Origin of the sequence: Streptosporangium sp. OZ121, from assembly GCF_051918885.1 — a bacterium.
Classification (GTDB): domain Bacteria; phylum Actinomycetota; class Actinomycetes; order Streptosporangiales; family Streptosporangiaceae; genus Streptosporangium.
In genome coordinates this window covers 1-57,671 of sequence record NZ_JBPXMC010000034.1, presented here as the reverse complement: position 1 = coordinate 57,671, position 57,671 = coordinate 1, and the positions used below count along the sequence as shown (strand labels likewise).

Below are 57,671 nucleotides of genomic sequence, written 5' to 3'. Positions count from 1 at the left end.
TCCCGGTGACCGACGAGGTGCGCGCGTACATGGTCGATCTTCAGATGGCCGCCCTTCAGGTTGCTCATCCTCACGAGTATCGAGTCCGGAAGGTCAACGACGAGCTGAAGATCGCGGTCACGAGATGGAAGGAGGCGGAACGCTACGCCCAAGCCCTGGAGCATCAGCTCACAGAACGCACCCAGACTCTCCAAGACTTGCGCACTGAGACCGAAGGGCTGCGTGCCGCGTGGAATCACGACCGCACTCGTTACCACGAGGAGATCGCCTCCCTGGCCCAGGAATTAGAACTGGGGCGTGACCGAGTTCGCCAAGCAGAACACCGCGTCCAGGTCCTCTCGGACCTTCTCGACCGGTTGGAGGCTCAGCAGGTGGCCCGAGGTGAGTCTCCCGCCGACACCGATGTCATCTCGCAGCGGGAGGCCGAGGAGATGCGCGGCCGCCTGACTAATCAGCTCGGTGCCGCCACATTGCGGACCGCGCACCTGCAGGGCGTCACGGCGATACTCACCGAGGTATTCGACGTCGAGCAGGTGGTCCAAGTCATCATCGACGTGGGCCGCACAGCCCTGGCTGCGGACCGCTCGGCCGTGGCGCTGCTCCACGTCGACCGAGCCATGCTGAAACTGATCAATAACAGCGGCATCCCAGAGGTACCGGGAGTGGGAGCGCCAGGTGACGAGATCTCGCTGTCGCACTCCAGCGTGATGACCATGGCAATCAACAGCCGGCGCCCGGTCTTCGCCGAATCACCGGAGAGCTTAAAGGCTCAACTCCTGGACGCCGGAGGCGATGAGGCGGCGATCGATGGGTTCGTCGCCCACAGCGACGAGCGGGCCTGGATAGGCCTGCCGCTGCTGGCCGCAGGGCGTGTGCTCGGCGCGCTGAGGTTCTCCTTCACCCGCCTGCAGAAGATCTCCCAGGAGGACGGGGTGTTCCTGGAAGCCCTGGCGGGGCAGTGCGCCCTCGCCCTGGAGCGAGCTACGCTGTTCGAGCACGAGCATCGCACGGCCGAGACGCTCCAGCGCAGCCTGCTGCCTGACCGCCTGCCGGTGATGCGTGGCCTGATCCTCGCCCAGCGCTTCCGTTCCGGCAACCGCTATGTGAAGGTCGGCGGCGACTGGTACGACGCGTTCGTCCTCCAGGACGGCCGGATCGCGACGGTGGTAGGCGACGTCATGGGCAAGGGCGTCAAGGCCGCAGCCGGGATGGGCCGCATCCGCAACGCCATGCGGGCCCTGGCGCTGACTAATCCGCCGCCCGCAGCTGTTCTCACCGGCCTCGATCGCGTGTTCGAAAACACTGAGGACCTGGAGCAGATCACTACGCTCGCCTACCTGGTGGTTGAGCCGGGTACGGGAGAGGGCGCGCTGGCGCTCGCCGGGCACCCACCGCCCCTACTGATCTCCCCGCAGGGCGTGCCGCTGCTGTACGACGGCGAGCCAGGCACCCCACTGGGCTGGCCCACGAACCGCAGACAATTTAGATTCTGCGTCCCGCCCGGCCACACCGCCGTTCTGTACTCAGACGGCCTCGTCGAAAACCGTAAACGTGGATTAGATGCCGGTCTTACGGAGCTCTGCTCTGTTGTGACCGAGGCTCCATTAGAAGCTATCAGAAGCCCCCATATGCTTCTTGATTTCTTGACAGAGCGGATGCTGGAAGAGCATGAGCAGGATGACGACGTTATGTTGCTCGCAGTTCATGTTCCTTCTTAAAAGCTACACCTAGCCAAGGCGCGCCGTGTTCGGCTCCCTGGTCAGCATCGTCTCTAATGCTCCAAAGACAGGTGTGCCCTCAGGCGTTCTCAGGCCAAGCCCGACACCTTCCCCGCGCGTTGATGAACCGTTGAAATGCACCTTCGCCCCGCCGTTCCGCAACTCCCTGAATAACCCTGATTATCCGGGGAGTGTTCGCCCTTTGGGCAGTCTTTTCCCTCCAAAGCGGTTTCCACCCGCTCGCTCGGGTGCGGGGCGCCTAGTGTGCCGCGTCTAAAATTCGTCGGCTAAGTCTAGAATGGGTTACATGGCGCGGACGGGAAGGCCCAAGACTCCGGTGACGCTTTCCGCTGATGAGCGTGCCACGTTGGAACGCTGGGCCCGGCGTGCGAAGTCCTCGCAAGTCCTGGCGATGCGGTCGAAGACCGTGCTGGCGTGCGCGGACGGTCTGGACAACATCGAGATCGCTGCCGCCCTGCGGATCCACCGCGACACGGTCTCCAAATGGCGGCGGCGGTTCGTCCGGCTCCGGCTGGAGGGGCTGATGGACGAGCAGCGCCCCGGCCGCCCGCCCTCGGTCACCTTGGATCAGGTCGAGCAGGTGGTGGTGACGACCTTGGAGCAGGTGCCGAAGAACGCCACCCACTGGTCGAGGACCTCGATGGCCGCCCGAAGCGGACTGTCGAAGTCCACGATCGGGCGGATCTGGCGCGACTTCGGCCTCAAGCCCCACCAGGCCGGCACCTTCAAGCTGTCGAGTGATCCACTGTTCGTGGAGAAGGTCGTCGACGCCGCAGGGCTGTATCACAACCCGCCCGAGCGGGCCGTGGTCTTGTGCGTGGACGAAAAATCCCAGATCCAGGCCTTGGACCGCTCACAGCCGGTGTTGCCGATGATGCCGGACATGCCCGAGCGGCGCACCCATGACTACGCCCGCAACGGGATCACCAGCCTGTTCGCCGCCTTCAACGTCGCAGACGGCACCGTCATCGGTGAACTGCACCGCCAGCACCGCGCCGCCGAGTTCAAAAAGTTCCTGATCACGATCGACAGGGCCGTCCCGGCCGAGCTGGACGTCCACCTGATCTGCGACAACTACGGCACGCACAAAACCCCGGCGATCAAAGCGTGGCTGGCCCGTCATCCCCGTTTCCACATGCATTTCACCCCGACCGGCTCCTCCTGGATCAACCAGGTCGAGCGCTGGTTCGGCTTCCTGACCGATCAGATGATCCGGCGCGGAGTACACAAAAGCGTGCAACTGAGCTTGAAAGGCGGGTGTTACCAGGGGGTGGCCGATGATGGCTTGCGGCGATCGGTTATCCCGGAGGTATGAGGTATGCCGAGGGCGGCGGGCTGACCGCCGCGGAACGTGCCCGGCGGGAGCGGTTACGCTTCGAGGCCGCGGAGTTGTTTGCGCAAGGGGTCCCCGCGCCGCAGGTGGCGCGGCGGTTTCGAGTGAGCCGGATGTCGGCCAACCGCTGGTATCGCGCCTGGCAGTGCGGTGGCATGGAGGCGCTGGCCTCCAAGGGGCCGGGCGGGGAGAGATGCCGGCTGGATGCGCGGCGGCTGGAGCGGCTGCGGGCTGAGTTGGAGCGTGGTCCGGCCGCGCACGGATATCTGGAGGACCAGCGCTGGACGCTGGCCCGAATCGCCGACCTGATCGCGGTGTTGTTTCACGTCCGCTACACCTTGCGTGGGGTGTCGTATCTGCTGCACCGCCTGGGCTGGAGTCCGCAGATCCCCGTGCAGCGGGCCGTTGAGCGCGGCGAGGGGGTGATCACCTCGTGGGTCGCCGAGGAGTGGCCGGCGATAAAAGGGCGGTGCTCGACCTGGGCGCCTGGCTGTGCTGGGAAGACGAGTGCGGGCAGAACCTGAGACCGCCCCGGGCGCGGACCTGGGCGTCGCGCGGCCGCACTCCGGTGGTCACGGTGACCGGCAAAGGGTACGCACGAGTGGCGGTGGTCGGGCTGGTGTGCGCCAAGCCGGGGCAGCGTACCCGGCTGATGTACCGCCTCCTGGCCCGGCGCGGACAGCCCGGTGAGGCCAAGGGCTTCGGCCCCGCGCAGTTCGCGGCACTGCTCGATGCCGCGCACGCTCAGCTCGGCGGGCCGCTGGTGCTGGTGTGGGACAACGACCGCCGTCACCTGTCACGGGCGATGCGCATCGCGATCGAGGCGAGGCCTTGGCTCACGGTCTTCCAGCTGCCCGCTTACGCGCCGGAGCTGAACCCGGCCGAAGGGGTGTGGTCCGGTCCTCAAGCGTGGCCTGGCCAATCTCGCTCCCCATGACGTCGATCAACTCACCGTGCTGGTCAAGACCAAGCTCAAACGGATGCAGTACCGTCCTGCGCTGCTCGACGGTTTCATCGCCCAGACCGGCCTAATCCTCGAACAGTCGTAACTTCAACCATTCAAGTTCAGAAGCCCTGGAGGCCGACATCCGCGCCTGGATCGATGACTGGAATGACAACCCGCGCCCGTTTGTCTGGAAGAAGACCGCCGAGGAGATCCTCGAATCCTTAGCCCGATATTGCCGACGAATTTCTGACGCAGGACACTAGCGCGTGAGCTGCGGCGGGCAACTGCTCGACGTCAGCCGCCTTGATGAGGGCCAGACACAGCGGCATGTGCTCGTAGTGACCGCCGGGACCGGCAGCGCTCAGGTGGCGAACATGCGCCGGAAGATATGCACCGAGGCGTCGATCAACGGCTCGATAGAGGGCGCAGGGCTGACCATCACCCACTCGAGGAGCAACTCGGTGATGGCGCCGATGAGGCCGAGTGCCAGCAGGTGGGGGTCGAAAGGGAGCGGCGGTGATACGTCTCGCACCTCGACCTCGATGATCTTGACGAACGCTGCGATCGCCTGCTGTCTGGCCCCGCTGAAGACGTCCCCGGCCCGGCGGACTTCCAGATGCATGATCCGGGCCCGCCGTATGTCCTTGGTGACGAAGCGGATGTACTCCTTAATACCAGCCACGATCCGGTCGTCGAGCGTCGGCGGGACCTTCTCCATGGCCTCGGTCATCGACAAAAGCGTCTCCTCGACGCATCTCTCGTAGACGACCTGCGCAAGGTCATCTCGGCCAGCGAAGCACTCGTAGAAGGCCCGGTTAGAGATGCGCGCGCTCGCGCACAGCCGCTCGATCGTGGTGACCTGGAATCCCGGATGGGCAAACAGCGTGTAAGCGGCGGTAATAAGGCGCTCGCGTCGCTCCGCAATCCTCTCCTCCGCGCTCATGCCCCTGTAGCCGCGTTGGATCCGGTGGACTTCATCAACCCGCAACTGCAGAGTCCGCTGCCTCAGTTGGCGTGCCCCGTCCGTGCCGAGTGATGAGCGTTCAATCATCCCGTTGAACTGCTCATCAGCGGTGTTGCTCACGATCGGTCACCCCCTTGCAGCTCTTGCTTCTTGCTTGTTCTCCACCGATGCAAGGCTCCTTCTACCGCCCGAACAGAGCTCTCCCCGAGGAGCTCGACAATTTCTTTCTGGCTATAGCCGTCGATCGTCAACGCGACGATCGCACGGGTCCGCGCGTTGAGGCGTCCTAGATCGTCACGAACGCGCATAGTGCCCAGTGCTTGTGCCTCCATACTGGCGATGAGACCGGCATCCGGTTCCAAGGTGACAGCCTCTTCTATGTGCGCCCAGTTCCATCTCCTCTGCTGGGCCCGGCGCTTGCGGAACTCATTGGGGAAGATGTACAGGCAAGCGCCCATGAAGTAGGTCGGCAAGCTGGCACCACCTTCGTAACGCCAGCCGCCCTCGATGAGCGCATGTTGGCGAAACCGTGGAAGAGCAAGAGCGACGGTCATCGTGGCAAGTTCCTCACGAGCGTCGGAGTCACGGTGCAGCTCCTCAAGTTCGGCGTCGCTGGGGGACAAAACGAACGTGCGGCTTGCGGTCAGCTTGAAGATGTAGCCGGTGTACATCCAGCCGCGAAGGACCGACATGCCGTACCGAGCCAGCTCGTTTTCGAACCTCTGGTACCTGTCGCCGGTGAAGTCGTACCGGGCCATCTCATCACGTAGCCGCTGGTCAGCCGCCCGGCGCTCCAGGCCTTCCTGCAGTTGCTGAGCCTTTGCCGCTACCGTGGCCGGGATCCCCTTGAGCACATCTGACGGCAGAACGAGAGCGAGAGCGGAGGCGCTGTTTTCGGGAGGTTGTACTGGTCCGGTAAGCGCACTGACCGCGGGCGACCTGCCCGCTGCCTGTCCGCTGTCGCTCACCGGCCTACTGCCCTTCCGTCGGTCTCGTCTGTAGATGGCCCTTGTAGGTGCGCACCCGGCAGGCACCCCACGGAGATTTCCAAGTTTTTTTCGTACGGGTCTTCTGAGCGATTTTCGTGGGATGACGGCCCGCTTGCGACTTACGAGCGGAAGATTCGTCATCACCCCTGGGGAGAACTTCGTGGCACCGTCGCCTGACCCGCTGCTGTCTGTCCGTGCTGCCGTGATCCTGCTGCTGGCGGTTGTCGTGGGCTTGCTCGCGGGCTTGCTCGCTTATCTTGCTGGCCAGCCCCTGCCGGCGGCATGTCTGGTTGGTGGCGGAGCGATCGGCGGGAGCGCCCTTCTGTTCCACACGGTCGTCGGGCGTTAGCCGGTTCTTTTCGGGTGATCAGTAGGTACGCCGACGGGGTGCCCGGACCTCACGACCTTGGTGATGGCTTCGGCTTTCTCGCGAAGCGGTCAGCCAAGCCGCCGCATACCCCATGAACCCGCACCAATACTGGCCGCAGCCGATTATCTATGTCGGGCGATCCCAGAGAAATCCCGCAACGGTCCGTCAGTGGCATTGCTGACCTGGGCGAACCTAATCGCGTGTACCTGGCTGCACGACTCTTACCGACACCCCGATCTGTGGCACCTGCCTGGGCGCGGGCGGCAAATGGATCGACCGCAACGGCAGCAGCACCAAGCAGAGCGTCTGGGTGGCGTGCACCGCGTGCGCCGGGACGGGGCGGCGATGAGCGATGCGATCACCTGCCCCAAGTGCGAGGGAGAGAGCAGCCAGCGTCTGGGCCAGCTGCGCATTGCGTGCCGGTTCTGCCACGGCCGGGGCTGGGTCAGCGCCGAGCACGAGCCCGCCGAACCTCCACCACCGCCCACGAGCCGCCCCCGCCTGGGAGCACCGCATCTGGTCCGACTCCGCCGCGGCCTTTCTGAGATGCCGCTACTGCCTGGGATCGCAGACGGTGGCGCACCTGGATGCAAGCACCCGCACGCTGGTAATGACGCCCTGCCAATGCCGGATGTCCGGGGACCTGCCGGCGAGCGCGTAGAGAATCGTGGTGTTCATGGGTAGGACATGCGATGACGTTACTGTACCTCCGCCAACCTGATTCCCCGGAATTTTTAAACCATTTCGAGAATTCGTTCGTGAGTACGATAAACGCAATTGACGACATGAAGCCGTTAGCAGAATTCCCGCACTGTCTGAGCTCTGAAAGCCGCTTCTTTCATCTTCTTTCCCGTATCAGTCAAAACGGTGTCACTGCCGGCCAGGTCAGACGGGACGGCTTGGCGACTCGCTTGGACACCGGTCGCTTTTCTTTCACCGAAGGACAATTCTAGACTCAATGAATCGGGCAGCGGAGAGACAAGTGGAACCTTCACCTGCTCGAACTCCTCTGATGCGCCGACAGTGATCCGGCCACCTTCACGGATGCTTTTTATAGGACTGGAGGCTTCCCATAGCACTTGATGGGTCGCGTAGTTCATAACCTGAACTGAGGTGACCTGCTCTCCCGGACAGAGCGGCGCGAAGTACTGGAGCCTGCCGTCGCCGCTGAGACCCATTGCTACAGCGCGGGGTAATGGATCGCCGATGGGGAGATATGGCCCCTCCCCGCATCCCGTTAGCGCCAGCGCCAGCGCCAGTACACTTGCACATCCAATGATAGAGCCGCGTGGGAAGCGTCTAACGAGTAACGGCATTTTCATTCCCCTCAAGGGCGATAAGGTATTTTATGGACAATTATATCCGGTTTTCCCTTTTTTCTCTGCTTGCTGTTCGTACACATTTTGACACGCATTTCCCCACGACGCTGAAATCTGATCCCAATAGTAGACGTAGAAGGTGGGCCAGTAGCCGGTCTGGTTATAATAATGGTACCACTGTTTCCTGTGCTCTAACTCATGCTTGAGATACGTCGCCGTAGTCGTGGTCGCACTCTTTCCGGTCAGGTACACGTTTCCTATCGTGCTTCCCCCGCCAGCATAATATTTCTTGTCCAACCCCTTGCATACCATTAGAGCGGTCGCGAAGTCCTGGTTGCATTTAGCCCCCTTGGACTCTGCCCACAACTTGGTTTTCTCGTCCATCACCTTGAGGGGTGTCGATATGGACCAGCCTGATCCCAAGAACTGAAGAAGGGCCACCGGCATCCCTGCGAGCTTTAGAGCGCCTTCCATAACAGGCGGAATGTCGCAACGCGGCTGCTGTTTTGCACTGTTTCCACAGACGAAAACTCTGATGTCCTCCCATGCCTCTTCAATCACTTTCTTGCACCTCGACGACTTCAAGTCAGAATGACATCCTTCGAGGTTAGGGTCGCGATCCCAAAGTGGTATAAATCCGCCACCGTCATTCTTCTCTCCGGAGTTGCTGGAGAAAAACACACTACCCTTGTCGCAGCAAATCTCGGGATTGTAAAGTTGCAACACGTTATATAAAGCGTGAAATTCTACACGCTCCGCCGCAGACCATTTCCAATATTCTTTTGCGATGGCCTTCTCTAGCGGGCGACCATTTTCCATAAGGCCCCATTTCTTCGCTTCGGCCTTGTTTAAAAGTGGCATCCAAGAAGAGGGGCCAAAGGTCGCTTCCCACTCCTTTAGTTCTTTCAAGGTGCTTGCCTGGTACACCAGATTTGAGACGTAGCCGCCCCATGGGTTATATGGCTTGCCAGGGATGATCTCTGGCGGGGTCCAATCCCAGCTTGAGGAACGATTATTAATGTATTTATCCCAGTAGCTACTCGTATCGTAGGACTGCCAGCCGGAGCCACCGCTCGCGGTACTCGGGGAGCTCACGGTGTTGAGCTGGATGGAGTTGTGCCCGCTGGGGTCGGTGTGAGTGAGAGGGCCAGCGTTGGCATAGGTGTATCGGTTGGCTTGCACCGATGGGTCGGGGTTGAGGGTGGCGGTATCGCGGGAGGTGAAAGCACCCGTGCCGGGCTGGTACCAGCGGGCGTGCATGTTGACCTTGCCGGTGTCCGGGTCGGTGTATTCCCCCTGGTAGCCGAGAGCGCGTTGGGTGCCGGAGCGGTGGGTGACAGCGCCGAAGGGGTCGTAGGCGGTCGAGTCGACCAAGGCGGTGCCGGAGAAGGTGGCGATCATATCGCCGTGTAGATCGGTCATCGTGGCCAGGGCGGGGCTCGCGCCCTCCTGGAGACTGAGCAAGCCGCCGAACGGGTCGCGGCCGTACTTGGCCTGGACGGCGCCCACTCCGTCAGTGGTGGTGACCAGGTCGTTGCTGAGCCCGGAGTAGATGAAGCGCTGCTGGGTGGCGCCGGCGGTGCGGGAGGTCATCCGGTCCAGGGCGTCGTAGCCGTAGGTGGCCTCCCCATCGGAGACGAGCCGGTCGAAGGCGTCGAAGGCCAGATTGCGGGTGACGCCAGCCTTGGTCTCGGTGGCGGTGGTACCGCGCGGGGTGTAGGTGTAATCGGTTCCGGCTCCGCTGGTGAGCCGGTTGCGCTGGTCGTAGACGAACGTGTTGCTGCCAGCCTTGGTGCGGTTGCCGGAGGCGTCCCATTCGTAGGCGGTGACAGCACCGCCGGGGGCGGTCCAGGAGGTCAGCCGTCCGGAGCGGTCATGGGCGTAGGTGTTGGTGCCGACTCCGGCGGTGCCGGTGGTGGTCTTGGTGGTGAGGTTGTCGTCCTTGTCCCACAGGTAGGAGATCTTCGACAGTTCGGTGCCGGAGCTGTTCTTCACCGTCTGGGAGGTGAGCCGGTCCATGGTGTCGTAGTCATAGGTCTGGGTGCCGACCGGGTTGGCGGAGGTTTTGCTCTTGAGCCGGTTGGCGTGGTCGTAGCCGTAGGTCCAGGTGCGCCCGGTCACCGGGTCGCCGGCGGTGCTGAGCCGGTCGGCGGCGTCCCAGGTGTAGTTCGCCGTCCCCGCCGGGTCGACGCGCTGGGTGAGGTTGCCGGTGGCGTCGTAGGCGTAGGCGGCGATCTGGTTGGTGGCCTTGGAGACCTTGGTCAGCAGGCTGCGGTCGTTGTACTCGAGGGTGTAGTCGCCGATCGTGGTGAGGCGGCCCGCGCTGTCGTAGGTGGCCGCGTGGTTCACGGTGGCCATCGCGGTTCCGCTGCCGACCTCGGCGGTCATCCGGTTCAGCTGGTCGAAGGTGCGGTCGATGCGCACCCCGCCCGGCTGCAGGGTGGCGGTGGCGTTGCCGGAGGCGTCGTAGATGCTGGTCCAGGTTCGGTCAGCGGCGTTCGGGTGGGCGGTGGTGGATGGTTCGATGACCGATTCGACCAGGGCGAGGGTGTTGTAGGTGGTCCAGGTGGCGTTGCCGCGGCCGTCGGTGGTGCGGGTGCGTGCCCCGGTGGCGTCGTAGCCGAATGTCGAGGTGATCGACGAGGTCGCGGTGACCGGTTCGATGAGGGAGGTCAGCCGTCCTGCGGCGTCGAACGTGCGCTGGGTGATATACCCCTCGCCGGAGGTGGTGCTGGTCGGGTTGCCGGCCGGGTCGTAGCCGAACTCGACGGTGCGTGTCGTGCTGGTGCCGGTGAGGTCCTTGGCGGCGGTCTTGCGGCCGGCCAGGTCGTAGGTGGCTTCGGTGGCGTTGCCCAGGGCGTCGGTCACCTTGGTCTGCCGGCCCATCAGGTCATAGCTGAAGCTAGTGGTGCGGCTAGCCGGGGCGGAGGTGGTAGGGGTGGCCGGGGCGATGGTGGTCGTGACTTCCCCGGCGGCGTTGACCGTGTACGTGGTGATCTCGTTGTCTGGGGCTGGTGCGACGGTTTTGATGAGGTTGCTTGCAGCGTCGTAGGTCAGCCTGGTGGTGTGTGCCGCGGTGGTGGGATTGCGCTCGATCACGGTCTGGGTGATCTGCCGGCCCAGGCCGTCGTAGGTGGCCTCGATACGCGCTCCGGTGGGGTCGATCACCGCGAGCTGCTCGCCCAACCGGTTGTATTCGGTTATCCGGACGCCGCCTGGCCCGGATGGGCCGGGTTCGGTGACCTTGACCGGGCGTCCCAGCGCGTCGTAGACGGTGGAGGTGACGTGCTCGCGCGGGTCGGTGATCGTGGTCTGCCGCCCGGCCGCGTCGTAGCCGAAGCTCACCTTGGGAGTGATCGCGCTGCCGCCTGGCGGGGTGTAGGGCGCGCCGATGGTCGAGGTCAGGCGTCCGGCCTTGTCGAAGACGGAGGTGGTGGTGCGCCCTTCGGCATCGATGGTCTGGGTCTGCTGGCCCGCGCTGTTGTAGCCGTACCTGACGGTGGGCCGCCCGGTGGCGGCGGTAGTGCCGTTCTTCTCGATCGTCACCTGCGGTGATTTGGTCTCTACCAGCCGACCGGCAAGGTCATAGCGCATCGTGGCGGTGAAGTCCGTGGGCGTGGCGCCGGAGGCGTTGCCGCGCGGGTCAACGGTCGCGGTCAGCAGGCCGCGGTCGTCGTAGTCGCTGGTGGTGACCAGGTCCTCGGCGCCGTTCTCCACGGTTTGCCGGGTCACCTGGTTCAGCGCGTTGTAAAGGTAGGAGGTGGATTCGACGCGGGTGGTGCCGGCTGCGGTGAAGGTCTTTTTGGTGACGTTGTTGTTCTTGTCGTATTCGAAGGCGGTCTTACGTCCGAGGGCAGCGGGGTCGAACGTGGTGGAGGTCAGACGGCTGGCGGCGTCGTAGACGTAGTCGGTGGTGACCTTCTCGCCGCTGGTGTCCTGGCCGGCTGGATCGTCGGTGATCTTCTTGATGAGGTTGCCGGCCGGGTCGTACTCGTTTGATTCCAGCACCACGTCGGTCACTGTGTCCTCCTCCTCGTTGAGGAGGACATCGTCGCCAACCGTCTTCGCCGCGCGGTTGTCCATCCAATAGGTGAAGGCCTTCTTACGGCCTATCGCGTCGACCTGACCCGCTAACCGGCCGCCGGGATCGTAGGAGGAGGATCCCAGCACCATGTCCTGGGCAGCCTGCGGGCTGACTGGGCTGCCGGTCCAGTCCTTAAGCGTTGTGGAGGTTGGTTCCCCACGATCGGTGTAGGCAAAGGTAACGACCGTACCCATTGGGTTGGTCTGGGATGTCTGAGCGCCGGTGGCATCCCACGTGGAGGCGGTCACTCCGCCCTCAGGGTCAGTGACCGTCTTGACCCGACCATAAGAGTCGTAGGTGTTCGTGGTGAGGCGCGCGGGGTCGCCACCGGTTAGGTCGGTCACGGTAGTGGTGAGCACGTTGCCGTCGGCGTCATAGGTCAGCGTCGTCTTGGCGGTGTGGGTGACGTCGGTGACCTCGTTCTTCACCCCGGGATCGGTACGGGTGAGCACCTGCCCAAGACCGTTGTAGGTGAAGGTCGTGCTGACTCCACTGGGATGGGCCGCCGAGATCTCAGTGCGGGTGATCAAGCGGCCCACCGCGTCATAGACAAACGTCGTCTTCAGCCCTGATGGGCTGGTCTGCTCGGCCACCTGCCCAGAAGCGGTGTAGCGGTAGATCGTCTCGTTACCCTTAAGATCCTTAGCCGACTCCAGCAGCCCGGCGGGGGTGGTGCCGCCGCCGATCGCGGGCTCGGTACCGTCGGTATAGGTGGAGATCGCCCATCGGCCGGCCGGGAAGTCCGCAGTGGCCGGGCTGGTCACCTTTGTTACCTCGCCGTGACTGGTGTACTCGGTGGTAGTGGCATAGGTGGTGTCGATATCGGAGGCCGAGCGCCCATCGCGGTGCACGATCACCTGGTCGTTGCGCGGATCGAAGGCGTCGGCGGTGTTGAGGTAGTACTTCCAGCGTTCGATCGCGCATTCGCCGACGGCGCGACAGTACTTGCGGGCGATGAGGTTGTCACGCTCGTCGTAGTAGACATCGTTGACGATATTGTTGCGGTCGATCAGCTTGGCCAGCGACCCTGACTGGTTGTACTCATGCCAGGAGGTGTACCCCAGCTGATCGGTCTCCCCGATAATGCGATAACCGCGCCAGGCGTCATAGAGGTACTTCAACTCCTCGTTGCGCGGGTCGACCACGGTGACCCGGGCGGCGCCGGTCTGCGGGTCGTAGGTCTGCGCGCCGATCTGCCAGGTCCCGCCGTTGCGGTCGACGTGGGTTTTGAGCCGGTCGGTCGCGGCGTCGTAGGTGTTGGCCGCCCACACCCGACCCGAGGGCAGGGTGACGCCGGTGAGCTTGTGCGCCGCCTCGGCCCGGGCTGTGTGATGAGCGCTCACCTCGGCCGCAGTCAGCGGCTTGTCGTAGATCGCGACCTCGTCGATGAAGCCCTTGAACGGGAACGCCGCCCGCGGGGTGGGCACCGCCGGGGAAGTGGCCGGATCGGCCACACCGTTGCCCACCGTCGCGATGCTGCGCCAGGAGGTCACAGCCGCGCTCAGGGTGCCTACCGGCGCGCCGTCCAGGAACAACGTTTGGTTCTGGCCGGAGACGGTCAGCACCACGTGGTGCCAGGTGTTGTCGTTGACTACGCCGGTGGAGGTGATCGGCGCGGCGACCGCGGCCAGTGAGCCGCGCAGCTTGCCATCAGTGCCGACATACAGCATCGGCCCCCACGGGATGCCAGAGGTCTCCTGGGTGCCAGCGGCCATCAGCACCCCGGACTGGCTGGTCTTGAACCACGCCTCCACTGAGATCTGATCACCCAGGTGCGGCACCGTGTCGGCGGGCAGCTTCAGCGCCGAACCGGTGGTGAACTCCACCGAGGTGTCGGGGCTGCCAGCCAGCGCGCCGGGCTTCGCATACCCGACCCCCTGATAGGCCGCATTGGCCTGGCCCGCGCCCTGGTCGGCCGCCACCGTTCCCGATGCCTCGCCCAGCCGCCAGTAGGCGTAGGGGTCGTCGTCCAGGACACCGCTGCGGTATTGGGAGCCGGTGCCGTAGCTGTAGTGGGTGCAGTTGGGGGCGGCCACCGGTGCACACACCCCGGTCAGCCGATCCCCGTCGTAGTGGTAGGTCCACGTCAGCGGCGCACCGTTCACCGAGTCGCTGGAGACCGAGGTGACGTAGGCGCCGGTCCAGGTGAAGGTCAGCGACCGCCCGCCCGTGGCTGTCACCGTCGCCAGTTTCCCACCCGTGCCGTAGGTCAGCTCCTGGCCGCGGCCGCGCGAGTCGGCGACTTCGGTCAACCGGCCTTGGGCGTCGAAGGTGTAGGTGGTGGCTGACTTGTCCATCAGCCGCCAGGTGCCGCCGCTTTCTTCAGCCAAGGTGGCGTGCATGCCCGGCGGCGGCTGAAAGACCCCTGACCCGTTGCCCATGAACCGCACCTGGCGGCCATCGGGGTAGGTCACCAGCGCCGCGACGGCCACGCCTCGCACCTCTTTGACGAGCTTCATGTCCCAGCGGGTCGACCAGCCCGCGCCGAAGATCCCGTCGGTGCGCGGGTCCATGCTGTTATAGGAGCGCGTCACTGACAGCGGTGGCCCGGCGGTGGGAACCGACAGGTCGGTGGCGGTGGTGGTGTAGTTGCCGCTCTGCTGGTGAAACTCCTGGCCGTTGACGCCGGGGGTGGCCAACTGCGAGGTCACCACAGGCTGGCGCACCCCGGTGACGAAGGTGTGCACCGGTGAAAGGGTCGACGTTGAGTTAGAGGTGTCGGTGACGGTGACCGTCCACCAGTACTGCTTTCCCCACGCCAGCTTGGCCGCGGGCACCTTCCAGGTGTTGACCCCAGCAGCCAGGGTGCCAGAGGAGGTGCACCCCGTCCCGGTCATCGTGTCCTTGTCACAGATCTTGAACGCGTACCGCACCGATCCGCCCACCGTGCTGCGCCCTTGGGCCCGCAAGGTGGGAGTCAGCGAATCCATCAACATCCCGCTGCGCGGAAAGGTGTTCAACAACGTCGGCTCACCGGCCAGCAGTGAAGCCTGCGACTGTGCCGGGATGACCGAGGTCTTCGACGAAGACCCGGCCTGGGTGCCGGTCGTCTGCTGATCGACGAAGCGCTCCTCGATGGGGACCGCCCCTTCGGGCGGCTCGATATCCGAACGCCATTGGCCGTCAATCACCGCCGCTGACATCTCGGTGGTCGCCTTGCTGCTCACCAACGAGGGGAAACCCGCTGCTGATCCTGTCAGCTGCTTCGGCGTGTCCGGGACGCTGTGATAGAGCACGGCCGATCGCATTGCGGCAGACACTGGAACTGCTTGGAAAAGCAGCAAGCCAGGGGTCACAGTCGTAACGACGACTACCGCTGCCCACGTTTTCACGCGCACTGAAAACGACCACGGCACATTTCGGCGCATACGCCGTCATCCTCCGAACACGTCAGCGCGAGAGCCAATCGCTCCCGCGTTACCCCAGTCCGCCGCAGCGCTTTGGCCAGGCCAAAGGCGACAGTTCGGAGTGCAGAACAAGCAAACGATCAAAAATTACATATAAAACCTTTATGCCGCAATATGTGCAAGTGCGGGCAAAAAGGACACGCTTTCCAGGTTTAAAATGCCGTGCATTGGTTTCGTGGCTGCGTGATTACTTTGAGCCATCGGCGGAGGGACCGAAACGATCACGCAAAGGCAGTGGCCCCTTGATCGCCGACGCCTTCGCATGCACCCCTCCAAGCTGCCCTAATAGCACATTCCGCGCCTGCGAGGCTGTGGTGATGTCCATGGAAGTGTGGCGAAAAAGGTTACAAGGAGAGGCTCCGTTGATTTTAGGATGTCCGAAAATGAGCACAAGAAGCGACGGAACACAAGAGGTGGCCGCCATGGAAAGCGGGCGACGGCGACAAGCTAGTGGCTTGATGTGATGCAGAACACGCCACGCCGAGATGGCCTCGCTCTGCCTATAACTCTGGAACAGTCAGTTCCAAGATCACTTCTACGACTTAACACCCCGGATAAGTTACGTTATCCGGGGAGTCTCGCTAGGATCTCCCCGGATAACCACCGGGCACAGGTCAGGCTAACGCCGGAAAAACTCCCCGGATAATAAGAAGAAGGGTCCGGCGAGTGGCCGCGAGCGCTGACGGAAAGATCAACAACGATGGCGACGGCGAGGCTGGCAACCCGGTTGACGATCGCGATGGTCGGCGAGGCAACGGCCGAGTCGACAACCTCATTGCCGATCAGAGGGATTCCAAGGCGGGAAACGTGGTGGAGCTTCGGCCCGGTCGTGGGCCAGGGTCGGTGGCGGCCGCCGCGGAGGTGGCGTTGGCCGCGTTCGGTACGCATCTGGATCGGTGCGCGCTGGCGCAGAACACGGTGACCGCCTACCGGCGCCAGGCGCTGGCCTACCAGGAGTGGTTGCTCGGGAGGGCGGCCGAGCACGCGGACGCGTTCGTCGACCTGGTCGGCGCCGAAGCCGCCGTCACCGCCTGGCGCCGCAACCTGCTGGCCGCGGGCGCGTCGCCGGCGACGGTGAACCAGGCGCTCGCCGCGGTGACGCTGCTGTACGAGCACGGGCCCAGCCTGCGCTTGGCGGTCAAGCGCGCCCGGGTGCCCAAGCCCGGAGCTCCGGAGGCGTTGTCGCGGGCGCAAGAGAACGCGGTGCGCCGAGCCGCCGATCGCCGTAGCTCCCGCGACGCTGCCCTCATCGCCGTCTTGCTCAGCGCCGGCGCCCGCGCCGAGGAATGCCAACGCCTGCACGTCGGCGACGTGGCGATCACCACGCGCAGCGGCACCGCCCGCTTACACGGCAAGGGCGACGAGGTCCGCACCGTCCCACTGCCGGTCCCGGCCCGCGAACGTCTCATCGCCTGGCTGAAGGTGCGCGCCGAGCTGCTGACCTCACGGCCCGCCTTGGCCGACGCGGTCAGCGAAGGACTGTGGGCGGGCCAGCGCGGACGGCTGACGGTCGACGGCGTCACCGACGTGGTCCGCGCGGTCGGCAAGGACGCCGGTCTGCCGGGCCTGCGCCCGCACCGGTTGCGCCACACCTACGCCACCCGGCTGCGCGAAGCCGACGCCGACCACGCCCAGATCCAGGCCCTCCTGGGCCACACCTCCATCGAGACCACCGCACGCTACTTCCGCGCCTCGGCCACCGAGGTCGCCGACCTGGTCGACCGTGCCCTTGACTACTGACAACGAGACGGCGCGCGAGGTACCGGCCCTCTGGGGCTCTGATCGGCAAGCGCTTAAATCGGCTGAAAATTTTTTGTCGAAACGGGCGTCCCTCGTCGCTAGAGGGTGCAAGCACTCAATCGACTCAGGTGATGTATCCCGAGTTCGGTGGTGGAGCTGCTCTGGCAGGGTGGAGTGCTGTGAGTAGCGACGAGCAGCATCTGGTTCCGGCCTCGCGCCGCCGCAGCGGCCTGGGGGCCGACTGGGGGGACAGCCTGGCCGGGGGCGCACCCGGCGAGGGCGCCGGCCGCGGTGGCGGCGCCTCCCGCGAGCAGTCCCCTGCGGCTGAGTCGGGGGTCCGACATCAGAGTTCTCCTCCGTTTCCCGCTCAGCCGTCGCTCTCGCCCATGTCCATGCCCTCGCCGTCGTCGCTCCCGCCCATGCCGGGCTGGTAGTCCTCCTTGCCTCCGGCGAACTCCTTGCCGACCGCGGTGAACTCCACGGTCTTGCCGTCCTTGAGGGTGAGGGTGAAGGGGATCTGCGCGCCGGGCTTCACCGCCTCGGTGAGGCCGATCAGCATGATGTGGTCACCGCCCGGCTGGAGCTGGTGGGTGCCCCTGGTGGGGATCACGAACCCGCCCTCCTTGGGCCGCATGATCATCTTTCCCTTGGAGTCGATGACCTCGTGCAGCTCGATCACCGGCGAGATCGGCGAGACACCGGAGACGAGGTAAACAGTTCTCTGATCGGAATGTCGAGGGCGTCGGCGATCTGGAAGACGTTGTCCAAGCGGGGACTGTACATACCGTTCTCGATACGGTTGATGGTCTTGCGGTCGACGTCGGCGAGTTCTCCGAGTCGTTCCTGGCTGAGTCCTTGACCTTCCCGTATGTCGCGCAGCCGCAGGCCGAACTGTCTGCGCAGCTCAGCGAGGCGCGGATTGATCGGGGTGGACACTTACCCACGGTGGCGTGCATGATCCTCAAAGGTCTGTACCAAGTTTGGTACATATCACGGAGGGTGATCAATCTCCGTCCCGCGCAGCCGGGAAGCTGACGGCGACCCCTTTGCTCACCTCGGCAACCCTGAAGAGGCAATCATGATCACGACGGAGTCGCGTCGCCCCGCCCGCACAATCGCCGTACCACGCCGCAACCACCACGGCGGCTACTCCCCCGCCTGGCTGCTGGTCCAAGCCGCCCAGCTGTCGTGGGAGATCAACTCCATCCTGTCCCTCATTCACGGCGCACGCCTCAACCTCACCGAGGAGCTGTCCATCCAGCACGAGGCGACCCAAGCTTTGATCAACGCCGCGCACGCCGGCGTCATCGTCGAAGCGCGCCTGCCGCTGGCCCCCTCTTGGAGCAGTGGGGTGCCGCGCCCGCGCTCGGTGTTCGCCCAAGCTCGCGAGGCCGGCAGCGATCCGCAGGCGGTCATCCCGGAGATGTACGCCCCCGCCAAGCCCGACATCCCCGCCGAACACCTGCAGGCGCTGAGCGAGGCCTCTCGCCCCGATCTCTTCCCGCACGCCCAGTGCTCCGGCGTCAACCTCAAAGGGGCGCGCTGCGCCAAGCGCATCTTCACCGGTATCGGCGCCGAGCACTGCCACGTGCACTTGACCACCGCCGAACAGCAGCGGCGCGAGCAGTTGCGCGCCGCCCGCGACAAGGTCCGCCAGGCCGAAGAGGATGCCATCGAGTGCCAGCGGATGACCTTGGCTTATGACTGGATCGACCGCTACGGCCGACGCCCTCACCGGGTGGAACTGCCCACGCTGCCCTCGTGGCCGCACCAGATCACCCTCACCCACCCGGACGTCCCGCAGCCGGCGGACGCGCCTCATGCGGTCATCGCGGTGTATGAGACCGGCTGGCTGACGATCTGCCCCCGCGCCGGTGAGATCATCCGGGCCTTCCTCGACGCCCCGTGCGCCTCGGCGCAGGAGATTGCCGCACACGCCGCGGCTCAGACCCCTGGACGCTGGAACGATGGCAAGCAGTGGCTCACCTCCTGCGTCTGGGACGGCATCCAGCCGCCCCTGGACTGCCTACCGGCTGCCGGTGAGATGCCCGAGCTGGATGAATACCCCGGCGTCTACACGTTGCGACTGCAAATGATCGACGACGAGCACAGCTGGGCTCACTGGGATAACGGGTTCTCCGCACTGGTTCAGGCCTGCGGCCACCCGGAGGTGGAGACCATGGCGGATCTCTTGGCGTTCTGGCAGCACGTAGGCATCTTGACCCAAACACAAAGCACCGATACAGGCTCGTGCACCGAGCCCAAGCTGATGATCGGGACAACGGTGCGCTCACCCTGGCGGGTCCTGCACGCGGCGGGGCGCCCCGAGACTCCGCACGCGCTGATGACGGCGGTGCGCTTCCTGACCGAGGTGGCCACCCCGTGGGATCGCGAGATCTCTCCGGGTGAGGTTCTCGAATTGGCCCGCGTCGCCATATAGAGGCGCACCGACGCAGTCGCCAAAAACCCTTTGGAGACTCTCCGCCATAGTCTCTGGGAACCTCTACAACCCTGCGGATCAGTCAGCTTGCAGTCACCATCTATAACTCAGGGTCACGAGCGCTATTTCGACGCTTTCTGCATCGCATGGCTTCGGGCTCCCATGGCAGGAGGTCGGCGAGGTCGAAAGCGAGTTCAGCATCGAGGTCGCAGCGCGCGGCCAGCGCTTGCGCGTAGGTGTCGATTCGGGTGCGAATCAGCAGGTTGCCGTCTGTGCGGGTGGATGGCGTGCGGAACTGAGCGATCTTGTTATTGAGCATGCGGGCTGCGCCGTCTTCGTGATGACGGAGCCCAGATTGCCAGGCACTGAGGTCGGGGTCGTTCAGGGTGTAGCGCATCTCCAGGTGCCAGGAAGAGCGCTGATAGGCGGTCAGGAGTTGCTTAAGCGTTGCTGTTGCCACCACCGGCGACCTCCGGAAAGAACTGCATCGTCCGCTTGGGGAAGCGGATCAACGTTTCGTCCTCGGTCGTGTCACCCACACGCTGGAGAGTGGCAGTGTCGGTGATGGTGAAGCCCTGCAGGATGTAGTCGTCGCCGTCCTCCCAGACGGTTGGCGAGTCACCGTCGGGGCTGTCGGGATCCTTTCCGAGGAACCGGAGTGCCATGAGCCCGGCATGGCGAGGAGTGCGAACCGATCTCCAAAGCCCAGCAGGGCTAGGCACCAGATCGGGGATCGTCATCAAGAACTCGTCCGCGCAAAGCCTCCAGTTCCCGCCCCAGAGCGCCCGACCCGACGAGCATCAGGGCGTGTACCGCGCTCACCTCCCGGGCGGATGCCCATATGCCCGATCCGCGGGCCTGGAACGGGAGGACCTTGATCGAGTGGACCCGGAAAGCGGCCGGGTCCAGGTATCGCATGCCCCCGGTGCCGCACAGGTAGGTTGTGGCGCCTGTCAGCCAGGCCAGGTCGGCCAGGCGTTGCGAGCGTTCACCGGGTGCGAGCAGATCGCTGCTGTGCAGGATCTGCCCCCGCCACCCGACCTCCTCCAGCAGCAGGCGCGTGGACAGCTCCGTCACGTCCGCCAGTCGATCCGTGCTCTCGAACGCGGCGAGTACGGGGTCGAGCCCCCTCTTGAACGACGGCCAGTAGGCACTGTGCCGGTAGTGGTCAGCGAGGAGCTGAACGACACGGCGCCGGCAGCGAATGGGATCAGCCAGACGCGCTCCGCGGATGGAGGTGGAGCGGCCGTATGGCAGATGGGTGGAAATGGAGAGCCACTGCGGCTGCCACGAGCCGTCGAGCGAGGCGAGGCGCGCGCGGTGCTGATAGTCCCTGCGTGCGAACTGCACGTCGTCCAGGACGATCCAGTAGTCGGCGGCGAACAGCTTGGCCAGCGTCACCAGTCGGGGGAAGAGGTTGGGCTGGTGGATGGCGCACACCTCGCCGTACGGCAGGTCAGGGCGTAAGAAGCCTGCTGTCGAATCCGGCGCGGAGAAGAGCCTGGTAGGCGTCATGGACCTCTCCTAGGACGGGCTGCTCGATGGCGTAGCCGAGCTTGGGGTACTCGATCACGCGCTGGAGGTCGCCGACGAGCATGTCGATGACCAACTTCGGATCACCGATCGAGCTGACGTAGTCATCCAGCTCAAGCGGCTCGGAGGCGCACACCACCTCGACCTCGGGCCATACCTTTCGTGCCGTGGCGTAGGCCCGGCGCTCCATGTACGGCTTGGAGATCAGGAGCACCGAACCGGGCCGAATACCCGCATCGGCCAGCACCTGGCGGGACAGTGCGATGTTCTGGCCGGTGTTGGTGGCATTCGGCTCCAGCAGAATCGTCTCGGCGGACATGCCAAGTTCGAGCGCGTGCTCGCGGTAGTGGACGGCCTCGCCTCGGGGGAAGCGCGCCGCCGTAGTGGTGCTGGTGGCACCGGAGAAGACGAGCAGCGGGAACCAGCCGGCGCGGTGCAGGTCGACCGCCGCGCGTGCCACCCCCAGATCGTGGCTACCCAGGCCGATGGCCACGTCACACCGGCTCAGGTCGTGGTGCATCTGGTGGTAGTCCCAGATGGTGTAGGCGTGCTGCCACTGCTCGTCGGTGATGACCTGCTGCTTGACACTCACTCGGTTGCTCCCTGGTCGCCGCGGCAGAGGGAGGCGGATCTCCCCCTGGATGGTCCGCTGGATGCCCTCGATGCTGCGCAGTTGGTGCGCGAGCCCGTGCTGCGCAGCCTCGCATGCGGCACGGTCGAGGATCACCACCCCATCATCCACGGTGGCCCGATCCGAAAGCAGGACGTGCCCGTACGCCGTCTCCAGCCGGACCCGCTGCATGGGCGCATCGGTGACCGCGGTGGCGCGGGCGAGGTCGATCAGGCGTAGCGCCTCCGAGAGGTTCCCTGCGCCACGGTGGGCCAGAGCGAGTTTCTGGTGCGCGACGGACCAGTCCTCGGGTTCACCGAGGTTCTCGAACTCGCGGATGGCGGTCGTCATCAGGCGGGCGGCGTAGTCGTTCTTGTCGTTCTTGCTCAGGGCGGTCCCCACCCACAGCCGGGCTCGCGCCCTGTCGCGTGGTGAGAGCCGGTCGTCCACCGCCAGCGCCTCATATTCCTTGGCGGCCTCGTCCAACCGGCCCCCCATCTCGGCGACCACCGCCAACGAAAGGTCGAGCTGCGCGATACGACGGGGGATGTCGAGCTGTCCGTAGATCGATCGGGCGTTGAGGTAGGAGCGGCGAGCGGACAATGGGCCGGTGACTGCTCCTTGGTCGCGCTGGAGGTCGCCAAACAGCGTCGTCGATCGTGCGAACAGGTAAAGACCCTTGTCGTCCAACGCGTGCGGGTCGTAGCGGGTGAGCCATCGGTTCAGCAGGTCGGTGGCGTAGCTGAAGCTCTGGCGGCTGAGAGCGACCACAGCCCGGTCAAGGTCGTCCGTCCAGGTCTCGTAGTCCCAGGCCCGTGGTCCCATCCGGGTGACTCTCAGCCCTTGGTCCACGTCCTGGCCGAGTTCCAAGAGCAGCGTCTCGAACCGCAGGTGAGTGGCCGAATTCGCGCGGGCGAGCGCGGTGTCCAGGATGGCTTGGGTGTCCGGACGTGGCCGAGTGGCGGTACCGAGCTGGTCCCACTTCGCCACGGTGCGGGGAGCCACGCCGAGGTGCTGCGCGAACACCCGCACGCTCATCCGCAGGGCTCGGCGAAGTGCACGCGCTTCGAGACCGGTCCACTCATGCACGGTCGTCACGTCGCTGCTCCCTTCCACGGCCATGGAAGCACGCAGAGGTACCGAGGGCCTCCGGAAGTGCGACGCAAGTGCGACAGCGGGTCGTACCCAGCGGAGTCGGGGCTGGCCATGCTCAAAGAGCGGGCCGTAAGCCCCGGCCACGGTAAGGACGGCTACCTTGTGGACACTCACCGAACAACACGATGTGGACAGCCCGATCGTCTACGGGTACCTGCGGCTGCATCGTTCGACGCCCGAGCGGCACGCCGCCCTGACGGTAGCCCTCGCCCAATACTGCGAGCAGCACGAACTGCAGCTCTGCGGCGTCTTCACCGATCGAGGGGCCGCATCGTCGGACGACCCGGCCTTCGCCGGCCTGCTGGACGTCCTTCTCATGTCCGGCGCCTACGGGGTGGTGCTGCCCACTACGCACCACCTGGGCGAGAAGCCCGTCGCGACTCGGCGGCGGGAACAGCTGAACGCGATTGGGGCGCGGCTGCTGGTCGTGCGGGGAGCCCTCCGTGCCACTGGCTCTTCCGCCGGCCGACCGGTCGTGACTCTGGCCCGCGCCGTTCCCCATGACCAATTCGAACCAATTCGCCAAGGACCCCATGATGATTGACACCTTCGTCGCACCACTGCCCGGCAGCGAATTCAACCCGAACGTGCCAGCGGTAGAGCGCACGTACGCCGCGCTCGCAGGCTCCGACAAGGACGGCTTCGAGGCCGACCGTGCAGCCGCCGGCAAGCTGAAGGGGGCGCTTCCTGGGGTAACGGAGGTCGTCCAAGAGAACGCAGCGGCTGTCGCGCGGGCTGTCGCCTCCCCGCACACCTTCGTGAAGTGCTCGATGCAGCCCCGGTATGACCCCGGCGCCGTCGAGGTCGCCGAACTGATACAGGCGCGGGCGCCCCGCTGGGTTGTCCTGTGGCGCCCGTACTGGCGGGTCCTGCAGGCATGGGAGTGCTCCGACCCGCGACTATGTCGCACCGCCATGGGGCGCAGCGCCGCCGAGCTATGGCAGCGCATGCAGGAAGCTGAACTTGATCTCTGGCGAGCCTCCCCGCGCGCCATGGCCGCGGACCGGCCGCCCACCACACCCGTCCCGGGTGGCCGTGAGGATCTGCCAGAGGCGGCCCCGAGACGATCACCGGCCCCGGCGGCACCCCGTCGGTCCGGAAGACCTCGGGGCCCCAGACCACACCAGGCGGGAGCGCATCGTGTTCACGTACGGTGACGCGTTCCTGGCGGTCGCCGCCGGGTGGCCGTGTTGCTTCTCCTCGTCTTGGCGTGGACAGCCGAGCAGGTTCACAACGTGCGGCCGTCCACGTACTCCGGCGCGGGCACATGCCCCTACCTGGCACCCATGCTGCCCCGCGCCGCCTACGACCCGCCGCCCACGATGTGCCCCGGGAGGTCGTCGTGGGTGGCGGGCTCCAGCCCCTGGCCGGACCCTTCCCACGTGGCGAGCGCGCAGGCTCGCCAGCGGGCCAGCCAGGGGGGAAGGCGGGCACCCTGTCGAGGAGTGCAGGTTGTCCGCCTTCCTCCCCCAGCGGGCCGCACGCCTCGTGGAGAGAGCAGACGAGGATGACGAGAACCCGTCAGCCGCAGGCGGTCAAGCAGGAGGGCCCCACCCCCGAGTGGGAGCCGTACGCGTCACACGGCGCCATCCTCCGGGTCAGACACACCTCGTGCCGCGGCCGGTACGAACTGGCGTCGGAGGGCGGCGAGTTCTTCGTGCTCCGTCCCGCCGACAGGCGCGGGCACGAGCAAACCAGCCGAGGCCGGGCCTACCGCGACGTCATCCAGATGTACGCCGCCCCGGTGCGCAAGCACCACCTTGACCACACCAGCCGCGGTGAGTGGTACGAGGCCGACCCGTATGTGAACCAGGCGGAAGCGGGCTGACCATACCCCTGCCCGGCTGGCGTGGACACCCCACGTCAGGAACCCGAAACAGGACAAGGAGTAGAGACATGAGCACTCTGACCCCGGAGGAGACGGCCGCGGTCGACACGGGAGAGACGTTCGACCCGTTCGCCCTCAACATCGAGTTCATCGAGAACACCCCGGCGGCCGACACGGTGCTGATGTGCAGCACCGGCGACAACTGCGGAACCTCCTGCCCGAGCGCCTGCACGACCTCGTAGTCCGCGGGGCGCGGGTCCGTACGGGCCCGCGCCCCCCTTTTCCCCAGAACGGAGCGTGAGTGATGACGCGGTCGCGGCGGACCCTGTACCGGTGCACGGGCGCCGGGATGCTGCGCGCGGCGGTGAACCTTTCCGCCCCCGTCCTGCCGCAGTGGCCGGGGCCCGCCGCGTCCTCCGAGCAGTGGCGTTCCTGGCTCGGCCCGATCTGGGCCGATGACACGTTCCGGCGCGCGGTCTCCAGTGCCAGCCTGGACCTGGCCCGCCAGGTGGAGGCAGTCCTGGACGGGCGGTTGGTGAACGCTCGCCGGGCGCGTCGCGCCGCACTCGCGGTCGCCCGGTACACCATCAGGTATGAGCACAGGTCCACGCCGTTCGGCCTGTTCGCCGGCGTCTGCCTGGTCGATTTCGGCGAGACATCCGCCGTGCTTGTCGGGGATGAGCACGAGATCGTCACCCGAGCCGACCCCCGGGCGCTGGACAAGGTGATCAGCACCCGGGAGGCCGACGGCGCGTCGATGGCGGCCGTCGAGGTGTGCGTCAACAACCTGGCGTATGTGCGTGGCGGCCGCGTCTTCGTGCCGTCCGAGGGCGCGTCGGAGTTCTCCCTCGCGCTGACGCCTGCGCTGACGCTCGTTCTCCAGGCGGCCACGTCACCCATCCGGTATGCGGCGCTCGCGGGCAAACTCGCCGCAGAGTTCCCGCAGGTGGAGGAACACCGCCAGGCGGCGTTTCTCGCGGAGCTGCTGCGGCTTCGGCTGCTGCTGTCGGCGCTGCGTGCCCCCGCCACGGTCGTTGAGCCGGCAGCCGTCCTGCCTGCCGTCGCCTTGGACGCCCGCGATCGGGAGGCGTACGTGGATCTACGGCTGGACGCCACGGTTCGGCTGCCGGAGACCGTCGCGGTCGAGATGGAAACCGTAGCGACCGTGCTGGCCAGGCTCGCGGCCAACCCAACCGGCACCCGGGCGTGGCGGAGCTACACCGAGCAGTTCGCCGCCCGATGGGGCGAAGACGCCGAGGTCAGCCTGGAGCAGCTCGTTGACCCGGACAACGGGTTGGGCCTGCCTGACGGGTTCGGCTCGGTGTCCGAGCCGCCACGACCGATGTCGCGGCGCGACCGGCTGCTGTTGGATCTCGCAGGGACCGCCGCCGTCGAACGCCACCGGACGGTGATCCTGTCCGAGCCGCTCATCGAGGAGTTGGAGGCGGCCGCAGGCGAACCCACCGCCCTGGCCCCGCACTTCGAGGTGTGCGCACAGGTCCAAGCCCGTTCACTTCCGGCGCTCGACCGAGGCGACTTCCGCGTCCGCGTTCACACCGTCTCCAGGGCGGCAGGCACGATGACGGGACGATTCGGGCACCTGTTCCCGCAGGCCGTCGGGCAAGTGGCCCTTCCCACGGTTGACCCAGTGGCGAAACTGGCTCAGTTGTCGTTCCATCCCTCCCGCGTCGAGGCCGACCTACTCACACGCACCCCGCAAGTCCTGCCGAAGCTGGTCAGCGTCGGAGAGCACCGGGGCAGCGACGCCACGGTGTTCGTCCCTTCTGATCTGGTCGTAGGTCTGCGCGATAGCCACCTCTACCTCGCGGTGGCCGCCACCGGGGAGCGCCTGGAGCTGCTCGCGCTGACCGCGCTCAACTTCATGTGGAACAACTTCACCCCGCCGCTGGCCCGGTTCCTGGCCGAGATCAGCCGGGCCGCGACTCCGCAGGTGACCTGGTTCGACTGGGGTGCGGCGTGGACGCTGCCGTTCACGCCGGGGCTGCACTATCGGCGCAGCATCATCGTTGCCGCCCGCTGGCAGCTTCGGGCCCGCGCCCTGCCCGGCCGTGCGGCATCCCTAGAGGAGTGGGCCGCGCAGCTGCACGCTTGGCGCGGCCGGGCGGGTGTGCCTGACCGCGTGCTCCTGGCCATGGACGACCAGCGCCTGCTGCTGGACCTCACCGAGGAGATGGACCTGGACGTCCTCCGTACGCACCTGTGCGGCTCCCCCATCGCGGTGCTCTACGAGGCGCCGCCGCCGGACGTAGATGGATGGATCGGCGGGCGGGCCCACAGCATCGTCGTCGCGGTAAGGGCGGGCCGATGAGCCCGCCCACGACGCAGGCCCTGGCCGAGGGCGCGCTGGGGATGGCGTTGCTGCACATCGAGCGCGGCAACCTTGCCGCAGCCCGGCCTCTGCTGGCCGAGGCGGTCGTCGGCGGCGTCAGCACCGGCTCCAACGCTTCTCTGTTCCACGGCGCCCCGGCCCTGGAGTTCGTGCTTGGCCGTGCCGGGCGCGTCGACCAGACCGTTCGGGCGGCCGTCGACCGGGTCGTGGCCGCCCGGCTCGCCGCGGCCCACTGCCGACGAAAGGCGACCCGGCTCCCGGCACTGGCAGAGTTCGATCTCGTCCGAGGGCTCACCGGGCTGGGGGTGGTGCTGCTTGCCCGAGCAGGATCGCCCCAGCCGCTACTGCAGGAGGTGCTGGCCTACCTGGTGACGCTGGCAGTCCCGGTCGAAGCCAATGCCCAGGTCCTGCCCGGGTGGTGGTCGCCGGACAGCCCCACGCATAAGGAGATCACCGGTGGCCATGCGAACAACGGGGTAGCCCACGGCATCGCCGGCCCGTTGGCGCTGCTGTCTCTCGCCGCCCGCCGCGGCATCCTGGTGGAAGGCCAGACAGACGCCATCAAGACGTTCACGGCCTGGCTGGAGAAGTTCGGCTCCTTCTACTGGATCACCCTGGACCCGCTCGCCGCTGAGGCGTTGCAGGCGCCGCCCCTGCGCCCCTCCTGGTGCTACGGGGATCTTGGTATCGCCCGCACGCTGCAACTGGCAGCCTGCGCGCTCGGCGACGACGCCCGTAGGCAGAAGGGCGAGGAACTCGCCATCGCCGCCCTCACTGACCCGGCCCGCCTGAGCCGAGTCACCGATGCGTCCCTCTGCCACGGCTGGGCCGGGCTGCTGACCGTCACGACCGCCCTCGCCGCCGACAGCCGTACCCCCGACCGGTTCGCCGAGCCCATCCGGCAGACCCGCCAGAGGTTGGAAGCGGGGATCCCCGCACTGTCCAAGCCCGGGTTCATGGAAGGCCGAGCCGGGGCGGTCATGGCGCTGAAGGGCTCCAACGTGACCGGCTGGACCCGCGCCCTGTTGATCAACTGACCCGTCACCACAACCGAGCAGGAGCGAACCAAGGACATGGACTGGAACGACGAGAACCTACCGCTGCCCGACGAACCGAAGTGGTGGCACGCCACCATCCGCTTTCCCAGCGATGCCGGAGCGACCCCGAAGGCTGCGACCGCACTCGTGGCCGCGCTGTCCGGCCGGCGTTTCCACTTCCTGCGTAAGGAAGGCAATCTCCGGCTGCGCACCGAGAGGCCCGCTGCCGACCTGCTCGATCAGCTCGTCGCCGACGAGGTCGCGTCCGGTTGGGTTGGCGGCATCTACGAACCAGAGATCGAAACCTTCGGCGGCGAGCAGGGTATGGCCATCGCCCACGAGGTGTGGTGCGCCGACAGCCCCGCGGCCTTGGCCGAGACCGGCAGCCCGTACGCCCGCGAGCGGTGCATCCTGCTGCTCTCCACCATGAACCGCGCGGCGGGCCTCGACCCGTTCGAGATCAGCGACGTGTGGGCGACATTCGGCAACCTCCGCCCGGCGATCGACCCACCGCAGGCGGCCCACCAGGCGTCTGCGATCACTGCCATGCGGCGCCTCATGAACACCGACGCCGCCAAGCGGGACACCACCGAACCCGGCTGGCCTGACCGCGTCGCCGCGTTCGAGGACGCCGGCCGCCGCCTGGCCCGGCTCGCGACCAGTGGGCAACTCCGGCGGGGGCTGCGCGCGGTCCTCGCCCACCACGCGATCTTCGCTTTCAACCGCGCGGCCACACCCGTGGCCGAGCAGGCTGCCACGGCCTGGCTGGGCTGGAACGTCGCCTTCGGAGACGGCGACCCAGCCACCGTGTCCAGCAGTCAGTCCGCACCCGTAACCCTTATTTTCAAGAGGATGGAGAGCACCATCACCACGACCGACCCCGCCGAGCTGCGCAACACCATGGTGGACAAGCTCACCGGCTCCGGCCACCTGCGCACCCCTGAGATCATCGACGCCTTCCGGGAGGTCGAGCGCCACCGGTTCATCCCCGACGTCGAGGTCGTCGCCGCCTACGTCGATGACGCCGTGTCGGTGAAGAACGACCGAGACGGCGAGATGATCTCCTGCATCTCCGCGCCGTCGATCGTCGCCACCCAACTGGAGCAACTGGGCACAGAGCCCGGCCACAAGGTCCTGGAGGCCGGGGCGGCTACCGGCTACAACGCCGCTCTCCTCGGGCGGCTCGTCACCCCCGGCGGCCGCGTGTGGACGGTGGACGTCGACACTGACCTCGTCAACACCGCCGCGAAGCATCTGGCCGCTGCCAGCGCGTCGAACGTGACCGCGCTGCTGGCCGATGGCGCGGCCGGTCTGCCCGAGCATGCCCCGTTCGATCGGATCCAGTTCACCGTGGGCGCCGGTGACATCCCCCTCCCCGTCCTGAATCAACTGGCCCCGGACGGCCGTCTCGTCATCCCGATGCGGATCCGCGGCAGTATCTCCCGCTCCTTCGCCTTCGAGCGCGACGGCGAGACCTGGAAGACCGTCTCCTGCGAGATGGCCACATTCGTCCCGCTGCGCAAAGGCGTGTGTGATGACGTCCGTACGGTGGTCCCCATGGCCGGGGAGGGCAACGTCCGGCTGGAAACCTACGGTGAGCAGCTCGTGGACCGGGAGGCGATGCGGACCGTCCTGGACGAGCCCTCCCACCAGGTCTACACGGGCGTGAAGCTCCGGCAGGGTTCACCCTGGGAGTGGGTCTATCTGTGGTTGGCGTGCGTCCTGCCCAACGGCCTGTCCCGGGTGCCTGGCCGGCGGCCCGGGTTCACCCCGCATTTCGGGTGGGGTTCGATGGCGGCGCTCGACGGCGACAGCCTGGCCTATCTGACCGTCCGCGAGGGTGAAGACACCGTGGGCCGGTTCTGGGAGATCGGCGTCATCGGTCACGGCCCGCGCGCCGCCGACCTCGCCGAGCAGGTCGCCGCCGCGATCCAGGAATGGGACCGCGACTACGGCAACAACGCCCCGGCCCCCGGCTTCCGCATGGCCACAGCCGCCAACCGCGACCTGCTGAAGGCCGCTGACTCACGCTTCGTCATCGACAAGACCAACAGCCGACTCGTCATCGACTGGCCGTAGGAAGGGGAGCAGCGTGATGAACCCTGCGATCGCCGCCCGTATCCCGCTGGTCTGCCGACCCAAACCCCCCGGGCTTCCACTGGACAAGCGCATTGCAGAGCTCACCGCGCTGACCGCCGAAACACCCGGCGCGGACCACTCCAAGCGGGTGGCCCGCGCCTGCGGTGTCCTCAACTTCTCCGCGCTCATCGCCTCCGACAGCGGCATGCCCGACCTGGCAGCCGAATTGTGCTGGCGGCAGCACAAGGTCTTCGCCGAAGCCGAGAGCCTGGACCAGGACATCGCCGTGATGTCGCTGATGCCACTGGTGAACATCGCCCGGCTCCTGATCCGCGAAGGTGAAGGTAGCGCTGCCTTCGCGGTGCTGCAGCAGTTGTACCGGGCCGCCGAGCAGCGCGGCGCCACCGTCATCCGCGATCACGCCGTCGACCTGTCGCCGTTGATCCGGACCGTCGCGGACCACCGCACGATCTGTACGGAGCTGTGGGTCGCCCTGCTGATCGATGGCGCCAGAGCCCTCGCGAGCGTCGGCCGTTGGACCGAGGCGGCCGAATCCATGGCCGCGCACCGCGGCGTCGGTCAGCGGCTTCTCGACGGCCGCCAGCTCACGATCATGTCGCTGATGGAACAGGGCCTCCCGCAGCAGGCCGCCACCATGATCGACTCCAGCGTTCCCACAGAGCCCTGGGAGAACGCCGTCGCCGCCATCCTGCGCGTCTACTGCCGTCCTCCGACCACGCCAACACCACAGGACGAACTGGACCATGCGGGGCGGGAAACTCTCGCGCTGATCACCGACCCCGACCCGATGACCGCAGCGTTCCGGACTCGGCTCACCCTGACCATGCTCGACCTGACCGCCGACCGACCCACGGCATATGACTTCGACCTGCGGTCCACTGTCGTCGGCGTGGCCTGCACGGACGCCTACGCTGCCCGAGAGGTCATGGGGCACCACGGGATGCGCTCCCGCATGACCCCGCAGCAGGAACAGGAAGTCGCCGGCGTGCTCACCGCCTCGGGGTTCGGCGCCGGCTACCTCCCAGCAGCCCACCTGGATGCCCTCACTGCCGCAGTCCGTCACGGCGAGGACAGCCTGCGTGCCCTGCTTGCCGAGCTACATGGAGCGGCCTGAGTCGACCTATGATCGCTAGACGACCCCGGGCTACGCGTCAACGAGATGGCTCCAGGAGCCGCGTGGACTACCGTGCGTTATGAGTTCTTGTACGGCCCCGGTCCGGGGCCGTCGAACCGCCAGCGCAGCTGCGGCTTGCCCTGCGTGTAGTAGCTGACGCTCCGGGTACTCATCGCCCCGGCCTTACTATCCGCAGCCGGATTACATGTCACGGAGCAGTAGCGGGGGCGACGCGAGCAGTAGAGGCGGCTCCACTAGCGGCAGAACGCGGCCGCCTTGGTCACCGAGCACCTCCTCCATAACTTACACGCCTGCCGAGGTGCGGGCGCTGACTCCCATTCGCCGCACCGTCGAGTTGCGTGCGCGTCTAGAGCCAGACCTTCGCGATGTCTTCCTCTGCCACGCGTGGGATGACCGGCGCGGTGCTGCTAAGGAGTTGCACGACCTGCTGGATGCAGAGGGCGTGTCGGTCTGGTTCAGCGAGAAGGACATCGTGCTCGGCCAACCGTTCATGCGGGAGATCGACAGAGGCCTGGCGAGGTCGCGTACGGGTCTCGTCCTGGTCACCCCAGCGCTACTGAAACGCGTCGACCGCCGGGGCGTCTCTGACAAGGAGCTCTCGGAGCTCCTTGCACGTGACCTACTGCTCCCGGTCGTGCACGAGACGACTTACGACGAACTCCGGAAGGTTAGCCCCTTACTTGCCTCCCGAAATGTGTTGAACACGGCGGATGATTCGATAGCAGACATTGCCAACAAGATCGCCGAGCTGGTCTCCGTTGAGGACGATCTGACCGCGCCCCTCACATCGGCGAACTAGGCGTCCGACAGCGTGCCCGGGCGTCGCTCCGCGTTGCCGGTGCCAAGCCCAGAACACGGGAGTCGGTGGAGCCTGCATGCAGGACCTAGCCGACCAGCTTGCCTGGCCCCCTCACGGGTCCGTGAGCTTCTTGGGATGGCTGAACCAAGGCCCGGTACTTCGCATCGTTCCGTAGTCACGAAAGGCGAGGCAACCGACTGAGCCGTCATCCTGCCGAAGATCCAATCCGCATTCAAAGGGGGTTTGGGATCGATAGTCCGGAAATTGTCACACCCTCCGGGTAGAAATGAAGGGTGACTTCCAGTAGCGGCAACCCCACCGAGGACGAGACCTGCGAGCGGTTCGTCCTGCCCGCTCTCGTCCGGGCCGGTTGGAATGTAGAAGAGCAGATCAAGAGCCGGTACCGGATCAATCGCGGCCGGATCCAGCCGACCGCCCGCCGCCACCATCAGCAGCGCCCGCTGATCGCCGATTACGTGCTGGAGTACTCCGACGGCCTGCCGCTCGCCGTCGTCGAGGCCAAACGCTCCCGTATTGATCCCGCTGAGGGTTTCGAGCAGGCCAAGCGCTACGCCGAGCTGCTGGACGTCCCGTTCGCCTACTCGACGAACGGCACCCGCACCATCGAGGTCGACTACCGGACTGGCCTGATCTCGGAGATCTCAGAGTTCCCCACGCCGGAGCAGCTCTGGGCCCGGTACCGCGGCGACCGATCCCTCGACGACGACGCTCATGCCGACCTGGCGTCCGCGCCGTTCACACTGACACGCAACTGGGACGGCACTCCGAAGGACCCCCGCTACTACCAGCGCAACGCGATCAACCGAGCCGTCCAGGCCATCGCCAAGGGCCAACGACGGTTACTCCTAGTGCTGGCCACCGGCACGGGCAAGACCCTGGTCTCGGCGCAGATCGTTGCGAAGCTGTGGAACGCGAACTGGCCAGAAAAGGGGCGGCGGCCCCGTGTCCTGTATCTCGCCGACCGGAACATCCTCATCGACCAGCCCAAGGACGACTACTTCACCGAGATGTTCGGCGAGGCCGTCCACCGGCTCGGCCAGGGCCGAGTGCAGAAGAGCCGCAACATCTACTTCGCGCTGTACCAGTCGCTGTCGCAGCCCGGCGGGGCGCAGGACTTCTACACGAGGTTCGACCGGGACTTCTTCGACCTCATCATCGTCGACGAGTGCCATCGGGGCAGCGCCTCGGAGGGCTCGCAGTGGCGCGAGATCCTGGAGTACTTCGAGCCCGCCGTCCAGCTGGGTCTGACGGCCACGCCGATCAGCCGTAAGGACGTCGACACTTACCACTACTTTGGCGACGCGATCTACGAGTACTCCCTCGCCCAGGGCATTCGCGACGGTTTCCTCGCCCCTTACCGGGTCCGCAACGTCCGGCTCGATATCGACCTGTACGGCTGGCGGCCAGACGCAGGTCAGCTCGACATGTACGGCAGAGAAATCCCCGACGAGCTCTACGGGCCGAAGGACTTCGAGCGCATCGTGGCGATCCTCGATCGCACCGACGAGGTAGCCCGCTACCTGACGGAGTATCTGCATAAGACCGGCCGAATGCACAAGACCATCGTGTTCTGCCAGACCAACGACCACGCGATGCGCATGGTCGAGGCGCTGACCCGCGCCAACGCCGACCTGTCGCAGCGGCACGGCCACAAGTGGGTCTGCCGGATCACCGGAGACGACCACGAGGCCGGCCGGGAGCGTCTGGACGAATTCCGCGACGCCAGCTCCGAAGTCCCGGTCATCGCGGTGACGTCGCGGATGCTGTCGACGGGCGTCGACATCCCGACCGTCCGCAACATCGTGTTGTTCCGAGTGATCCGCTCGATGCCGGAGTTCAAGCAGACGATCGGCCGCGGCACCCGCCTGTCGCCCGAGACCGGAAAGTTCGCGTTCGACATCATCGACTTCGTGGACGCGACCCGCTTGTTCTACGACCCCAAGTTCGATGGCCCGCCGCTCCGGCGGCTCCGCGACGAGGCAGACCCTGACGGCAGCTTCATCACCTTCCCCGAGGACCTCGACGACACCGAACCTGAACCGGACCCGGACGAGATTGCCGAACCCGAGGCCGAGTACCTCGGTGCGGAAGGCGGCGAGCTGCCTCGGATGATCACCGACCCCGACGAGATCGATGACATCCGCGCCGAGGGCCGCACCTACTACATCGACGACGTCGAGGTCAGCATCGTCGGCACGGCCGTCTTCGTCACCGAGACCGATGGCACCGGCCTGCGACTACGGCTGGTTCGGCTGGAGCAGTTCATCAAGGACAGACTCCACGAGCTCGACCTGTCCCCGAACCAACTGCTCGCCCAGTGGGCACACAGCCGGAGCCGCGCGGAGCTGCGCAAGCGGCTGGAGTCCTCAGGAATCAGCTCCGCCGACCTCGGCGAGCTGACGGGTCGCCCCGACGCCGACGCCATCGACCTCCTGATCTATCTCGGCTGGGGCCTCCCCGTGCTCTCGCGCTCGGAACGAGCACTCCGCTTCAAACTCCAGCACCGCGAGTTCCTGGAGTCGTTCGCCCCCGAGGCCCGCGCGATCCTCGAACGCCTGCTGGAGCAGTACTCCTCCCACAACGAGAAGGAACTCGAGCTGGACTCCGACTCTATGAAGACACCTCCCTATCGTGGCTTCGGCACCGTCGTCGAGATCGCCGAGCGTTTCGGAGACCGCGCCGGGGCCGGGCTCCGTGTCGCCGTCGACCAGCTAAGAACCCGTTTGTACGAGGCCTCCTGATTTCTTTCGGAACGGAAGAAGCAATCCCCTATCGTGCACAAAACTAAAAACGACTATAAGTTTCACCTGCGCTAACCTTCCATGTATGAGGCAGCGGGAGAAGGAACCCCGGACCCGGCTCTGGCGCCGGGCCGCCCGTCAGCGCGGCTTCTTCACGGCGGCCCAGGCGCTGCTTGACGGCTACTCCTACCAGTCGCAGTACTTCCACGTCCGCCGGGGCAACTGGACGCGCATCGACCGGGGCCTGTACCGCTTCCGCGAGTACGCCGACCTCCCGTCGAGCGACCTGGACCATCTGGTCCGATGGTCCCTGTGGAGCCTGGACCGCGCGGTCTTCTCCCACGAGACAGCCCTGAGCGTCCACGGCCTCGCGCCGGTCGACCCAGCCGTCGTGCACATGACGGTTCCGCCCGGATTCCGCCAGCGGGACCCCGCCGTGCTCACCCACCGCGCTGACCTGTCCCCCGCCAACGTCGAGCACCGCGACGGCTTCCGCGTGACGACTCTCGCCCGCACCCTCATCGATCTGAACATCCAGCCAACGAACAAGGATCTCTGACGACCATGGCCCCACCCGCGAAGAAGCAGGACACGACCTCCCGCGCCCGTCTGTCGGCCGTCATCAAGTCGGCCCGCGACATCATGCGCAAGGATGCGGGCCTCAACGGCGACCTGGACCGCCTGCCCCTACTGTCCTGGCTGCTGTTCCTGCGTTCCTTCGACGCGCTAGAGGCCGAACGCGAGGTGTTCGGCGAAGACCCGATCATCAAACCGGAGTACCAGTGGCGGGCCTGGGCCGACGACGAGACGTTCACCGGCGCGGACCTGCTGGCGTTCGTCAACGTCAAGCTTCTGCCGGAACTCGCGAGCATGCGCAGCGACGTGCCTGGCGACCCGCGCAACGTCCTCGGCCAGGTGTTCGCTGGCGTCCAGAACCGGATGCTGTCGGGCTACCTGTTCCGCGACCTGGTCAACCAGATCCGCGGCATCGACTTCAACAGCAGCGACGACATCCACACGATGGCGTTCCTGTACGAGGACCTGCTGAAGCAGATGCGCGACGCCGCGGGCGACTCTGGCGAGTTCTACACCCCGCGCCCCGTTATCCGCTTCATGGTCGAGCAGACCTTCCTCAATCTCGGCGAATCGATCATGGACCCGGCGTGCGGCACCGGCGGCTTCCTCGTCGAGGCCTACACCGAACTGTTCCCGCAGGCCACCAACAAGGTCCTCCAGCAGCAACTGTTCAACAACATCCGCGGCATCGAGAAGAAGCCCCTGCCGTTCCTGCTCTGTATGATGAACCTGACCCTGCACGGCATCCCCTCGCCGAAGGTTCTCCACGCCAACTCCCTCCGCGTGATGATCGACGAGAAGGGCCCCAGCTCTCAGGTCGACGTCATCCTCACCAACCCGCCCTTCGGCGGCGAAGAGGAGGACTCGATCGCCAAGAGCTTCCCGTCCGGCTACCAGACCCGCGAAACGGCCTGGCTCTTCCTCCACGCCGTCATCAAGAAACTGAAGCCCAACGGCCGCTGTGCCATCGTCCTTCCCAACGGCGCCCTCTTCGGCGAGGGCATCGGCGCCAAGATCCGCAAACAGCTCCTCGAGGAGTGCGACCTCCACACCGTCGTCCGCCTCCCTCAAGGCGTCTTCGCCCCCTACACCCAGATCCCCGCCAACCTCCTCTTCTTCGACAAGACCGGCCCCACCAAGGAAACCTGGTTCTACGAGATCACTCCCCCCGAAGGCCGCAAGGGCTACGCCAAAACCAAGCCCATGCGCTACGAGGAGTTCGAAGCCTGCATCGAGTGGTGGGGCGGCTTGGATCGCTCTGGCCGGGAGTCAACGGATCGCGCGTGGCTCGTTCCCGCCTCCGACGTCATCAGCCAGGGTTACAACCTCGACCTCGCTAACCCGACCGAGGAAGACGATCTGTCCCATCGCCCGCCCGCCGAGCTCATTGGCGATCTGATCTTCATCGAGAACGAGATCCTCACACTCCTCTCCTCGCTCGCGAAGGACCTGGAGGGATGAGCGTGACCACCTACCCGGAAGTCGCTCTCGGCACGTTCCTGCGGCAAGAGGCAGACACCGTAGCCATCGACCCGGACGCGACTTACACGACGGCGGGCATCTACAGCTACGGGCGCGGGCTCTTCAAGCGCCCGCCCATCACCGGCTCCGAGACCAATTACCCCAAATACAACAGAATCCGGAAGGGGCAGTTCATCTACAGCAAGCTCTTCGGCTGGGAAGGCGCGCTCGCCACCGTGCCGGAAGAGTTCGACGGCCTGTACGTCTCCCATGAATTCCCGACCTTCCACATCGACAACACCATCGCCGACCCTGGTTACGTCGCCCACCTGGCCACTTGGCCTGGCCTCCATGACAAACTCCGCGACCAGGGCACCGGCATGGGCTCCCGACGTCAACGAGTCAATGTCGACCGCCTCATCAGCGCCACCGTCCCTCTGCCGAACCTGGACGAGCAGCGCCGCATCGCCGACCGCCTCGACGCCGCCACGGCGAAGCTTGGTGAGCTTGCCAAGCTTCGCTCTCGCGCGGAAGCTCTCCGCGTCGCAATTCGCGAGTCCGTGTTCCACGAAGAGCAAGGCAATGCGCCGACTCGGCTGGGGAACGTGCTAAGCCTCGAGCGGATCCTTGTGACACTTGAACCAGACACGCAGTACTCGCAGATTGGAATCCGTTCATTCGGCAAGGGCATATTTCATCGCCCGCCAGTTCCCGGCAGCGAGCTCAGCAAGCTCAAGTACTTCGAGATCCATCCGGACCGTCTGGTAGTAAGCAACATCATGGCTTGGGAGGGCGCAATTGCTATCTCCGGCATCAACGAGTCAGGCTTCATCGGGTCGCACCGCTTTCTGACCTACCGCCCGTCGGATGCAGTTGATATTCGATACCTCAACTACTTCTTTCAGACTCGCGCGGGCCGCGACCTGATCCGGAGCACATCCACGGGAACGGTACTTCGGAACCAGACCCTATCGATGAAGGACTTCGAGTCTCTCTCGGTTGCTCTTCCCAGCAAGAGGCGGCAGGAGGAAATCGCCCGGATGCTGGACCGGCTTGAGGACACGCAGAACCGTTCGGACCAGCAGGCGGACCTAGGCGTTACTCTAACCAAATCGCTGCTGAATGCGGCATTCAGCGGGCGGTTGTGAGCGGGGGCGGGGCTTGCCCGGCCTCGCCCGGATCGTTCGTCAGGGCCGGTGGACGCGGATTGCGGCAGAGCGTAGGGAGTCGGTGTCCGTGACATTCAGGGGTTCCTCGCCAGGTTTCCTGGAATCACGGATCAGGATGTGGTGCCGGAGGGAGGAGAGCTCGACGCATTCGGCGCCGGAACCGCTGTAGCTACTCTTTCGCCACTCCAGGTCTGCGACCTCGCGAGTCACTCGTATTCCGTCCGTTTAAGCTTTTCCAAGTGACGGACTTGAGTTGCGGGAGGAACTCGCTGAACGGGAGTGCGCGTGAGTCCGTCGGCGGAGCTTCGCCGATGGGCTCCCGCCGTGTGGGCTTGGTACGGGCGCGCGACGGGCACCTGGTGGGTCTATCTGTCGGGGCCGCCCGACGGGCTTGTCGAGGCTGGCGACCGGATGGGCTCGTGCGAGCCGTCCCCGCCGGTTGGAGCGGCACGGGTGCGATGGTCACGGGATCCTGGCCCACGAAGTCTCGGTGACGATGACGTGGTCGAGCAGGCGGAGCCCGACCGTGGTAGCGGCGTCGCGGAGGCGGGCGGTCACCCGGACGTCTGCCTCGCTCGGTTCCGTCCGGCCGCTCGGATGGTTGTGCGCCACCGCAAAACGGGTGCCGCCCAGCGCGAGGACCAGGCTTAGGACGTCACGGACCGGGATCGGGGTGCGATCCGCCGTACCGTCGGTGAGCGTGGCCGTCTTCAGGATCCGGCCGCTGGCGTCGCAGACGACCACGACCGCCCTCTCGTGCCGGAGACCCCGCAGCAGCGGTGCGGCGGCGACCGCTATGTCCTCGGTGGCCGTGATCCGGCAGAGTCGCGGCGGCCGAGCCGCGCGCCGCGCCAGCTCGAACACCGCTGTCAGCCGAGCCGCCCTGGCTGGACCGATCCCCGCCGACCGCTGGAGCGCGCCCGGATCGGCCGCCGCCACCGCGGCAAGCCCGCCATGGTCGGCGAGCAGCCGGGACGCCAGCTCGATGACGTCCACGCCAGGACGGCCCTCACCCAGCACCAACGCCAGCAGCTCCCGGTCGGCGAGCGCACGCGGGCCGTGCTCGAGCAGCCGTTCCCTGGGCCGGTCGGCCTGAGGTAGATCAGTGACGCGCATCGGACGAACCTCCCGCCACCAGAAGACCATCCGGCACCGACAGAACGCGGCCGTCCCGAACACCGCCGCCCGGACCTCAGTCGTCGGTGTCCTCGTCCACGACCTCGACCTCGTTCGCGAGCCGCAGGCTCTCCTCGTCGAGCTCCGCTGGCGCGGCCTCCGTCGCCAGGCCGCGCTGGATGAGGTCCCTCGCCCACTCCAGCAGGGTCTCCGACCGGGCGGCGATGAACGCCTTGTAGTCGCCGCGCATGGCCGCGTCGAAAGCGGGTGCGGAGACAAGGCACGTGTCGAGCCGCTCGCGGATCGTCCGTTCGTCACTGAAGTCGATTTCGGCCTTCAGATAGGCGGACGGCGGCAGGTCGGAGAACTTCTGGTTGCTGATCGCGGTCAGCATGACGATGTTCGCGAGGACGTTGGCTTGCTCGAAGCTGAGGGCGCTGCGCAGGAGGGCCGCTTTGGGAAAGAAGTGGTGGAACTGCAGGTAGTTGTCCCCGGCCAAGGTCTTCCCCACGTCGATGGCCGCCCCGGTGATCAGGTCGACGGGGCCCCGTGCCGCGAGCATGAGCGCGAACGTCTTCTGCGGCGCGGTGCCCCGATCGTACTTGCCCGCCCACAGCCGCGTGCTGGGTGGCGGGACGTCCACCTCGATGCCCTTGGTCTCGCCCTTCGCGAACGCCGTCACCGCTGCGAGGTCCGCCGCCATCTTCCGGGGATTCCAGCCGTCGTAGTAGCCGCCGAGGATCGTCCGCCAGAACCAACTGCGGAGCTGGGCGAACTGCTTGCCGTTCGGCCTCGGGATCTGCCGGAAGATCTCGATGACGACGGCGAGCTGGTTGGCGTGGGGAAGCGCGGCGGCCGTCGGAGTGCCGATCTCGGTGGTGAGGAAGTCCACGGCCTTCTTCGCGGCCTCCTCGGTCTCCTCGATGGCGGCCAGGAGACGCTCATGGCCCACGGACGGCAGCTGCTCCATGTCGGACTTGGCGAACCCGAGCCCGGCCGCCGCCGAGATCGCGCGGAGTAGCAGCATCTGGTCGATCAAGCCGTAGTTCTTGGCCGCGAGCACGTCGCGGACGCCGTCGATGGCGTCGAGGAGATCGAAGTCGCTGCGCCAGGTCACCGCGCGGATGACCTGGACCGCCGTCAGTGGTGTGCCGCGCGTGTTGACCCGTTCGAAAATCCGGCCGACCTCAGTTATCGAGGCCGTCTTCAGCGTCACGACCGAGGTCTCGTAGTTCGCGAAGTTGTCGAACAACTGCCCCGCCGCCTCCTCGAACTCCTCAGGAAGCCGTTTCGAAGCCCACTTGGCGTACTGGTAGGGCTGGGCGAGCAGCCTCAGCGGAATCTGGTGCGCGGGCGGCTCGTCGAAGTCCTTCCGGTGTGCGAAACACTCTTCCTCGAAGTCGTAGACCAGGTTCCAGAGGCTCTTCGGATCGCCCTTTGGCTCCCAGTACAGCGCCCCACAGATGGTCGACAGACGCTGGCAGCCGTCGAGCAGGTAGGCAGGGCGTTCACGGTTCGGCGCCTGGTCGATCTCGATGCCCGCGATGTCGTGGTCGCTCGCCAGCCGCAACTCGCTGTCCCACAGCAACAGGCTCCCGATCGGATAGTTCCGTGAGATCGAGTCGAGGAGATCGAGGACCTGGAGGCCCTTCCACACGAACTGCCGCTGGAACTTCGGAAGCCTGATCTCCCCCGCTCTGACCCGCGACGCGAGCTCGGTGATCTTCTCTAACTGGGGGCGATGAGCGCGCTCATGGGGGATCGGCGACATACCCCAAGATTTTCACGAACGCCCCGCCGCTGTCACCCGAAGCACCGGCGGGGTGACCTGTCCGGCTTGTCGGGACCGTCGGGTGAAGCGCACCGGATCTGATGGAGGCTCTGGTCTGCCCCGGGTTCCGCTGATCGTGAGGTGCGACTACTCGAATCCGCTCAAGACGAGCAAAGGCCCAAGGACCCCACGGTGGCCGAAGCCGTCTGCCTGATCACGCTCATCTGACGTGAGGACACTGGAGCGACAGCAGCCTGCCGACCGCTCTCGACAGTTTGCAGCGCTAACACCAACGGCCATAGCCCGTCGCGACGTCTCCATCCGAAGGGCACAACCTATTCCAGGCTGTATCTGCTCGGCTCCGTGCGGGGCGGCAGTAGGTCATAGGCGCGTGAGTTCAGGGGATTGAGCCTGCCCGTCGCAGGGTTGAGGCTGTAGACGAATGCTTTGGCCTTGTCCGCAAACTCCGCTGCCGGTCGGCTGAGCCCGCCGTTGATGATCACAATCAGCCTCTTTGGCAGGTCTTCGCCGGCCGCTGCGGCCAGGCCGTTCAGCCGCTGGATCTCGGACGTCGACAGGTCCTTGGTCCGGCCGCTCCAATCGACGTGATAGGTGTCGGAGTGAATCGGGCTGTCCGGGCCGCCTTCGCGGATGTCTCCGAAGCCGAAGGTCGTGAGCTGTTCCAGAACGGCGTCCATGTGTTCCCTTGCGCCTGCCGACCGTAGGGCCGGCAGGGTGAGGAACAGAGATTCCTCTACGTCGGACCACGTCTCGGCCGATGCTCGCGGGGGCCTGGACGTCTCCCAGGGAGCGCCGCTCTCGACCCACGCCTTCGGCCCGTCGCAGATCAGGTCGGCGATCCGGCTTACGGGGACGTCGGCGCGCGGCATGCCCGGCGTCGGGAGTTTCGTGCGCCCCAGGGAACCGCCGAGATCAATACGCGTCCAGGCTCCACGCTCCGGGTGGTGCATGTCGACCAGCCAGCCGACGCTGGCCTTGATGGAGATCCGAACGAAGATGTCGGAGAGCCTGGCCTCGACGTAGGCTCCTTCGCGCCTATCTGCGATGTGGAGCTTGGGCTCGTAGCGCGGTCCGTAGGCGAAGTATCGGTTGCCGGCTGCGACCCGTTGGACGTGTACTTCTCGTTCGGCCAGGAGGTCGGCGAGCTCGGTCATGTCCGACGGTTCGCTCTCGTGCCAGCGCCAAGGTGACGCGACCGGCACTCCGGCGAGGTGACCAGTCGCGTGAGCGTGGACGGCGTCGACGAGTACCTCGCCGGATGTGTCCAGCGGCCAGACGGAGGGCTCACTGCCCAGCACCGGATCGACGATCAGCCATACGAATGCGTGGCCGAGCCTTGACCGGCTCAGCATGACCCCTCGGTCTCCTGGCAGTTTGACCATCAGGTACAGCTGGGATCCGGTGGAATTGACGTGGACTCGGTCGCCCAGCTCAAGGTGGCGTTCGTGCAGCAACCGCTCCAGTCTCTGGAAGTGCAGGTGCGTGCCGACGGCGGCGACCATGTCACCAGGAGGGAAGGACAAGGAAAGAACGCTCCTCTAAAGTGGCTGGGCGATCGACAATGCATCAGCTGCGGAAAGTGTAGAGCGGGCCAACTTTTTTGATCAACCCCCACAGTCGACCTGACCTGTTCAGAAGCCGATCCGTGACCAAGCACGCAAAAGGAGTTCAGCTCTCAGCGCCCACCGGCCATTGATGCGCCCTGGTTACTCGCCCCCAGCAGCTCGGGCACTTTGGCTCAGGACGCACGTCAAGAATATGCAATCGTGTTTGGGTAAAACCCGACGGGGTGGCTGATGGCTGCTCGGCGGTTGCTCATTGGCGCGTGATACGGGGCTACATTGCGCACTACCAGCGGGGACTTTGACAGCGGCGAATCCGGGCGGTCTAATAGCAACGGATAGCCTGCGGCATTGACGGACACTAAGTTCACATATTTTTAATCCGTAGGTTCAGGATTCGAATCCCTGACACCTCACCACCTCACCTCACATATCAGATCGCTTTTATTCAAATCGGAACTGCTACCTGACGTCACCTCCTCCATTGAGGAGGATCTCTAGCTTGTCGGTGACGTATCCACATGAATGATTGCCGTTGCTTCGGACGTACGAATCCTCTCGTCGCGAGCGGAGTTCAGCTGCACGCGCCCATGCTCCGCGGAACCTAAACTGATCTTGGCGTCAATCCTGGGCCGCGATAAATGATTTATCGCGGCCCAGAACATTGATCGTTTCAGGATGGGAGACCGCCCAATGATCGAACTGGACGATTGGAGGACGACCTGACCACCCCGTTACCGATGTCCTTTACTACGCGCCACAGGCCTCGCTCGTGCCGGTCGAACGGAGGCCTCCCGGCGGCGGCACGACACTCTCTGATTCGGCCACCTCAACGATGGCGTGGGCCCGCTCCTTTTCCACCTCGGCGATGATCTCTTCGGCCTCACGCTGTTCCAGTCCCCACCGGCTCATCAGCGGGCGTCGGCCGACCCGCTGATTGCCCTCACTGAGGCTTTCGATGTAGGTGAGCCGCGCCGCCTCGTACCGGTCGGTGGGCAGCAGCGGCACTACGCGTTCCACCTCAACGAGAGTCTCAGCGGGCTGGCACACGTGGTCCTTGTCCAGCGTCTCGGTGGACGGTTGCCGGGTGTTCCGGACGATCCACATGAGCAGTTCGTACGCGCCCGCGAAGGCCAGCGGTGCCAGAGCGCTGACCAGGCGCGATCCAAGTCCGCCGGACCAGCCGTGCGCCACATTCGCCGCCAGCGTCACCGCCCCACCCAATGCAAGCGCCACCCACGCCAGCACCGGCACACGTAGCCGACGACGCGAGCAGTAGACCATCACCAGCGACGCCATGACGATCACACCGTCGGACATCGCCGGATACAGGATGGCCATGTCGTGCCGCTCACCCAGAGCGATCGCCAGACCGTAGAAGTGGTGGTACGAGACGTAGGCGGCGGCTCCGGCGACCGCCAGCAGGACAGCCACCGCAAAGCCAAGGATGACCCGGTCCCCAGCCCGATCTCGCTGGGTGCGCTCCGCCGGGACCGTTTCGACCAACAGCGCCCCGACTATCGGTGGTGTCGAAGGGCAGCGCACGGCCTCACCCCTGAACTGATCGGGTTGCTGAGTCACGGACCGGGTTTCGGTGGTACAGCCGCTGAGCCTCGCCCGCCGTGCTGCCCCTGCCCCCGGCGCATCGGGAATCGCCTGCTGAAGATCCTGGACTGGCGGTTGCTGAGGTTCCCCGGCACGGGTGTGTGCCGCGCTGTCGGACCCGATTTTGTCGAGCTGGGTCCGGGCGTCACCTCCTTGGGCGCTCATTCCGGGCATGAGAGGTCCAGCCACGGAGCGTCGGTGCTGCTCAGGAGATGGGCGAACGGTTCAAGTCCCCCCTCGGACACACCGATATATATGAAGTCCTGGTCACCGGAAGCGGTGGCCAGGACTTTTCGTCGTGCGGATCTGTAGATCAGCCGAGGCCGACGTAGATCTTGACCTTCCGGGGCGGGTTCGCCTTGTCGGGAACGGCAGCGAGGTCCCGTTGGCGCAGCGACGCGGCAGGCCGGTCACACCGTGTGTCCTCAGAAGGCGCTGCGGACCGTACGACGGCGCGGGCGTCCATGACATAGCCGCGGACGCCGGGGTGACGGCGATGCTCGTCAACCGCTACTTCGGCTCCAAGGAAGGGCTGTTCACCGAGGTCGTGGACGTCTCGTTCGCCGAGCCCACGATGGTCCCGCCCGACCCGGCCGCCGATCTGGCGGTCGAGACCGCCCGCGCCCTGCTGGCCCGCACCGCCCCGGAGGCAGATCCCCTCGGACCGTTCGAGCTGATACTCAAGTCGGCGGCCAACCCGAGAGCGGCGGAAATCATCCGAGCCGGCATCGAGAAGCACGTGGGCGCCCGTTTCACCGCCGCCCTGCACGGCCCCCAGGCTCGGGAACGCGCCGAACTGGGACTTGCCCTGCTGGCCGGCACCTGGCTGATGCGCCGGCTCATCGGCACCCCGGCGCTGCGCGACGCCGATCCCGACCTGCTGATGGCCCAGATCACCCGCATGTTGGCGGTGGTCGTCGAGCCACCGGCCTAGCCACGGTCGGCGAGCACCCCCGTACGGCGGCGATCACCGCAGGCGGCGGCGAGGGGCCTTCTCAACGTGCCACCCAGGAGGGGTTTCGACCAACGGTGTTGGGCTTTCGCCCAATGAGGACAAAAGTCCTACGGATTTGTCCGTAACATCTCGACAATTCGTACGTAACATTTTAAGATCGCAGCAGAATGACCGAATGAGCCGCAAAGATGGCGAAAGTTCAGGAGGTGCAGCGATTTGCGATTGCAGCACCGCACTCTTCGTCCCCCATGTGGCGGGAGGTCGCTGCCCGAGGCCGGGATCGGTGGCCGACTCGAATCGCCGCGCCCGCGCGCGGTCGTCGAGCCGGAGCCGGAGCGGCCGGGAGCGAACCACCTCACCCACAGGGCTCGGCACCGTACGGCGACGGCGGCCGAGGCAGGCTCGCGGGCCCTACCGATCGCCGGGCTTCCACGGCCCCGGCTCACCCCGTACTCGTACCACCGCACCTGATCACGCGGTTCCACCGGCCGCGGCCCCGCACCGCGGCCGGTGATCGGCCGACCCCCACACCCCCCACACCCCCCTGAATGCCTGGAGGTCGCCATGCGACTGCCGATCCACCCCACCGCGACCTGCTGACGGCCGGCGCGGCGCCAGGTGGCGCCGTGCCGCCGGCACAAGGGAGACAGCCGGGTCGGCGGGGCGTACGCCGACCGCTCCGCCGACCCGGCTTCGCTCGCCACCCGCCGGTGGAGGCCGGTACGCGCCGACAGCACCGGCGCCCACCGTTTTCACCGGTCACCTGCTTCCCCGGCCGGCGAGCGGGACGATCCCCGCGTCCCATCGTCATGGCCATCCGTGACGACCGGCGACGCCCGCTTTCGTGATGCCCCCTCAACGCGTCCGCCCGCGGCCACCTGACGGTTCGCCACGGCTCCCGCAGCGCTCGAAGCCTCAAAGGCGAGGCGACTCACAACCTCTGACAGGGACCTGTTGACTGTTTTACCCATAGCAGTCACAGTTTGTCCGAACGACGTCGCCGAGGGATTTCCCCCCGCCTCTCCGCGTCGTTGGCGTGATCGGCGCACGCCTGTATGGACTCGTACTACAGGAAGCGAGCACCACCGATCATGTTGAGAAAACTCGTCGCATGCGTCGCCGCACTGGCGACCGCCCTCAGCCTGGGTCCTCCACCGGCACAGGCCGCACCGAGCACCGCCTCGAAGGCAGCGGCGCCCGCGGCACTCGCGGCGCCCGGCTACACCCAGGTGACGCTGGCCAAGGGCGCGGCGGAGACCGGCGAGCCGATGGGCCTCACCGTCCTGCCCAACCGGGGCGTGCTGCACACGTCGCGCGACGGCACGATCCGCTACACCGACGTGCTGGGCAACACCAAGGTGGCGCTCACCATCCCCGTGTACACGCACGACGAGGAGGGCCTGCAGAGCATCAAGGCCGACCCGAACTTCGCGTCGAACCGGTGGGTGTACGTCTACTACGCGCCGCCGCTGTCCACTCCGGGCGGTGACGCGCCGGCCTTCGGGACGGCGGCCCAGTTCGCCCCGTTCAACGGGGTGAACCGGCTGGCCCGGTACACGGTCAACGCGGACCACACCCTCAACGCGGCCTCCGCGGTCACCATCCTCGACGTCCCCACCAGCCGCGGCATGTGCTGCCACGTCGGCGGCGACATCGACTTCGACGCGGCCGGCAACCTCTACCTCTCCACCGGTGACGACACGAACCCGTTCGACTCCAGCGGCTACACGCCGATCGACGAGCGGACCGACCGCAACCCGGCCTACGACGCGCAGCGCACCTCCGGCAACAGCAACGACCTGCGCGGCAAGGTGCTGCGGATCAAGCCGAGCGCGGGCGGCGGCTACACCGTCCCGGCGGGCAACATGTTCGCGCCCGGCACCGCGAACACCCGGCCCGAGATCTACGCGATGGGGTTCCGCAACCCGTTCCGGATGAACGTGGACAAGGCCACCGGCATCGTCTACCTGGGTGACTACGGGCCGGACGCGGGCAGCGCCAGCGCCACCCGGGGCCCGGCGGCGTCGGTCTCGTTCGAGCGCATCACCCAGCCCGGCTTCTACGGCTGGCCGTACTGCTCGCAGTTCAACGTGCCGTACGTCGACTTCACGTTCCCGTCCGGTCCCTCGGGCGCCGCGTTCAACTGCGCCGGCGGGCCGACGAACAACTCGCGCAACAACACCGGCATCACCCAGCTCCCGGCCTCGCGCGCGGCCTGGCTGCCGTACGGGGTCGGCCAGGACCGGTCGGAGCTGTGCTGCGGAAGCTGGTCGCCGATGAACGCCCCGGTCTACAACTACGACGCCGGGCTCGTCTCGGACGTGAAGTTCCCGGCGTCGATGAACGGCAAGGTGTTCATCGGCGAGTTCGGCCGACGGTGGATCAAGACGGTCACCCTGAACGCCAGTGGCGGGGTGGGCTCGATCGAACCCTTCCCCACCTGGACCGGCACCCAGGTGATGGACATGGAGTTCGGGCCGGACGGCGCGCTGTACGTGCTCGACTACGGCACCGGCTGGTTCGGCGGCGACGCCAACTCGGCCGTGTACAGGATCGAGTACAACTCGGGCACCGGCCAGGCCCCGATCGCGGCGATCAACGCCAACCCGAAGGCCGGCAACGCGCCGCTCGCCGTGCAGTTCAGCTCGGCGGGGAGCACCGACCCGGACGGCGACCCGATCACGTACGCGTGGGACTTCACGACGAACGGCAGCACCGACTCGACCGCGGCCAACCCGTCGTTCACCTACACGGCCAACGGCACGTACACGGCGACGCTGACGGTGAGCGACAACACCGGCCGCAGTGCCACGGCGAGCACCACCATCAGCGTCGGGCAACCGACGGTCACCCTCAACCTGCCGCTCAACGGGCGGGTGTTCAACTTCGGCGACGCGATCCCGTTCCAGATCAGCGTCACCGACCCGAACTCCCCGACCATCGACTGCGGCCGGGTGAAGATGAACTACATCCTCGGCCACGACAGCCACGGCCACCTGTTGACCACCGCGACCGGCTGCTCGGGCACCATCCAGACCCCCGTGGACGGTGAGCACGACGCCAACGCGAACATCTTCGGCGTCTTCGACGCGGAGTACACCCCGGTCGGCTCGACCACGGCCGTCCACGCGCCGCAGGCCGTCCTGCAGCCGCGGACCCGCCAGGCCGAGCACTACAGCGCCCAGCAGGGCGTCCAGATCGTGGCCAAGCCGTCGGCCAACGGCGGCAACGCGGTCGGGCACATCGAGAACGGGGACTGGATCTCGTTCACGCCGTACAACCTGACCGGGGTCACGTCGTTCACGGCCCGGGTCTCGTCGGCCGGCGCCGGCGGCACGCTCACCCTGCGGGCCGGTTCTGCGACCGGGACGGTGGTCGGGACGGCCACGGTCGCGCCGACCGGCGGCTGGGAGACGTGGGTCAACGTCACCGGCGCCGTGACGCCGCCGTCAGGGACGACGAACCTGTTCCTGGTCTTCACCGGTGGTACGGGCTCGCTGTTCGACGTCGACTCCTTCACGTTCACCAGCGGCACCCCGCCGACGTCGACGAACCTCGCGCTGAACAAGCCGGCGACGGCCTCCAGCGTGGAGGCGGCCACCTACCCGGCCTCGGCCGCGGTGGACGCGTCGGCGACGACCCGGTGGTCCAGCGCGTTCTCCGACCCGCAGTGGATCCAGGTCGACCTGGGCGCCACGTACACGATCAACCGGGTGCGCCTGGTGTGGGAGGCGGCCTACGCGTCGGCGTACCAGATCCAGACCTCGCCCAACGGCACGACCTGGACCAACGCCCGGTCGGTGACCGGCGGCAACGGCGGTGAGGACAACAACACCGGCCTGAGCGCCTCCACCCGGTACGTGCGCATCTACGGCACCACCCGGGGCTCGGTGTACGGGTACTCCCTGTTCAGCTTCGAGGTCTACGGAAGCTGATCACCACGGCGGGTCCGGCCCGCCCTGTCAGGTAACACCGCCGCGGGGCGTCCGATCGATGGACGCCCCGCGGTGTCGCTTATCTTCGGGCTCCACGGCGGATGGCACTTGCCCGTAGGTTCTCGGGGATTTCGTATGAGGTCCTGGTCACTCGCCGAAGGGGCCAGGATCTTCCTTTCGCTCCGGCGATGGACCGGCCGCCGTTCGGTGAGCCGTTTGTTCGCGAGCAGACCATTCCAGACGGCGCCACGCCCTGCGTCCCTTCCCGCCGATGACCACGTCGTAGGCGGCGGCCAGGGCGACGACGATGTCCAGGCCCCGTCCTCGCTCGTCGGAGCTACGCCACTCGCGAGGCACCGAGGACGGACCACGGTCGAAAACGCTCAGGGCGAGGCTGCCTGTCGCGATCTCCACCCTTACGCGATAGTCACCGCAGAGCGGCCCGGAGGTCCCGGAGCATCGGAGGACCGGATCTTCCTGACCTCGAACGCGGCCGTCGTCCTCGACGGCGCGACCTCGGTGGAACTCGGCCCGGGAAGTGGTGGCTGGTACGCGTACCTGACACGGCTCCGCGGCGGCGAGGGATACCGCGACGACTCCAGATAGCTGATGCGGTCCTTCCAGAGCATCACCCGCTCCCACCGCAACCGCGAGGGTGGCTACTGGATCGCCGAGGCCACACCCGACGCCGGTTTCCACGCCCGGGTCCGCCGCTGGCCTCGCTCCACGACCTCCGCCGTACTGATCGCGACCGATGGCGTCGTCAGCGGGGTCGACGAGTACGGCGGACCTGCGGACTGGCCGACGACTCTCGACGTCATGATGCCGACTTCCGAGAACGGTGGTGGCCCCGCCCCCACTCCCCAGTGGAGCGGGGCCACCGTTTCCGACCGGATCCCGGCGGGCTGCCGGGCGAGCGCGTATCCGGCCGGAAGACCAGGGGGCGGGACGACCGAGGTGTCCCAGCACCGGGGCGCGTCCGGGGCACACTCGCGTCAGGTGCCCGGGTCGAACGGCGTGGTCCTCGACGGCGCGGCGGTGTCGGGCCGCCGCGCCGTGAGGGGTGGGCCGGGGTCAGCCCGCGCTGCAGGAGACCGTCGGCCAGGTCGAGTTGCCGTTGCGCTGGATCGTCACGCCCCAGTTGTTGCCGTTGCCGTTGGGCCTGGCGGTCAGCACCTGGGCGCTGGGGTAGCTGGCGCTGATGTTCCAGGTGGAGAGGATCTTCGCGGGGGACGGGACGTTCATCGTCACGGTCCAGTTGCTCGAACCGCTGACCGAGACGTTGAGGTTGTAGCGGTCGCTCCACTGCTCGCCCGCGGAGAGCGACGCGGTGCAGCCGCCACCGCCACCACCACCACCGCCACCGCCGCCACCGCCGCCGCCGCCGGAGGAGCCGCCCACCGTGATGTTGGAGTTTCCGCTGCTCTGGTAGCCCTCCGTCGCGAGGATCATGTAGTCGTGGCTGCCCAGGCTCATCCCGTTACGGGCCCACGCGTCGAAGTGGTTGCCTGAGGTTATGGTCCCGCCCGTTTTCTTCGACTGCCGGACGCTCCAGTACTGGTTGAAGGTCCTGGTGCCCTCGATGGAGGGGGCGTTGTATCGCGTCGTCTGGTAGATGTCGTACGTGCCGCCGTCGCTGGTGACCGTGCCCTTGTACGTCCCCGTGGGCCGGTAGGTGCCCCAGTTGTCGACGATGTAATACTCCACGAGCGGATTTCTCGTCCATCCGTACAGGGTGAGATAGGCGTTTCCGGACGGGTTGAAGCTGCCCGAGTAGTTCACGCTTCTGCGTCCGCCGGTGCTCCAGCCCTTACCGGCGACGAAATTCCCGGTGTTCCTCCATGAGGTGCTGTAATTGCCGCCGGATCCCAGTTCCATCGAGACCGTTCCCTGACTGTCGGTCCAGAAGGAATAGAAGTAGCCGTTGTTGGTGCCGGTCTGGTTGGTGGTGATGGCCGCGTAGGCGGGGCCGGGCAGCACCGCCACGGCCATGGCCAGCGCCACGGCGCAGACACGGCCGACAAGCGATCTGGTACGACCACGCCCGCGGCTTTTCTGGGGGGCTGGGGCATCGTTCATGCGCGTGCTTCCTCCTCGTGAGGGCTGGGGCAGGCAGCGTGATACGACCCGGCGGGGCCGGCGGTGGCCATGGTGACGTCCACCGCGCGTTGGGGTCGTACAACGCGGCAGGGCAGGCCGGGCGTCGTGCGATCGACGCCCGGAGGACCAGGCCGCGCGGCGAGTGACCCGGATCGGCAGCGGTTAAGGCCTGTCGATGGTGAGAGTGTGGGTTTGACTCGGCGGACTGTCAACAACTTTCAGAAATATATCGGAAATATGATCTTGACCATAATTCGCCGAGAGGGCATTTTGCCTGGTTGCAGCCCTCGCCTGGCTGACCAGGGGTGCGACCGGTCAATGAAAGCTTCTTTTTCATGATCAGATTCGACCGAGATGACCGAAACCTTTCGAAGCTTTCTTGACAGGTTTCGTGACAATACACAAAATGACTCACCAGGCAGGCCTGCTCGCCTCACCCGGATGACCGGCGGCGGAAGCGCAGCTCAACGCGACCTCGTGCATTCCGTACGCGTTACGCCGCAGCCGTACGTGCGTCCGTCCTTACCGATCGATGTTCCAGTGGAGGAACAGAGTGATCGACAACGCAACCATCACCGGCGGAAGCCGGGTACGCCGCTCACGCATCCGGAGTTCACTCGTGATGGGTCTTCTCACCGTCCTCGGCGCGGCGTTCGCCGTGACCTCCTCACCCGCGGCCCAGGCCGCCGACTGCAGCGCCGGATACGTCGGGCTCACCTACGACGACGGCCCCAACCCCGGCAACACCGCCAACCTGCTGAACGCACTGCGGCAGAACGGCCTGCGGGCCACCATGTTCAACACCGGGCAGAACGCCCAGAACAACCAGGCCCTGGTCCGCGCCCAGCGAGACGCCGGCATGTGGATCGGCAACCACAGCTACACCCACCCCCACCTGACCACCATGAGCGGCTCCCAGATCCAGTCGGAGCTCCAGCGGACCCAGCAGGCCGTCCAGCAGGCCACCGGCACCGCGCCCAGGCTCTTCCGGCCTCCGTACGGGGAGACCAACGCCACCGTGAGGTCGGTCGCCCAGCAGCTCGGCCTCACCGAGATCATCTGGGACGTCGACTCCCAGGACTGGAACGGCGCGAGCACCGCCCAGATCGTGCAGGCCGCCGGACGGCTGCAGAACGGCCAGATCATCCTGATGCACGACCAGTACGCGACGACGCTCAACGCGATCCCGCAGATCGCCGCGAACCTGAGAAGCCGCAACCTGTGCGCCGGCATGATCTCGCCCTCCACCGGCAGAGCCGTGGCACCCGACGGCGGCACCCCGACCGACCCTCCGACGAACCCGCCGGGTGGCGGAAACTGCACGGCCACCGTCACCGCCGGCCAGCAGTGGAGCGACCGGTTCAACCTGTCGGTCAACGTCTCGGGGAGCAACGGCTGGATCGTCACGGTGACCCTGCGCGGCGCCCAGCGAGTGAGCGCCACCTGGAACGGCAGCCCGAGCTGGGACGGCAGCGGCAAGGTCATGACGGTGCGCCCCAACGGCAGCGGCAACACCTTCGGCTTCACCGTCATGCACGGCGGCGACCGGACCTGGCCGACGGTCTCCTGCCGGGTGGGCTGACACTCCCGCCGGGCGGGGCCGGCATCAGGTGCTCTCCGCCTGACCACCCTGAGCCCCAGGGGAGCCTTCGTGCGAAACAGGGTGCCCGCTGTCAGCGAGCTCGGCGACGTACCGTCCCACCGGGGGCGGTGGAAGCGGCTCGGCGACGTACCGTCCCACCGGGGGCGGTGGAAGCGGCTCGGCGACGTACCGTCCCACCGGGGGCGGTGGAGGCGGCTCGGCGAGCGGTCGCGTCCCTGGCACCGCCGGTGCCGCGAACCGGGCGAGGGCGCCGCCGCTCCCCCTTGCTCGGGGAGCGGCGGCGCGCCGTCGTCAGGTCAGGAGGCCCCACATGTCAGTACCGGTGTGGCAGCGGTTCCGTTGGCGGTGAATCCGAACGTGGTGGTGGCGTTGGCGGCGAGGCTGCCGTTCCAGGTCTCGTTCCGGACGGTGACGGCCGCTCCCGAGCCGGACCGTACGCCTCCCCACAGCTGGGTGATGGACTGTGAGCCGGGCCAGGTCCAGCTCACCGTCCAGCCGTTGACGGCGCTGGAGCCGGCACGCACGGTGACGTTGGACTGGAAGCCACTGCCCCAGTCGTTCACCGTCTGGATCGTTACCGTGCACCCGCCGGGGACGGGGGTCGGCGTGGGGGTCGGCGTGGGCGTGGGGGTCGGCGTGGGCGTGGGGGTCGGCGTGGGCGTGGGGGTCGGCGTGGGCGTGGGGGTCGGGGTGGGAGTCGGTGTGGGCGTGGGAGTCGGGGTCGGGGTCGGCGTGGGAGTCGGAGTCGGCCCGCCGATCACGACGGTCGTGAGGGAGCGTGGCCTGAGGGTGACGGCGCCGCCCGTGACCGTGGCGCGCGTGAGCGAATTGGAGTTGTCGGTGACGTAGGCGGTGGTGCCGCTCTGCAGTCCGTCCCAGGTGACGGCCGAGTTGCCGGTGTTCAGCACCCCGACGACCTTCGATCCGTCGGAGTTGAGGAACGCCGACACCTTCAGCGACGAGTTGCTCGTCGACGTGCCGAGCCGGACCGCGCCCGGCCGGATGAACCGGCTGTAGGCCGCCATCGCCCACAGCCGCTTGGACACGCGATATGTCCGCGCCGCCTGGTCGATCTGGATCAGCGCCCGGGTGGCTCCCGAAGAGCCCCCCAGCCAGTAGAGGTAGCCGCTGACGTTGCCGACGGTGAGAGCCTGATGGATGTTCTGGGCGATGGTGAAGCCGTCCTGGCCGCTCCCGTCGTCCCAGTTCTCGTTCCAGGTGCTCCCGTCGGGGCCCCATTCCGACATCCAGGTGCGCTTGCTCCCGGGTTGCGGGCTCGTTATCTGGCTGGCGTAGGTATGAGCCGTGTAGGTGGACACCCAGCGGCGGGCCTCAGGGTCCGCCTCGATGGCGTTGGTGTACGGCTTGCCCTGGTCCCAGCCGAAGGAGTCGCAACATGCGATCTTGACGTCGGTCGCGATCGGGCCGAGGACCTTGACGAAGGCGGCGGCCTGGGCCGGAGTGAAGCGCATGGACTCGTAGGTCGCCGTGTAGTCGGGTTCGTTGGTGAACCCCAAGTCCGTGATCTTGATACCTTCCTGCGCGTAGAACTTCGTGTACTGCGCCAGGTACCGGGCGTAGGCCGCGCGCCACTCGGGCTTGAGGGTTCCGCCGTTGTTCTCGCTCCCGTTGTCCTTCATGTAGCCGGGGGCGCTCCAGGCGTTGGCGTAGAAACGCTCCAGGCCGTACGACTTCGCGACCTTGGCCACCCACACCTGGGCGCCGTCGTCGCCGTCCCACACGTATCTCGGCGGCGCGTCGGGTCCGCCCGGGTTCTGCGGCTGAATGGAGATCATCTTGTCGTACGGGCTGCCGGCCGGCGAGGCGCCGATGCCCAGGCGCAGGATGCTGAGTCCCGCGCCGGTGTCGCGGTCGAACCACAGGCGGAAGACCTCGTTCTGCTGCGCCGTCGACAGGCTGCGCAGCAGTTCACCCCGGCGGAACGCCGTGGAGACGCCGAAGCCGTCCATCTCCTGATAACGCACGCTGTCTGAAACGGTGATGACAGGCGCGGCTGCGGCCTGCCCTGACGCGGCCTGCCCGGCCACGGCCACCAGTGACGTGCCGAGAAGAGCGATTGCCATGACGATCCGTACCACGGACCCTCCCGAGATCGTGCCATCCGGATGCTGCTAGCAGGTGAAGCTGGTCTGGCTGAGGCGGCTCAATGATTTCCGTGGCTGTTCATACCGCTGTGTACCTGGCTCGCCGACGAGAGTTTCCTTCTCGGCCGCCACCGCCCCGAGCGTGATCGCCGCGACGGCCGCCGTCGGCCCGAGAAGGGCGATCACGAAGTGTTTGCGCTAACAATTGAGAAGGCGGTGCATTCCGCTCGGCACCCAAGTGTGGGAAAAGGTCCGGAAAGGTGTCAAGGACACGCCTAAAAGTTTCGGGCGTCTCGCTTCCGCGCGGACGCGGCGAACTGCGAACATCGCATCCTCGCCATGTGAGATATCAGCCTCTCCACCAGCGAGAATCCGACTCGCCAGGTCGAGGTTGTCCGGCGGGGCCGCCCGGCCGGCGGAAGACCGGCGGTTCTGAACGTTTCATTTCCCGCGATTCCCTGACGCCGGACCGTTGAGGTACGGCCAGGTCTGCAAGGCACCGGCGAGCCGGGTCTGACGACAGGGGCGCGCCCGCGATGAAGTTCTGGAGCACGCCTGGTCACGATGCCACCGGCCATCCAGAACCGGGCGATTGTGATGCCGTCGGCGCCCTCGCGACCAGGCATCCGCCCGCTCGCTGAGTGATTTTTGAAATATTTCGAGGTTCCAACATTGGCCTTTCCTCTTGCGGAAAGGTTTAATACGATTATTTTCGCTGCTATACCGAAAGTTTCGGGGGTCGATTCCGAGGAGTCCCATGAAGCGTTTACTGACCGTCGGTACCACCGCGCTCATGCTGGCCGGCACGTTGAACGCCGTTCCCGTTCTGGCGGAAGAGCGGCCCCCCAAGGTCGCCGAGCAGAGCCTGCGCGCGCTCGCCGCCCGTCACGGTCTCGCCATCGGCACCGCGATCGACGTGGACGTACTGCACGACGCGGCCGATCCGCAGTATCGCGCGCTCGCCACCTCGCAGTTCTCCTCCGTCACCGCCGAGAACGCCATGAAGTGGGAGTCGCTCGAACCCACCCGGGGCGTGTACAACTGGGGCCCGGCCGACGAGCTGATCGACTTCGCCCGCAAGAACAAGCAGCAGGTCCGCGGGCACGTGCTGGTCTGGCAGAACCAGTTGCCGGCCTGGCTCACCCAGGGCGTCGAGGACGGGACGATCAGCAAGGCGCAGCTCCGTGACATCCTGCGCGATCACATCACCACCGTCGTCAAGCACTTCAAGGGCAAGATCTCGCAGTGGGACGTGGTCAACGAGGCGGCCAGCGACCCGTGGGACACCCCGTCGTCGATCCACCTGAAGGGCTTCTGGGCGCAGCACCTCGGCCCCGGCTACATCGCCGACGCCTTCCGCTGGGCCCGCGCCGCCGACCCGAACGCCCTGCTGTTCTACAACGACTACAACATCGAGGCTTTCGGCGACCGCGGACCCTCCGACAAGACCTGGTACGTCTACAACATGGTCAGGCAGCTGCGCGCGAGCGGTGTCCCCATCGACGGCGTGGGCAGCCAGGGGCACCTCGGCACCCAGTACGGCAACTTCGACGCCTTCCAGGCGCTCGAGGTGCTCGACGCCTTCTCCGACCTCGGGCTCGCCACGGCGTTCACCGAGGTGGACGTGCGCAGCCAGATGACCGACGGCGTGCGGGCGGGCGACTCCAACGAGATCAACCCCCGCCTCCAGGCGTCGGCGGCGAACTACAGCGTGCTCCTGCAGGCGTGCCTGGCCAACCGGCACTGCCTGTCCTACACCGTCTGGGGGTTCACCGACCGGCACTCCTGGGTGCCCGGCTGGTTCTCCGACCCCCCGGAGGGGATGGCCACCCTGTACGACGAGTCCTACCGGCCCAAGCGCGCCTACAACGCCGTCAAGGCGGACCTGGCCTTCTCCGGGCCGCCCCACGTCCTGCCGAGGATTCCGCAGAAGCCCCGGCGATGAGCGGCGGTGGGGCGTCCGCCGACTCGGACGCCCCGCCGCTCCCCGAAAGACCGCTCCGCTCCCCGAAAGACCGCTCCGCTCCCCGAAAGACCGCTCCGCTCCCCGAAAGACCACTCCGCTCCCCGAAAGACCGCTCCGCTCCCCGAAAGACCGCTCCGGTCCTCGAAAGACCACTCCGGCGGAGCGGAAAAAGCGGCTCACCCCCACGGGTGTGGGGGTGAGCCGCAGGGCATGAAGCGACGCACGGGCCGGGCCGCGGAGACCGCGGCCCGGCCCGGATCGGATCAGGGACTGGTGCAGGTGGCCGTGGGGGTGGCCGCGGTGCCGTTGGCGGTGAAGCCGAAGGTGGTCGACTGACCCGCCGCGACGGAGCCGTTGTACGCGGCGTTGCGGACGCTCACGCTGGAGCCGGACACGGTGTGCTGGCCGTTCCACAGGCTGCTGATGGTCTGCCCGCCGGGCCAGGTCCACCTCACCGTCCACCCGTTGACCGGCGCGCTGCCCGCGCTGACCGTCACCGTCGACTGGAACCCGCCCGGCCAGCTGTTGACCGTCGTGACCGTCGCCGCGCACGCTCCGGGACCCGGGGTCGGGGTGATGGTCGGTGTGGGGGTCGGGGTCGGGGTCACCGTTGGTGTGGGAGTCGGGGTGGGCGTGGGGTTGGGGTCGGCGGCGTTGAGGGCGTTCAGGACCGAGGTGTAGGCCGGCTTCTTGTTGCCCGAGGTGTCGAACAGCAGGGGGCTGGTGTTGGCGCCGAGCCAGGAGTCGCTGTCGCGCACGCCCCACACGGTGATGCCGGTGCAACGCGGCACCGCCAGGCAGTCGTTGGTCACCGCGGCGTAGGTCTGGGCGGAGCCGCCCTGGATGTCCAGCTCGGTGATCTGCACGTCCACGCCCAGGGCGGCGAAGCTGGAGATGGTGGTGCGGTAGTTGCTGTTGTAGGCGCTTTGGCTGTTGAAGTGCGACTGCAGGCCCACGCAGTCGATCGGCACGCCGCGCTGTTTGAAGTCGCGGACCATGTTGTAGACGCCCTGGGTCTTGGCCCAGCTCCAGTTGTCGATGTTGTAGTCGTTGTAGCAGAGCTTGGCGGCCGGGTCGGCGGCGCGC

General features: G+C 66.5%; 39 protein-coding genes and 2 pseudogenes (1 of these 41 running past the window's edge). 23 read left to right on the top strand and 18 right to left on the bottom strand.

Annotation, left to right across the window (positions count from 1 at the left end; genetic code table 11):
* The 5 genes and pseudogenes from ACTOQ1_RS37190 to ACTOQ1_RS37170 all read left to right on the top strand — a co-directional run.
* On the top strand, window positions 1–1,718 hold the 3' portion of the coding sequence (locus tag ACTOQ1_RS37190; RefSeq protein ID WP_440072704.1) for a SpoIIE family protein phosphatase. The gene continues 286 nt to the left of window position 1, outside the view; the window shows 1,718 of its 2,004 coding nt (coding positions 287–2,004); its start codon lies beyond the left edge, outside the window; it ends in the stop codon at window positions 1,716–1,718.
* Between the two features lie 298 nt (window positions 1,719–2,016).
* Window positions 2,017–2,979 (top strand): annotated as a pseudogene (locus tag ACTOQ1_RS37185) (IS630 family transposase); the annotation flags it as partial.
* Window positions 2,980–3,050: 71 nt separating this feature from the next.
* Complete coding sequence (locus ACTOQ1_RS37180; protein ID WP_440072703.1) at window positions 3,051–3,596, top strand: helix-turn-helix domain-containing protein; 546 nt, start codon at window positions 3,051–3,053, stop codon at window positions 3,594–3,596.
* Window positions 3,542–4,009 carry a transposase gene (locus ACTOQ1_RS37175; RefSeq protein WP_440072702.1) on the top strand — a complete coding sequence of 156 codons (468 nt, stop codon included), beginning with the start codon at window positions 3,542–3,544 and terminating at the stop codon, window positions 4,007–4,009. The genes ACTOQ1_RS37180 and ACTOQ1_RS37175 overlap by 55 nt, the downstream gene beginning before the upstream one ends.
* 134 nt (window positions 4,010–4,143) lie before the next feature.
* Window positions 4,144–4,281, top strand: a pseudogene (locus ACTOQ1_RS37170) (IS630 family transposase); the annotation flags it as partial.
* A 98-nt stretch (window positions 4,282–4,379) separates the two neighbouring features.
* Here the strand turns inward: ACTOQ1_RS37170 and ACTOQ1_RS37165 are convergent.
* From ACTOQ1_RS37165 to ACTOQ1_RS37150, 4 genes are all read right to left on the bottom strand, one after another.
* Window positions 4,380–5,102: a TetR/AcrR family transcriptional regulator gene (locus tag ACTOQ1_RS37165; RefSeq protein WP_440072700.1), complete on the bottom strand. Its 723-nt coding sequence runs from the start codon at window positions 5,100–5,102 to the stop codon at window positions 4,380–4,382.
* Window positions 5,099–5,836, bottom strand: a complete 738-nt coding sequence (locus ACTOQ1_RS37160; RefSeq protein ID WP_440072699.1) for an RNA polymerase sigma factor — start codon at window positions 5,834–5,836, stop codon at window positions 5,099–5,101. Before ACTOQ1_RS37160 ends, ACTOQ1_RS37165 begins: the two co-directional genes overlap by 4 nt.
* 1,299 nt (window positions 5,837–7,135) lie before the next feature.
* The gene (locus tag ACTOQ1_RS37155) at window positions 7,136–7,441 is read right to left on the bottom strand and encodes a hypothetical protein (protein ID WP_440072697.1); all 306 of its coding nucleotides are present in this window, start codon (window positions 7,439–7,441) and stop codon (window positions 7,136–7,138) included.
* Between the two features lie 246 nt (window positions 7,442–7,687).
* A complete protein-coding gene (locus tag ACTOQ1_RS37150; protein WP_440072695.1) occupies window positions 7,688–14,911 on the bottom strand; it encodes a LamG-like jellyroll fold domain-containing protein in 7,224 nt (2,407 codons plus the stop codon).
* A 1,047-nt stretch (window positions 14,912–15,958) separates the two neighbouring features.
* Between ACTOQ1_RS37150 and ACTOQ1_RS37145 the strand changes: the two genes are divergently transcribed.
* A complete protein-coding gene (locus ACTOQ1_RS37145) occupies window positions 15,959–16,891 on the top strand; it encodes a tyrosine-type recombinase/integrase (RefSeq protein ID WP_440072693.1) in 933 nt (310 codons plus the stop codon).
* A gap of 367 nt (window positions 16,892–17,258) precedes the next feature.
* On the opposite strand, the gene ACTOQ1_RS37140 is transcribed toward ACTOQ1_RS37145, so the two are convergent.
* Together ACTOQ1_RS37140 and ACTOQ1_RS37135 are read right to left on the bottom strand one after the other, a co-directional pair.
* A complete protein-coding gene (locus ACTOQ1_RS37140) occupies window positions 17,259–17,570 on the bottom strand; it encodes a copper chaperone PCu(A)C (protein ID WP_440072691.1) in 312 nt (103 codons plus the stop codon).
* The gene (locus ACTOQ1_RS37135) at window positions 17,567–17,827 is read right to left on the bottom strand and encodes a helix-turn-helix transcriptional regulator (protein WP_440072689.1); all 261 of its coding nucleotides are present in this window, start codon (window positions 17,825–17,827) and stop codon (window positions 17,567–17,569) included. The genes ACTOQ1_RS37140 and ACTOQ1_RS37135 overlap by 4 nt, the downstream gene beginning before the upstream one ends.
* 142 nt (window positions 17,828–17,969) lie before the next feature.
* Between ACTOQ1_RS37135 and ACTOQ1_RS37130 the strand changes: the two genes are divergently transcribed.
* On the top strand, window positions 17,970–19,331 hold the full coding sequence (locus ACTOQ1_RS37130; protein WP_440072688.1) for a hypothetical protein: 1,362 nt from the start codon (window positions 17,970–17,972) through the stop codon (window positions 19,329–19,331).
* A gap of 100 nt (window positions 19,332–19,431) precedes the next feature.
* Here ACTOQ1_RS37130 and ACTOQ1_RS37125 read toward each other — a convergent pair whose 3' ends face one another.
* The 4 genes from ACTOQ1_RS37125 to ACTOQ1_RS37110 are packed head-to-tail and all read right to left on the bottom strand — an operon-like array spanning window position 19,432 to window position 22,572.
* Window positions 19,432–19,791 carry a hypothetical protein gene (locus tag ACTOQ1_RS37125; RefSeq protein ID WP_440072687.1) on the bottom strand — a complete coding sequence of 120 codons (360 nt, stop codon included), beginning with the start codon at window positions 19,789–19,791 and terminating at the stop codon, window positions 19,432–19,434.
* Entirely contained in the window at window positions 19,772–19,996 is a 225-nt protein-coding gene (locus ACTOQ1_RS37120; protein ID WP_440072685.1) for a hypothetical protein, read from the bottom strand. Before ACTOQ1_RS37120 ends, ACTOQ1_RS37125 begins: the two co-directional genes overlap by 20 nt.
* A gap of 49 nt (window positions 19,997–20,045) precedes the next feature.
* On the bottom strand, window positions 20,046–20,846 hold the full coding sequence (locus ACTOQ1_RS37115; RefSeq protein WP_440072683.1) for a WbqC family protein: 801 nt from the start codon (window positions 20,844–20,846) through the stop codon (window positions 20,046–20,048).
* Window positions 20,788–22,572, bottom strand: a complete 1,785-nt coding sequence (locus ACTOQ1_RS37110; protein ID WP_440072681.1) for an ElyC/SanA/YdcF family protein — start codon at window positions 22,570–22,572, stop codon at window positions 20,788–20,790. The genes ACTOQ1_RS37115 and ACTOQ1_RS37110 overlap by 59 nt, the downstream gene beginning before the upstream one ends.
* A 157-nt stretch (window positions 22,573–22,729) precedes the next feature.
* On the opposite strand from ACTOQ1_RS37110, the gene ACTOQ1_RS37105 reads away from it, so the two are divergent.
* The 12 genes from ACTOQ1_RS37105 to ACTOQ1_RS37050 all read left to right on the top strand — a co-directional run bounded on the left by ACTOQ1_RS37105 (window position 22,730) and on the right by ACTOQ1_RS37050 (window position 37,825).
* Window positions 22,730–23,173 carry a recombinase family protein gene (locus ACTOQ1_RS37105; RefSeq protein WP_440072680.1) on the top strand — a complete coding sequence of 148 codons (444 nt, stop codon included), beginning with the start codon at window positions 22,730–22,732 and terminating at the stop codon, window positions 23,171–23,173.
* 963 nt (window positions 23,174–24,136) lie between these two features.
* A complete protein-coding gene (locus ACTOQ1_RS37100) occupies window positions 24,137–24,457 on the top strand; it encodes a hypothetical protein (protein WP_440072678.1) in 321 nt (106 codons plus the stop codon).
* A 68-nt stretch (window positions 24,458–24,525) separates the two neighbouring features.
* Window positions 24,526–24,699 carry an FxLD family lanthipeptide gene (locus ACTOQ1_RS37095; protein ID WP_440072677.1) on the top strand — a complete coding sequence of 58 codons (174 nt, stop codon included), beginning with the start codon at window positions 24,526–24,528 and terminating at the stop codon, window positions 24,697–24,699.
* A 62-nt stretch (window positions 24,700–24,761) separates the two neighbouring features.
* Window positions 24,762–26,786 (top strand): lantibiotic dehydratase family protein, encoded by a 2,025-nt coding sequence (locus ACTOQ1_RS37090; RefSeq protein WP_440072676.1) that lies wholly within the window; start codon window positions 24,762–24,764, stop codon window positions 26,784–26,786.
* A complete protein-coding gene (locus tag ACTOQ1_RS37085) occupies window positions 26,783–27,844 on the top strand; it encodes a lanthionine synthetase C family protein (RefSeq protein ID WP_440072674.1) in 1,062 nt (353 codons plus the stop codon). The genes ACTOQ1_RS37090 and ACTOQ1_RS37085 overlap by 4 nt, the downstream gene beginning before the upstream one ends.
* A gap of 36 nt (window positions 27,845–27,880) precedes the next feature.
* Window positions 27,881–29,923: a methyltransferase, FxLD system gene (gene fxlM, locus ACTOQ1_RS37080; RefSeq protein WP_440072672.1), complete on the top strand. Its 2,043-nt coding sequence runs from the start codon at window positions 27,881–27,883 to the stop codon at window positions 29,921–29,923.
* 16 nt (window positions 29,924–29,939) lie between these two features.
* The gene (locus ACTOQ1_RS37075; protein WP_440072671.1) at window positions 29,940–31,058 is read left to right on the top strand and encodes a hypothetical protein; all 1,119 of its coding nucleotides are present in this window, start codon (window positions 29,940–29,942) and stop codon (window positions 31,056–31,058) included.
* A 205-nt stretch (window positions 31,059–31,263) separates the two neighbouring features.
* Complete coding sequence (locus ACTOQ1_RS37070) at window positions 31,264–31,878, top strand: toll/interleukin-1 receptor domain-containing protein (protein ID WP_440072669.1); 615 nt, start codon at window positions 31,264–31,266, stop codon at window positions 31,876–31,878.
* 293 nt (window positions 31,879–32,171) lie between these two features.
* Window positions 32,172–34,640: an EcoAI/FtnUII family type I restriction enzme subunit R gene (hsdR, locus tag ACTOQ1_RS37065; RefSeq protein ID WP_440072668.1), complete on the top strand. Its 2,469-nt coding sequence runs from the start codon at window positions 32,172–32,174 to the stop codon at window positions 34,638–34,640.
* Window positions 34,641–34,725: 85 nt separating this feature from the next.
* The gene (locus ACTOQ1_RS37060) at window positions 34,726–35,199 is read left to right on the top strand and encodes a type IV toxin-antitoxin system AbiEi family antitoxin domain-containing protein (protein WP_440072666.1); all 474 of its coding nucleotides are present in this window, start codon (window positions 34,726–34,728) and stop codon (window positions 35,197–35,199) included.
* A gap of 5 nt (window positions 35,200–35,204) precedes the next feature.
* Window positions 35,205–36,677, top strand: coding sequence for an HsdM family class I SAM-dependent methyltransferase (locus ACTOQ1_RS37055; protein ID WP_440072664.1), 1,473 nt, complete (start codon window positions 35,205–35,207; stop codon window positions 36,675–36,677).
* A complete protein-coding gene (locus ACTOQ1_RS37050; protein WP_440072662.1) occupies window positions 36,674–37,825 on the top strand; it encodes a restriction endonuclease subunit S in 1,152 nt (383 codons plus the stop codon). Before ACTOQ1_RS37055 ends, ACTOQ1_RS37050 begins: the two co-directional genes overlap by 4 nt.
* Before the next feature lie 39 nt (window positions 37,826–37,864).
* Here the strand turns inward: ACTOQ1_RS37050 and ACTOQ1_RS37045 are convergent, their stop codons facing one another.
* The 5 genes from ACTOQ1_RS37045 to ACTOQ1_RS37025 all read right to left on the bottom strand — a co-directional run bounded on the left by ACTOQ1_RS37045 (window position 37,865) and on the right by ACTOQ1_RS37025 (window position 43,750).
* Complete coding sequence (locus ACTOQ1_RS37045; protein ID WP_440072660.1) at window positions 37,865–38,056, bottom strand: DUF397 domain-containing protein; 192 nt, start codon at window positions 38,054–38,056, stop codon at window positions 37,865–37,867.
* 252 nt (window positions 38,057–38,308) lie between these two features.
* A complete protein-coding gene (locus tag ACTOQ1_RS37040; RefSeq protein WP_440072659.1) occupies window positions 38,309–38,962 on the bottom strand; it encodes a JAB domain-containing protein in 654 nt (217 codons plus the stop codon).
* Between the two features lie 76 nt (window positions 38,963–39,038).
* Entirely contained in the window at window positions 39,039–40,733 is a 1,695-nt protein-coding gene (locus tag ACTOQ1_RS37035; RefSeq protein ID WP_440072657.1) for a GmrSD restriction endonuclease domain-containing protein, read from the bottom strand.
* A gap of 335 nt (window positions 40,734–41,068) precedes the next feature.
* Window positions 41,069–42,256 carry a hypothetical protein gene (locus tag ACTOQ1_RS37030; RefSeq protein WP_440072656.1) on the bottom strand — a complete coding sequence of 396 codons (1,188 nt, stop codon included), beginning with the start codon at window positions 42,254–42,256 and terminating at the stop codon, window positions 41,069–41,071.
* An 810-nt stretch (window positions 42,257–43,066) separates the two neighbouring features.
* On the bottom strand, window positions 43,067–43,750 hold the full coding sequence (locus tag ACTOQ1_RS37025) for a DUF2637 domain-containing protein (protein ID WP_440072655.1): 684 nt from the start codon (window positions 43,748–43,750) through the stop codon (window positions 43,067–43,069).
* Between the two features lie 556 nt (window positions 43,751–44,306).
* Between ACTOQ1_RS37025 and ACTOQ1_RS37020 the strand changes: the two genes are divergently transcribed.
* Together ACTOQ1_RS37020 and ACTOQ1_RS37015 are read left to right on the top strand one after the other, a co-directional pair.
* Window positions 44,307–44,855 carry a TetR/AcrR family transcriptional regulator gene (locus ACTOQ1_RS37020; RefSeq protein ID WP_440072653.1) on the top strand — a complete coding sequence of 183 codons (549 nt, stop codon included), beginning with the start codon at window positions 44,307–44,309 and terminating at the stop codon, window positions 44,853–44,855.
* 1,112 nt (window positions 44,856–45,967) lie between these two features.
* Window positions 45,968–48,811, top strand: a complete 2,844-nt coding sequence (locus ACTOQ1_RS37015) for a carbohydrate-binding protein (RefSeq protein WP_440072651.1) — start codon at window positions 45,968–45,970, stop codon at window positions 48,809–48,811.
* A gap of 1,074 nt (window positions 48,812–49,885) precedes the next feature.
* Here ACTOQ1_RS37015 and ACTOQ1_RS37010 read toward each other — a convergent pair.
* The gene (locus ACTOQ1_RS37010) at window positions 49,886–50,890 is read right to left on the bottom strand and encodes a glycoside hydrolase family 11 protein (protein ID WP_440072649.1); all 1,005 of its coding nucleotides are present in this window, start codon (window positions 50,888–50,890) and stop codon (window positions 49,886–49,888) included.
* A gap of 574 nt (window positions 50,891–51,464) precedes the next feature.
* Here ACTOQ1_RS37010 and ACTOQ1_RS37005 point away from each other — a divergent pair.
* Window positions 51,465–52,493, top strand: a complete 1,029-nt coding sequence (locus ACTOQ1_RS37005; RefSeq protein ID WP_440072647.1) for a polysaccharide deacetylase family protein — start codon at window positions 51,465–51,467, stop codon at window positions 52,491–52,493.
* Window positions 52,494–52,810: 317 nt separating this feature from the next.
* Here ACTOQ1_RS37005 and ACTOQ1_RS37000 read toward each other — a convergent pair whose 3' ends face one another.
* The gene (locus ACTOQ1_RS37000) at window positions 52,811–54,598 is read right to left on the bottom strand and encodes a cellulose binding domain-containing protein (protein ID WP_440072645.1); all 1,788 of its coding nucleotides are present in this window, start codon (window positions 54,596–54,598) and stop codon (window positions 52,811–52,813) included.
* A 778-nt stretch (window positions 54,599–55,376) separates the two neighbouring features.
* On the opposite strand from ACTOQ1_RS37000, the gene ACTOQ1_RS36995 reads away from it, so the two are divergent.
* On the top strand, window positions 55,377–56,564 hold the full coding sequence (locus ACTOQ1_RS36995; RefSeq protein WP_440072643.1) for an endo-1,4-beta-xylanase: 1,188 nt from the start codon (window positions 55,377–55,379) through the stop codon (window positions 56,562–56,564).
* Between the two features lie 284 nt (window positions 56,565–56,848).
* On the opposite strand, the gene ACTOQ1_RS36990 is transcribed toward ACTOQ1_RS36995, so the two are convergent.
* Window positions 56,849–57,671 (bottom strand): endo-1,4-beta-xylanase (locus ACTOQ1_RS36990; RefSeq protein WP_440072641.1); only part of this gene is annotated, 823 nt, incomplete at its 5' end.

Bases quoted from the DNA above. Each gene is read 5' to 3' on its own strand.
- ACTOQ1_RS37010 (WP_440072649.1), bottom strand. From the start codon at position 50,890: ATGAACGATGCCCCAGCCCCCCAGAAAAGCCGCGGGCGTGGTCGTACC.
- ACTOQ1_RS37060 (WP_440072666.1), top strand. From the start codon at position 34,726: ATGAGGCAGCGGGAGAAGGAACCCCGGACCCGGCTCTGGCGCCGGGCC.
- ACTOQ1_RS37055 (WP_440072664.1), top strand. From the start codon at position 35,205: ATGGCCCCACCCGCGAAGAAGCAGGACACGACCTCCCGCGCCCGTCTG.
- ACTOQ1_RS37155 (WP_440072697.1), bottom strand. From the start codon at position 7,441: ATGAACTACGCGACCCATCAAGTGCTATGGGAAGCCTCCAGTCCTATA.
- ACTOQ1_RS37095 (WP_440072677.1), top strand. From the start codon at position 24,526: ATGAGCACTCTGACCCCGGAGGAGACGGCCGCGGTCGACACGGGAGAG.
- ACTOQ1_RS37120 (WP_440072685.1), bottom strand. From the start codon at position 19,996: ATGGCACTCCGGTTCCTCGGAAAGGATCCCGACAGCCCCGACGGTGAC.
- ACTOQ1_RS37040 (WP_440072659.1), bottom strand. From the start codon at position 38,962: ATGCGCGTCACTGATCTACCTCAGGCCGACCGGCCCAGGGAACGGCTG.
- ACTOQ1_RS37180 (WP_440072703.1), top strand. From the start codon at position 3,051: ATGAGGTATGCCGAGGGCGGCGGGCTGACCGCCGCGGAACGTGCCCGG.
- ACTOQ1_RS37090 (WP_440072676.1), top strand. From the start codon at position 24,762: ATGACGCGGTCGCGGCGGACCCTGTACCGGTGCACGGGCGCCGGGATG.
- ACTOQ1_RS37035 (WP_440072657.1), bottom strand. From the start codon at position 40,733: ATGTCGCCGATCCCCCATGAGCGCGCTCATCGCCCCCAGTTAGAGAAG.
- ACTOQ1_RS37115 (WP_440072683.1), bottom strand. From the start codon at position 20,846: ATGACGCCTACCAGGCTCTTCTCCGCGCCGGATTCGACAGCAGGCTTC.
- ACTOQ1_RS37070 (WP_440072669.1), top strand. From the start codon at position 31,264: ATGTCACGGAGCAGTAGCGGGGGCGACGCGAGCAGTAGAGGCGGCTCC.
- ACTOQ1_RS37100 (WP_440072678.1), top strand. From the start codon at position 24,137: ATGACGAGAACCCGTCAGCCGCAGGCGGTCAAGCAGGAGGGCCCCACC.
- ACTOQ1_RS36995 (WP_440072643.1), top strand. From the start codon at position 55,377: ATGAAGCGTTTACTGACCGTCGGTACCACCGCGCTCATGCTGGCCGGC.
- fxlM (WP_440072672.1), top strand. From the start codon at position 27,881: ATGGACTGGAACGACGAGAACCTACCGCTGCCCGACGAACCGAAGTGG.
- ACTOQ1_RS37015 (WP_440072651.1), top strand. From the start codon at position 45,968: ATGTTGAGAAAACTCGTCGCATGCGTCGCCGCACTGGCGACCGCCCTC.
- ACTOQ1_RS37085 (WP_440072674.1), top strand. From the start codon at position 26,783: ATGAGCCCGCCCACGACGCAGGCCCTGGCCGAGGGCGCGCTGGGGATG.
- ACTOQ1_RS37050 (WP_440072662.1), top strand. From the start codon at position 36,674: ATGAGCGTGACCACCTACCCGGAAGTCGCTCTCGGCACGTTCCTGCGG.
- ACTOQ1_RS37000 (WP_440072645.1), bottom strand. From the start codon at position 54,598: ATGGCAATCGCTCTTCTCGGCACGTCACTGGTGGCCGTGGCCGGGCAG.
- ACTOQ1_RS37075 (WP_440072671.1), top strand. From the start codon at position 29,940: ATGAACCCTGCGATCGCCGCCCGTATCCCGCTGGTCTGCCGACCCAAA.
- ACTOQ1_RS37130 (WP_440072688.1), top strand. From the start codon at position 17,970: ATGATCACGACGGAGTCGCGTCGCCCCGCCCGCACAATCGCCGTACCA.
- ACTOQ1_RS37030 (WP_440072656.1), bottom strand. From the start codon at position 42,256: ATGGTCGCCGCCGTCGGCACGCACCTGCACTTCCAGAGACTGGAGCGG.